Source organism: Mesorhizobium sp. M0060 (assembly GCF_040323155.1).
Lineage (GTDB): Bacteria > Pseudomonadota > Alphaproteobacteria > Rhizobiales > Rhizobiaceae > Mesorhizobium.
In genome coordinates this window covers 55,179-108,954 of record NZ_JAMYUP010000015.1, presented here as the reverse complement: position 1 = coordinate 108,954, position 53,776 = coordinate 55,179, and the positions used below count along the sequence as shown (strand labels likewise).

60 protein-coding genes and 1 tRNA gene (2 of these 61 only partly in view) are annotated in these 53,776 nt (G+C 62.9%); 26 read left to right on the top strand and 35 right to left on the bottom strand.

Going from position 1 to position 53,776, the window contains the following annotated elements:
* Together NKJ94_RS16970 and NKJ94_RS16965 are read left to right on the top strand one after the other, a co-directional pair.
* Positions 1-335, top strand: the 3' end of a protein-coding gene (locus tag NKJ94_RS16970) for an NTP transferase domain-containing protein (protein ID WP_352526605.1). Its footprint begins 1,276 nt before the window's first position; 335 of the gene's 1,611 nt are visible here — the last part of the coding sequence; the start codon falls outside the window, past its left edge; the stop codon is at positions 333-335.
* 33 nt (positions 336-368) lie between these two features.
* Positions 369-1,286, top strand: coding sequence for an alpha/beta hydrolase family protein (locus NKJ94_RS16965; protein ID WP_352526604.1), 918 nt, complete (start codon positions 369-371; stop codon positions 1,284-1,286).
* Here the strand turns inward: NKJ94_RS16965 and NKJ94_RS16960 are convergent.
* The gene (locus NKJ94_RS16960; RefSeq protein WP_352526603.1) at positions 1,283-2,332 is read right to left on the bottom strand and encodes a DUF1176 domain-containing protein; all 1,050 of its coding nucleotides are present in this window, start codon (positions 2,330-2,332) and stop codon (positions 1,283-1,285) included. The two genes, NKJ94_RS16965 and NKJ94_RS16960, sit on opposite strands and share 4 nt — an antisense overlap.
* Before the next feature lie 122 nt (positions 2,333-2,454).
* Here NKJ94_RS16960 and NKJ94_RS16955 point away from each other — a divergent pair, with 122 nt between their 5' ends.
* On the top strand, positions 2,455-2,961 hold the full coding sequence (locus NKJ94_RS16955) for a DUF1993 domain-containing protein (protein WP_352526602.1): 507 nt from the start codon (positions 2,455-2,457) through the stop codon (positions 2,959-2,961).
* Between the two features lie 129 nt (positions 2,962-3,090).
* Here the strand turns inward: NKJ94_RS16955 and NKJ94_RS16950 are convergent, their stop codons facing one another.
* Positions 3,091-3,255, bottom strand: a complete 165-nt coding sequence (locus NKJ94_RS16950) for a hypothetical protein (protein ID WP_352526601.1) — start codon at positions 3,253-3,255, stop codon at positions 3,091-3,093.
* A gap of 383 nt (positions 3,256-3,638) precedes the next feature.
* Between NKJ94_RS16950 and NKJ94_RS16945 the strand changes: the two genes are divergently transcribed.
* Together NKJ94_RS16945 and NKJ94_RS16940 are read left to right on the top strand one after the other, a co-directional pair.
* Complete coding sequence (locus tag NKJ94_RS16945) at positions 3,639-4,706, top strand: aldo/keto reductase (RefSeq protein ID WP_352526600.1); 1,068 nt, start codon at positions 3,639-3,641, stop codon at positions 4,704-4,706.
* Between the two features lie 42 nt (positions 4,707-4,748).
* Positions 4,749-6,014 carry a cysteine desulfurase-like protein gene (locus tag NKJ94_RS16940; protein WP_352526599.1) on the top strand — a complete coding sequence of 422 codons (1,266 nt, stop codon included), beginning with the start codon at positions 4,749-4,751 and terminating at the stop codon, positions 6,012-6,014.
* A 19-nt stretch (positions 6,015-6,033) separates the two neighbouring features.
* Here NKJ94_RS16940 and NKJ94_RS16935 read toward each other — a convergent pair whose 3' ends face one another.
* From NKJ94_RS16935 to NKJ94_RS16915, 5 genes are read right to left on the bottom strand one after another with little or no spacing between them, the layout of a single operon-like run.
* Positions 6,034-7,065, bottom strand: a complete 1,032-nt coding sequence (locus tag NKJ94_RS16935; RefSeq protein WP_352526598.1) for a histone deacetylase family protein — start codon at positions 7,063-7,065, stop codon at positions 6,034-6,036.
* Positions 7,062-7,574 (bottom strand): GNAT family N-acetyltransferase, encoded by a 513-nt coding sequence (locus tag NKJ94_RS16930; RefSeq protein WP_352526596.1) that lies wholly within the window; start codon positions 7,572-7,574, stop codon positions 7,062-7,064. Before NKJ94_RS16930 ends, NKJ94_RS16935 begins: the two co-directional genes overlap by 4 nt.
* A gap of 15 nt (positions 7,575-7,589) precedes the next feature.
* Positions 7,590-8,519, bottom strand: coding sequence for a 3,5-dioxohexanoate:acetyl-CoA acetone transferase (kce, locus tag NKJ94_RS16925; RefSeq protein WP_352526594.1), 930 nt, complete (start codon positions 8,517-8,519; stop codon positions 7,590-7,592).
* Between the two features lie 10 nt (positions 8,520-8,529).
* A complete protein-coding gene (locus NKJ94_RS16920; protein ID WP_352526592.1) occupies positions 8,530-9,897 on the bottom strand; it encodes an aminotransferase family protein in 1,368 nt (455 codons plus the stop codon).
* A gap of 1 nt (position 9,898) precedes the next feature.
* Positions 9,899-11,539 (bottom strand): N,N-dimethylformamidase beta subunit family domain-containing protein, encoded by a 1,641-nt coding sequence (locus tag NKJ94_RS16915; protein ID WP_352526664.1) that lies wholly within the window; start codon positions 11,537-11,539, stop codon positions 9,899-9,901.
* Between the two features lie 155 nt (positions 11,540-11,694).
* Between NKJ94_RS16915 and NKJ94_RS16910 the strand changes: the two genes are divergently transcribed.
* The 5 genes from NKJ94_RS16910 (at position 11,695) to NKJ94_RS16890 (ending at position 14,454) form a co-directional block, all read left to right on the top strand.
* Positions 11,695-11,943: a ParB N-terminal domain-containing protein gene (locus NKJ94_RS16910; RefSeq protein WP_352526591.1), complete on the top strand. Its 249-nt coding sequence runs from the start codon at positions 11,695-11,697 to the stop codon at positions 11,941-11,943.
* A 119-nt stretch (positions 11,944-12,062) separates the two neighbouring features.
* Complete coding sequence (locus tag NKJ94_RS16905; RefSeq protein WP_352526589.1) at positions 12,063-12,548, top strand: SRPBCC family protein; 486 nt, start codon at positions 12,063-12,065, stop codon at positions 12,546-12,548.
* Between the two features lie 24 nt (positions 12,549-12,572).
* The gene (locus NKJ94_RS16900; RefSeq protein WP_352526587.1) at positions 12,573-13,529 is read left to right on the top strand and encodes an alpha/beta fold hydrolase; all 957 of its coding nucleotides are present in this window, start codon (positions 12,573-12,575) and stop codon (positions 13,527-13,529) included.
* Positions 13,530-13,724: 195 nt separating this feature from the next.
* Positions 13,725-14,123 carry a GFA family protein gene (locus NKJ94_RS16895; protein WP_352526586.1) on the top strand — a complete coding sequence of 133 codons (399 nt, stop codon included), beginning with the start codon at positions 13,725-13,727 and terminating at the stop codon, positions 14,121-14,123.
* 118 nt (positions 14,124-14,241) lie between these two features.
* Positions 14,242-14,454: a hypothetical protein gene (locus NKJ94_RS16890; protein WP_352526584.1), complete on the top strand. Its 213-nt coding sequence runs from the start codon at positions 14,242-14,244 to the stop codon at positions 14,452-14,454.
* A 13-nt stretch (positions 14,455-14,467) separates the two neighbouring features.
* On the opposite strand, the gene NKJ94_RS16885 is transcribed toward NKJ94_RS16890, so the two are convergent.
* Complete coding sequence (locus tag NKJ94_RS16885; protein WP_352526582.1) at positions 14,468-15,382, bottom strand: hypothetical protein; 915 nt, start codon at positions 15,380-15,382, stop codon at positions 14,468-14,470.
* A 243-nt stretch (positions 15,383-15,625) separates the two neighbouring features.
* Between NKJ94_RS16885 and NKJ94_RS16880 the strand changes: the two genes are divergently transcribed.
* Positions 15,626-16,645, top strand: a complete 1,020-nt coding sequence (locus NKJ94_RS16880) for a GH25 family lysozyme (protein WP_352526580.1) — start codon at positions 15,626-15,628, stop codon at positions 16,643-16,645.
* Positions 16,646-16,848: 203 nt separating this feature from the next.
* Here NKJ94_RS16880 and NKJ94_RS37580 read toward each other — a convergent pair whose 3' ends face one another.
* From NKJ94_RS37580 to NKJ94_RS16840, 8 genes are all read right to left on the bottom strand, one after another.
* Positions 16,849-17,232 carry a hypothetical protein gene (locus tag NKJ94_RS37580; RefSeq protein WP_502896010.1) on the bottom strand — a complete coding sequence of 128 codons (384 nt, stop codon included), beginning with the start codon at positions 17,230-17,232 and terminating at the stop codon, positions 16,849-16,851.
* A gap of 207 nt (positions 17,233-17,439) precedes the next feature.
* Entirely contained in the window at positions 17,440-17,646 is a 207-nt protein-coding gene (locus NKJ94_RS16870; RefSeq protein WP_352526576.1) for a type II toxin-antitoxin system HicB family antitoxin, read from the bottom strand.
* Positions 17,647-17,650: 4 nt separating this feature from the next.
* Positions 17,651-17,851, bottom strand: a complete 201-nt coding sequence (locus NKJ94_RS16865; RefSeq protein ID WP_352526575.1) for a type II toxin-antitoxin system HicA family toxin — start codon at positions 17,849-17,851, stop codon at positions 17,651-17,653.
* Positions 17,852-17,858: 7 nt separating this feature from the next.
* Positions 17,859-21,617, bottom strand: a complete 3,759-nt coding sequence (locus NKJ94_RS16860; protein WP_352526573.1) for a vitamin B12-dependent ribonucleotide reductase — start codon at positions 21,615-21,617, stop codon at positions 17,859-17,861.
* A gap of 647 nt (positions 21,618-22,264) precedes the next feature.
* Entirely contained in the window at positions 22,265-22,753 is a 489-nt protein-coding gene (locus tag NKJ94_RS16855) for an NUDIX hydrolase (RefSeq protein WP_352526571.1), read from the bottom strand.
* Positions 22,754-22,974: 221 nt separating this feature from the next.
* Positions 22,975-23,475 carry a xanthine phosphoribosyltransferase gene (gene gpt / locus NKJ94_RS16850; RefSeq protein WP_352526569.1) on the bottom strand — a complete coding sequence of 167 codons (501 nt, stop codon included), beginning with the start codon at positions 23,473-23,475 and terminating at the stop codon, positions 22,975-22,977.
* Between the two features lie 229 nt (positions 23,476-23,704).
* Positions 23,705-24,538: a universal stress protein gene (locus NKJ94_RS16845; protein WP_352526568.1), complete on the bottom strand. Its 834-nt coding sequence runs from the start codon at positions 24,536-24,538 to the stop codon at positions 23,705-23,707.
* Between the two features lie 79 nt (positions 24,539-24,617).
* Positions 24,618-25,367 carry a competence/damage-inducible protein A gene (locus tag NKJ94_RS16840; protein ID WP_352526566.1) on the bottom strand — a complete coding sequence of 250 codons (750 nt, stop codon included), beginning with the start codon at positions 25,365-25,367 and terminating at the stop codon, positions 24,618-24,620.
* 141 nt (positions 25,368-25,508) lie between these two features.
* Here NKJ94_RS16840 and NKJ94_RS16835 point away from each other — a divergent pair, with 141 nt between their 5' ends.
* Positions 25,509-26,501, top strand: coding sequence for an alpha/beta fold hydrolase (locus tag NKJ94_RS16835; protein WP_352526564.1), 993 nt, complete (start codon positions 25,509-25,511; stop codon positions 26,499-26,501).
* A gap of 155 nt (positions 26,502-26,656) precedes the next feature.
* The gene (locus NKJ94_RS16830; protein WP_352526562.1) at positions 26,657-26,935 is read left to right on the top strand and encodes a hypothetical protein; all 279 of its coding nucleotides are present in this window, start codon (positions 26,657-26,659) and stop codon (positions 26,933-26,935) included.
* Positions 26,936-27,017: 82 nt separating this feature from the next.
* On the opposite strand, the gene NKJ94_RS16825 is transcribed toward NKJ94_RS16830, so the two are convergent.
* The 8 genes from NKJ94_RS16825 to NKJ94_RS16790 all read right to left on the bottom strand — a co-directional run bounded on the left by NKJ94_RS16825 (position 27,018) and on the right by NKJ94_RS16790 (position 33,733).
* Entirely contained in the window at positions 27,018-27,911 is an 894-nt protein-coding gene (locus NKJ94_RS16825) for a carbohydrate ABC transporter permease (RefSeq protein ID WP_352526560.1), read from the bottom strand.
* A 1-nt stretch (position 27,912) separates the two neighbouring features.
* Positions 27,913-28,764, bottom strand: a complete 852-nt coding sequence (locus tag NKJ94_RS16820) for a carbohydrate ABC transporter permease (protein WP_502896011.1) — start codon at positions 28,762-28,764, stop codon at positions 27,913-27,915.
* Between the two features lie 194 nt (positions 28,765-28,958).
* Positions 28,959-30,284 (bottom strand): ABC transporter substrate-binding protein, encoded by a 1,326-nt coding sequence (locus tag NKJ94_RS16815; RefSeq protein ID WP_352526556.1) that lies wholly within the window; start codon positions 30,282-30,284, stop codon positions 28,959-28,961.
* Positions 30,285-30,322: 38 nt separating this feature from the next.
* Positions 30,323-31,408 (bottom strand): ABC transporter ATP-binding protein, encoded by a 1,086-nt coding sequence (locus tag NKJ94_RS16810; RefSeq protein WP_352526555.1) that lies wholly within the window; start codon positions 31,406-31,408, stop codon positions 30,323-30,325.
* 154 nt (positions 31,409-31,562) lie between these two features.
* Positions 31,563-31,802: a DUF2188 domain-containing protein gene (locus NKJ94_RS16805; protein WP_023674770.1), complete on the bottom strand. Its 240-nt coding sequence runs from the start codon at positions 31,800-31,802 to the stop codon at positions 31,563-31,565.
* A 28-nt stretch (positions 31,803-31,830) separates the two neighbouring features.
* Positions 31,831-32,124 (bottom strand): DUF982 domain-containing protein, encoded by a 294-nt coding sequence (locus NKJ94_RS16800; protein ID WP_352467305.1) that lies wholly within the window; start codon positions 32,122-32,124, stop codon positions 31,831-31,833.
* Between the two features lie 59 nt (positions 32,125-32,183).
* Positions 32,184-32,501, bottom strand: coding sequence for an SH3 domain-containing protein (locus tag NKJ94_RS16795; protein ID WP_352526554.1), 318 nt, complete (start codon positions 32,499-32,501; stop codon positions 32,184-32,186).
* 125 nt (positions 32,502-32,626) lie between these two features.
* On the bottom strand, positions 32,627-33,733 hold the full coding sequence (locus NKJ94_RS16790; RefSeq protein WP_352526553.1) for an NADH:flavin oxidoreductase/NADH oxidase: 1,107 nt from the start codon (positions 33,731-33,733) through the stop codon (positions 32,627-32,629).
* Between the two features lie 153 nt (positions 33,734-33,886).
* On the opposite strand from NKJ94_RS16790, the gene NKJ94_RS16785 reads away from it, so the two are divergent.
* Positions 33,887-34,465, top strand: coding sequence for an NUDIX domain-containing protein (locus tag NKJ94_RS16785; protein WP_352526551.1), 579 nt, complete (start codon positions 33,887-33,889; stop codon positions 34,463-34,465).
* A 65-nt stretch (positions 34,466-34,530) separates the two neighbouring features.
* Here the strand turns inward: NKJ94_RS16785 and NKJ94_RS16780 are convergent.
* A tRNA-Leu gene (locus tag NKJ94_RS16780) sits at positions 34,531-34,616 on the bottom strand.
* Between the two features lie 487 nt (positions 34,617-35,103).
* Here NKJ94_RS16780 and ade point away from each other — a divergent pair.
* Positions 35,104-36,915 carry an adenine deaminase gene (gene ade / locus NKJ94_RS16775; protein WP_352526549.1) on the top strand — a complete coding sequence of 604 codons (1,812 nt, stop codon included), beginning with the start codon at positions 35,104-35,106 and terminating at the stop codon, positions 36,913-36,915.
* 19 nt (positions 36,916-36,934) lie between these two features.
* Here ade and NKJ94_RS16770 read toward each other — a convergent pair whose 3' ends face one another.
* From NKJ94_RS16770 to NKJ94_RS16760, 3 genes are all read right to left on the bottom strand, one after another.
* The gene (locus NKJ94_RS16770; protein ID WP_352526547.1) at positions 36,935-38,098 is read right to left on the bottom strand and encodes an alpha/beta hydrolase; all 1,164 of its coding nucleotides are present in this window, start codon (positions 38,096-38,098) and stop codon (positions 36,935-36,937) included.
* A gap of 154 nt (positions 38,099-38,252) precedes the next feature.
* Positions 38,253-39,326, bottom strand: coding sequence for an alpha/beta hydrolase (locus NKJ94_RS16765; RefSeq protein WP_352526546.1), 1,074 nt, complete (start codon positions 39,324-39,326; stop codon positions 38,253-38,255).
* A 102-nt stretch (positions 39,327-39,428) separates the two neighbouring features.
* On the bottom strand, positions 39,429-40,823 hold the full coding sequence (locus NKJ94_RS16760; protein ID WP_352526544.1) for a hypothetical protein: 1,395 nt from the start codon (positions 40,821-40,823) through the stop codon (positions 39,429-39,431).
* Positions 40,824-40,951: 128 nt separating this feature from the next.
* On the opposite strand from NKJ94_RS16760, the gene ilvA reads away from it, so the two are divergent.
* Together ilvA and NKJ94_RS16750 are read left to right on the top strand one after the other, a co-directional pair.
* Positions 40,952-42,208, top strand: a complete 1,257-nt coding sequence (gene ilvA, locus NKJ94_RS16755; protein WP_352526542.1) for a threonine ammonia-lyase IlvA — start codon at positions 40,952-40,954, stop codon at positions 42,206-42,208.
* Entirely contained in the window at positions 42,205-42,777 is a 573-nt protein-coding gene (locus NKJ94_RS16750) for a DUF1697 domain-containing protein (RefSeq protein WP_352526541.1), read from the top strand. Before ilvA ends, NKJ94_RS16750 begins: the two co-directional genes overlap by 4 nt.
* 8 nt (positions 42,778-42,785) lie before the next feature.
* On the opposite strand, the gene NKJ94_RS16745 is transcribed toward NKJ94_RS16750, so the two are convergent.
* Both NKJ94_RS16745 and gloA read right to left on the bottom strand, forming a co-directional pair.
* Entirely contained in the window at positions 42,786-43,079 is a 294-nt protein-coding gene (locus NKJ94_RS16745; protein ID WP_352526539.1) for a DUF2218 domain-containing protein, read from the bottom strand.
* A gap of 168 nt (positions 43,080-43,247) precedes the next feature.
* Positions 43,248-43,688 carry a lactoylglutathione lyase gene (gene gloA / locus NKJ94_RS16740; protein ID WP_352526537.1) on the bottom strand — a complete coding sequence of 147 codons (441 nt, stop codon included), beginning with the start codon at positions 43,686-43,688 and terminating at the stop codon, positions 43,248-43,250.
* 216 nt (positions 43,689-43,904) lie between these two features.
* Between gloA and NKJ94_RS16735 the strand changes: the two genes are divergently transcribed.
* From NKJ94_RS16735 to NKJ94_RS16720, 4 genes are all read left to right on the top strand, one after another.
* Complete coding sequence (locus NKJ94_RS16735) at positions 43,905-44,501, top strand: cold-shock protein (protein WP_502896009.1); 597 nt, start codon at positions 43,905-43,907, stop codon at positions 44,499-44,501.
* Positions 44,502-44,520: 19 nt separating this feature from the next.
* Positions 44,521-45,084, top strand: a complete 564-nt coding sequence (locus NKJ94_RS16730) for a DUF192 domain-containing protein (RefSeq protein WP_352526535.1) — start codon at positions 44,521-44,523, stop codon at positions 45,082-45,084.
* Positions 45,085-45,104: 20 nt separating this feature from the next.
* The gene (locus NKJ94_RS16725; RefSeq protein ID WP_352526533.1) at positions 45,105-45,872 is read left to right on the top strand and encodes an alpha/beta fold hydrolase; all 768 of its coding nucleotides are present in this window, start codon (positions 45,105-45,107) and stop codon (positions 45,870-45,872) included.
* 134 nt (positions 45,873-46,006) lie between these two features.
* Positions 46,007-46,378 (top strand): hypothetical protein, encoded by a 372-nt coding sequence (locus NKJ94_RS16720; protein ID WP_352526531.1) that lies wholly within the window; start codon positions 46,007-46,009, stop codon positions 46,376-46,378.
* 42 nt (positions 46,379-46,420) lie between these two features.
* Here NKJ94_RS16720 and NKJ94_RS16715 read toward each other — a convergent pair whose 3' ends face one another.
* Positions 46,421-47,044, bottom strand: coding sequence for an HD domain-containing protein (locus tag NKJ94_RS16715; RefSeq protein ID WP_352526529.1), 624 nt, complete (start codon positions 47,042-47,044; stop codon positions 46,421-46,423).
* 145 nt (positions 47,045-47,189) lie between these two features.
* Between NKJ94_RS16715 and cysE the strand changes: the two genes are divergently transcribed.
* Together cysE and NKJ94_RS16705 are read left to right on the top strand one after the other, a co-directional pair.
* The gene (gene cysE, locus NKJ94_RS16710) at positions 47,190-48,038 is read left to right on the top strand and encodes a serine O-acetyltransferase (RefSeq protein WP_352526528.1); all 849 of its coding nucleotides are present in this window, start codon (positions 47,190-47,192) and stop codon (positions 48,036-48,038) included.
* 333 nt (positions 48,039-48,371) lie between these two features.
* On the top strand, positions 48,372-48,575 hold the full coding sequence (locus tag NKJ94_RS16705) for a DUF3126 family protein (protein WP_023674799.1): 204 nt from the start codon (positions 48,372-48,374) through the stop codon (positions 48,573-48,575).
* A gap of 72 nt (positions 48,576-48,647) precedes the next feature.
* Here NKJ94_RS16705 and NKJ94_RS16700 read toward each other — a convergent pair whose 3' ends face one another.
* Positions 48,648-49,379, bottom strand: coding sequence for a hypothetical protein (locus NKJ94_RS16700; protein ID WP_352526526.1), 732 nt, complete (start codon positions 49,377-49,379; stop codon positions 48,648-48,650).
* 126 nt (positions 49,380-49,505) lie between these two features.
* Between NKJ94_RS16700 and NKJ94_RS16695 the strand changes: the two genes are divergently transcribed.
* A complete protein-coding gene (locus NKJ94_RS16695; protein ID WP_352526524.1) occupies positions 49,506-49,850 on the top strand; it encodes a DUF6949 family protein in 345 nt (114 codons plus the stop codon).
* A gap of 19 nt (positions 49,851-49,869) precedes the next feature.
* Positions 49,870-50,397, top strand: coding sequence for a gamma carbonic anhydrase family protein (locus tag NKJ94_RS16690; protein WP_352526522.1), 528 nt, complete (start codon positions 49,870-49,872; stop codon positions 50,395-50,397).
* Between the two features lie 130 nt (positions 50,398-50,527).
* Here NKJ94_RS16690 and NKJ94_RS16685 read toward each other — a convergent pair whose 3' ends face one another.
* The 3 genes from NKJ94_RS16685 to NKJ94_RS16675 form a co-directional block, all read right to left on the bottom strand.
* Positions 50,528-51,133, bottom strand: coding sequence for a transglutaminase-like cysteine peptidase (locus NKJ94_RS16685; RefSeq protein WP_352526520.1), 606 nt, complete (start codon positions 51,131-51,133; stop codon positions 50,528-50,530).
* Positions 51,134-51,534: 401 nt separating this feature from the next.
* Entirely contained in the window at positions 51,535-52,152 is a 618-nt protein-coding gene (locus tag NKJ94_RS16680; RefSeq protein ID WP_352526518.1) for a PilZ domain-containing protein, read from the bottom strand.
* Positions 52,153-52,268: 116 nt separating this feature from the next.
* A complete protein-coding gene (locus NKJ94_RS16675; RefSeq protein WP_352526516.1) occupies positions 52,269-52,907 on the bottom strand; it encodes a PAS domain-containing protein in 639 nt (212 codons plus the stop codon).
* Positions 52,908-53,298: 391 nt separating this feature from the next.
* Here NKJ94_RS16675 and NKJ94_RS16670 point away from each other — a divergent pair, with 391 nt between their 5' ends.
* Positions 53,299-53,776, top strand: the 5' portion of a protein-coding gene (locus NKJ94_RS16670; RefSeq protein ID WP_352526514.1) for a rhomboid family intramembrane serine protease. 293 nt of this gene lie beyond the right edge of the window; 478 of the gene's 771 nt are visible here — the first part of the coding sequence; it begins with the start codon at positions 53,299-53,301; the stop codon falls past the right edge of the window.

Genomic DNA, 53,776 nt, shown 5'->3' with positions numbered 1-53,776 from the left:
CCAAGGTTGCCGGCGACGCCGCTGGCGTCATGATCGTCCTCGGCGACATGCCCGGCGTCGCCTCGGCCGACCTCGACAGGCTGATCGAGGCGTTCCGCAAATCCGAAGGGCGATCGGTGGTGCGCGCCTCCCATGATGGACGGCGCGGCAACCCGGTGCTGCTGCCGCGCTCGCTGTTCGCCGCGATCGCTCACCTCGAAGGCGATACCGGTGCCCGCCATCTGGTCGAGGCCGAAGGGCTCGACGTCATCGATGTCGAGATCGGCGAAGGGGCAGCCGTCGATGTCGACACGCGCGAGGCGCTGGAAAGTGCTGGCGGCGTGCTGCAGGATTGACAAACCGAAGCCGAAAAACGCATGCCTTTGGGCATGGCTTTTCGTTTCCGCTTCGCTGTCCGGTTACCCTCCTCTGGCCTGCCAGCCCTTCTGATCTCGATATTCTTCTCGTTCTCCTTTGCCGCTTACGCCAGCGCTCTCGAACTCAAACCTTTCAAGGACGATCTGTTCGCCTATCCGGCCACACTTTCGTCCGAGAGCAACGGCGCCTATACGGTCATCGATTATCGTGAGCTGCGCGATATCAACGCCCGCGACGAAGTGCCTGAGCGCCGGGTGCATGCGCAATACACCGATACCGGTGTGCGCAAGGTGCAGCAGGATTTGTTGCTGAAGACCGATGCCGGTGACGTCCGCCACATCGCCGTCGGCAAGGCCGAGGGCGCCAGCATCATCGTGCTCTATCTGCACGGGCAGGGCGGTAGCCGTAAGCAGGGTGCTGACGATTTCACTTTCGGCGGCAATTTCAACCGCATCAAGAACCTGATGGCCGGTAATGGCGGCCTCTATCTGTCGCCGGACTTTTCCGATTTCGGCGACACCGGTGCCGCCCAGATCGCCGCATTGATCGGCCACTATGCCGAACAGTCGCCGCGCGCAAAAATCTTCGTCACCTGCGGCTCTATGGGCGGCGCGTTGTGCTGGAAGCTGGCCGCCCGCGAGGACACCGGCGTGCGCATCGACGGTCTGCTGCTGCTCGGCTCATTATGGGACGAGAGTTTCTTCGCAAGCTCCGCATTCAAGCGCCGTGTGCCGGTCTTCTTCGGCCAGGGCAGCAAGGATCCGGTGTTTCCAATCGAGAAACAGGAAGCCTTCTTCCGATCGATTCTGGCCAAATCGAAAACCTACCCGACCCGCTTCGTCCGCTTCGAGACTGGTACGCATGGCACGCCGATCCGAATGACCGACTGGCGCGGCACGCTCAATTGGATGCTGTCGAAGACTCCCTAAGGTGCGGTATTGTAGTCGAGCACGGTCTGCGGGTTGATCTCGCCGTCATAAGACGCGTCGACCTCGTACTGCACCAGCGAGAAATTGCCGTGGCGAAACAGGTAGGTGCCGGCCGACGAGGCGTCGCCAACGCCGCGCCATTTGTTCGAAGATGAAATCGTTTTGGTGGCCTCGTCATATTCGGAGTTGACCAACTGATCGTCGGTCTGGAAGCCGATGATGTTGATGCCCTCGACCTTGCCTTCGCTGTTGTTGTTCTCATAACGAATATCGAGTTCCGGTGACGCGAATTGAAGTTGCCGGACGCCCGATACGTCGTCGTAAATGTAGTAGACGGCGCTCTCATTGTACGCAGCCATCGAACAGAAAAAGCGGAACAGCCGCGTCTCGCGTTCGGGCTCGTCATCGGCGGCACCCGCATCCTTGTAGCGGAGCGAGTAGGCGTCCGGCTCTCCAGGCGGATCGCCGCCGGGCATGTCTTTGTCGCATTGCTCGCCATAGGTCGCTGCGAAGGCCTTCTTGGCCTGCTCAAGGGCTGCGTCCTTCTTCGGCGGCGGCGGTCCGTCGCCACAGCTTGCCGGCACGGCCTCGTCGAAATCGGCCTTTGACGGTTTCAGTGCACCCTTGTCGATGAAGATCGGGCGAAATGGCGGTTCCTGGATCGAGGCGTTGATCTGGCGCAGCGTATAGCAGCCGGCAAAGACATTTTCGCTGCCGTCCTTGGCCGTCGCCCGGATGGCGACGGGAACGCTGTAGTAAATGCTGCCGGCGGCACCGTCTTCAGACACACCACCGGTTTTGACTTCGACCGTGTCGGTGCCGTCATAGCCTTTGACGAAGCTATTGAAATCCTTAGCCGGCTTGGTGTCGCCGAAATAGTCCCAGGCGCGCGCGAATTCGTGCCGGCTGATGGCGCTGTAGAGCGAGCGGATGACTGCTTCGGCATCCGACCTGTCGTCGATATAGGGCGCCTCGGCGGCGAGCACCGATTGGCAGGTAACGGCAATGGAAAGAAAAGCGGTCGCTGCGAAACGGGCGCGTCTCATCGGGAACCTCCACTCGATGAAAAATCCTACCATATCGATTGCGGCGACGTGGTGACGCTTGAACAATCGCCTGCGAAAGCGCTACCTCTCGCCGTCGGCAGTCGGGCCGCGTGGAGGACCCAGTGAGCATATCAATGTATGAGGTTTCTGTGCCGGTGTTTTCGGCCAGGCTGAAGGCGCTGTCCAACGTGCTGGACATTGCCGAGCAGAATGCGGTTGAGCGCAAGATCGACCCGCAGGTGTTTTTGACGTCGAGGCTGGCGCCCGACATGTTCGCGCTGACCAGGCAGGTGCAGATCGCCACCGATCACGCCAAGGGGGCACCGTCGCGGCTTGCCGGGCGCGAGGTGCCCAAATATGAGGACAATGAGGGAAGCTTCGCCGATCTGCAGGCGCGCATCGCCAAGACGATGGCTCATCTCGCGACATTTTCGGCGGCCGAGTTCGACGGCTCGGATGACAGGATGGTCGAACTAAGGCTTGCGGGACGCGAGGTTTCGATGCCGGGGATGCAATATCTGTTGCACGCTGCCATGCCCAATTTCTATTTCCACCTGACCACTGCCTACGACATCCTGCGCCACAACGGCGTGCCGCTGGGCAAGTCGATTTTCCTCGGATTGCGTTGAGATTCGCTCAGGAGATATCCCGGCCGCACCGGGACCATGATCCCGAAAAGTGGAAACCGGTTTTCGGAAAAGATCATGGTCAAACAGGAAGATAGAGCCCATCCCGACTCTAACGGGATGGAACAGCCTCTAGCGCAGGGACATTTCCCGGGCGATGCGCGGGAAATCGGCCGGCTTGACGCCGATATTGGCGCGATCGGCATTGCTCATCGAATGGAGCAGTGCCAGCGCCGCGCGATAGCGCAACTGTTCCCGAGGACGCGGACGGGCGAACATTTCAGTGAAGAACCCCATGATTCAAGCCCTTATTGAACCTCCACGACGTCCAATATAGGCAGATCACGACAATTTGTGCAGTGCAGCATATGCATGGCAGCCATGCTGCCCCAATCTTTTTGACATAAATCGGCTGTTCCGGCGAAACTTCTGCGGCGCTTCGACCGTATGCGTCAGTGCCGGCACTTGGCCGGTTTTTCCTCGCCATTCCTGGCGAAATTCCGGACTGCATGAAAATGCAGTCCGGCTTTTTTGTTAGCCGTAGGGATAAACCCCGTTCGCCGGCGTCCCGGAAACTCGCCTGGCCTGCCGCCGGCGGGCTTGGAAGCGGCCGACGCTTTCCTGTATGCTATTGCTTCCTCCTCGCGCAGCCGCGCAAAAATTCCCGCCGGAGAAACTTCATGCACAAACGCCGTCTCGGCCAGACCGGTCTTTTCGTGTCGCAGATCTGCCTCGGCTCGATGACCTGGGGCCAGCAGAACACCGAGGCGGACGGTCATGCCCAGATGGACCTGGCGTTTGCGCGCGGTGTCAATTTCATCGACACCGCCGAGCTCTATCCGATCCCACCCAAGGCGGAGACCCAAGGCCGCACCGAGACAATCATCGGCAGCTGGATGAAGGCGAATCGCAACCGCGGTCAGGTGATCCTCGCGTCGAAAGTGGTCGGCCGCACCGCCAATACGTGGTTTCGCGGCGACCGCCCCTCGAAGCTGGTGCGCGCCGACATCTTCGACGCAGTCGAAAAGTCGCTGGCCAGGCTCAACACCGATTACATCGATCTCTATCAGATCCATTGGCCGGAACGCGACGTGCCATGGGGTGCCAATCCAAATCGTATCGGCGCCGTGCCGCGACGCGCCGATGCCGCCGGCGCGCCGGCCGGCGAGACGCCAATCGCCGAGACGCTTCGCGTGTTCGACGAGTTGGTGAAGGCCGGCAAGATCCGCCACTTCGGCCTGTCGAATGAGAATTCCTGGGGCGTCATGCGTTTCATCGCCGAAACCGACAAGGGCGTCGGCCCGCGCGTCGCCTCGCTGCAGAACGCCTATAATTTCGTCAACCGCACCTTCGAGGTGAACCTCGCTGAAGTCTGCGAGCGCGAGCAGGTGTCGCTGCTTGCCTATTCGCCGCTGGCGCAAGGCTACCTGACCGGCAAATATGACCATAGCGCGCGGCCGCAGGGCTCGCGCTCGCAGCTCTTCAACCGCGGTCAGCGTTATGAAACGCCCAACGCCGCGGAAGTGCAGCTCGAATACAACCGGCTGGCGCGCGCTTTCGGCATGGAGCCGGCGCTGTTTGCCAACGCCTATGTCTCGAGCCGGCCCTTCGTCACCTCGAACATCATCGGAGCAACTACCATTCCGCAACTCGAAATGGCGCTCTCTTCCGCCGCCGTGGTCTGGACCGAGGACATGCAGAAGGCGGTCGATGCCATCCACCAGCGCGTCGGCAATCCGTGTCCTTGAGGGGCGTGGTTGTCCGATCATTATAAGGGGAGGGGAACGGCCATGGATTTTTGGATCGACGCGGTGCGCGAAAAGTTTCCGGCATTGTCGCTGACCGACAAGGGCCGCCGGCGCATCTATCTCGACAATCCTGCCGGCACGCAGGTGCCGCAGGCGGTGGCGGACGCGGTGTCGGGTTGTTTGCTGGCCACCAATGCCAATCTCGGCGGCTTCTTCGAGACCACCGTTGCGGCACAAGAAATCGTCGACGAGGCTCATCTGGCGATGGCCGATTTCCTGGGTGCTGCAAGTCCGCAGGAAATCGTCATCGGTGCCAACATGACGACGCTGACCTACCACATGTCGCGAACGCTCGGCCGCACGATGAAGCCCGGCGACGAGATCGTCCTCACCCGCATGGATCATGAGGGCAACGTCTCGCCCTGGCTGCAACTGGCAGAAGACCTTGGCCTCGTCGTGCGCTGGCTGCCCTTCGGCCAGCAGAGCTGGCAGGTCGAGGAGGCAGCGCTTGCTGCGCTGCTTTCCGAGAGGACGAGGCTCGTCGCGCTCAACTATGCCAGCAATCTCACCGGCTCGATCAACCGGGTTAAGTCGTTGACCCGCATCGCCAGACAGGCCGGTGCGCTGGTCTATGTCGATGCCGTGCAGTTTGCCCCGCATGGGCTGATCGACGTCCAAAGCCTCGGCTGCGATTTCCTGATCTGCTCGGCGTATAAATTCTTCGGCCCGCACATGGGGATATTATGGGGCAGGCTGGACGTCATCGATGCACTGAAGCCGTACAAATGCCGCTGCTCGTCCAGTGCCCTGCCGGAGCGCTTGGAGCTCGGCACGCCGCAGATCGAACTGATGGCCGGCCTGTCGGCCGCGGTCGATTATTTTGCCGAGCTGGGCGCGGCAGCCGGCGCGCAAGCGTCGCGCCGCCAGAAAATCACCAAGGCATTCGAAGTGTCGATTGCTTACGAAAACCCGCTGGCGCTACAGCTGATCGATGGCTTGTCGGATATTGCGGGCCTGACCATCCACGGCATCATCGATCCGAAGCGGATCAATGAGCGCGTGCCGACGGTGTCGTTCACTGTCGAGGGCATCGTGCCTGAGACGATCGTGCGGCAGATGAATGCCGAAAACATCTTCCTCTGGTCCGGCCACAACTACGCCTGGGAGATCGTGCGCCAGCTCGGCATTCCGGCCGAGCAGGGTGTGGTGCGCATCGGCATCGCTCATTACAACACTTCAGCCGAGATCGACGAGACGCTGGCGAGCGTGCATCGCGTCATCGCCATGCTGAGGCAGGAACGATCCTGACGCAGCCTCGCGGGGCGGATCATCGCTTGTGGGCGCTGCCAAAACCGGTGAGGAAGGCGGTTAGATTGTCGCCGAGCTCGTCGCAGAGATAGCCGCCTTCCTGGACGATGACCGTCGGCAGGCTGAGCCCGGTGATGGCCTCGCCGATGCGCGAGAAACCGGGCGTGGTCACCGACAACCCACCGAACGGATCGCCCTCGAAGGCGTCGAGCCCCAGTGCCACCACAAGCGCATCTGGCGAGAAGGCGTTGATGCGCTGGAACGCCGCCGTCAGTGCTTCGAGGAACGCGGCATCGCCGGATTTGCGCGCCAGCGGCAGGTTGAGATTGTAGCCGAGGCCGGCGCCTTCGCCGCGCTCGTCGGCATGGCCCCAGAAGAACGGATAGAAGCGCACCGGGTCGGCATGCAGCGACACGGTGAGCACGTCCGGGCGGGCATAGAAGATGCCTTGCGTGCCGTTGCCGTGGTGCAGGTCGACATCGAGGATCGCCACCCGCGCCGCCTGCTTGCGCAGAGCCTGTGCGGCGACCGCCGAATTATTGATGAAGCAGAAGCCGCCGGCGACATCGGCAAAGGCATGATGGCCGGGCGGACGGCACAGCGCATAGGCGGCCGGCGCGCCCGACATCACCGCCTCGGCCGCTTCAATCGCGCTCCAGGCGCTCCACAGCGCGCTCTCCCACGTCTCGCCTGAGATCGGGCAGGCGGTGTCGGCCATGTGGTAGCCGGCTTGGCCGACGGCCGAGGCCGGATAGGAGCCGTTCCGCGCGATCGGATGGATGTTGGGGATGACCTCGGCCGAGGCGCCCTCGATGCGCTGCCAGCGGGCGAAGACATGCTGGAGGAAATCGAGATATTCCGGCGTATGCACCGCGGCAATCGGCCCGAGCCCATGATCCCGCGGCCGTTCGATCGTGCAGCCGGCAGCCTTTGCGCCGGCTAACAATCGCTCGACCCGTTCCGGCTTTTCCGGGTTGGGCTGCGGCGCGCCGCTGGAGAGGAACGCCTTCGGGTCGTGGCGCTTCTGTTCTTCGGCATAGAAGGCTTTCATGTTGGCTCCTCCGGTGCATCAGCGAAGGCGAAAAAGGCATCGCCGACGATCTTCTGCACCTGCTCGTAGCTCGACCAGGCAATGCCCAACCGTTCGTAAAAAGCCTTGGCGGTCTCGTTGTCGGTGTCGACGGAGAGCCTGAGATAGACGCCGCCGGCCTTCCGGCATTGGGCCGCGACCCGGCGCAGCAGGCGCTCGCCGATCCTGCGGCCGCGAAACCGGTCCTCGACATAGAGATCCTGCACATAGACGCCGGGCCGTCCCATCCACGTCGAGAAGATCGGAAAATAGAGGCAGAGCCCGGCAAACTCGCCACCGACTTCGGCGATCAGGGTCGAGAAGGCAGGCTTCTCGCCAAAGCCATAGGTGCGGAGGTCTTCTACCGTCGTGGTGATCTCCTGATGCGCGCCGATGTGGGTGCCGAGCCGCAGGAGTGCGGCGTGGATGGTCTCGACGTCCTCGACGGTGCCGGGCCGGATGACAATGTCTTTTGACGGTGGATTGGTCATTGTCACGGCCGCATCTCAGAACGCCACCCGGTCACCACCCTTGAGCGCCAGCATCTGCCGCGCCTCGGCGGGCGTGGCGACCTCCAGCGACAGCCCGTCGAGCACGCTGCGGATACGGCGGACCTGGTCGGCATTGGACTTGGCCAGTTGGCGCCCGTCGTAGAGGCTGTCCTCCAGCCCGACGCGGACATTGCCGCCCATCGCCGCCGCAATCGAGATCATCGGCATCTGGTGGCGTCCGGCGGCCAGCACCGAAAATTGGTAGCTGTCGCCGAACAGTTTGTCGGCGATGCGCTTCATATGGATCAGGTTTTCGGGATCGGCGCCGATGCCACCGAGGATGCCGAACACGAACTGGATGAACAATGGTCCCGATACCAGCCCGCGGTCCCGGAAATGCGCCAGCGAGTAGAGATGGCCGACATCGTAGCATTCGAATTCGAAGCGCGTACCGCAACCCTTGCCCAGTCTGTCGAGCACCGTCTCCATGTCGGCAAAGGTGTTCTTGAAGATCGTGTCGCGGGTGGCCTCGAGCAGTTTCGGCTCCCATTCGTGCTGCCACTCCCGCGGACGGTCGAGCATCGGGAACAGCGCGAAATTCATCGAGCCCATGTTGAGCGAGCACATTTCCGGCTCGGCCCTGAGCGGGGCGGCCAACCGCTGGTCGAGCGTCATCAGCGACGAGCCGCCGGTGGTGATGTTGATCACCGCGTCGGTCGCCTGCTTGATGCGCGGCAGGAACTGCATGAACACATCAGGGTCGGCGGTCGGCCGCCCATCCTTGGGATCGCGAGCGTGAAGATGCAGGATCGAAGCGCCGGCTTCGGCGGCGGCGATCGCCTCTGAGGCGATCTGGTCCGGTGTCACCGGCAGATGCGGCGACATCGATGGCGTGTGCACCGACCCGGTGACGGCGCAGGTGATGATGACTTTTCGCGGCGCCATGGCTCGCCTCTCAGCCTTCGACCGGCAGGTCGAGCTCGCCGGCCAGCACCTCGAGCGAGTCGCCGATGATGGATACGATCTCGCCGATCTGCTCGGCGGTGACGATCATCGGCGGCGCCACCATGAAATTGTCGCCGTCGACGCCGCCCTTGACCTTGCGTCCATAGATGATCAGGCCGCGCTCATAGGCGAGGTCGAGCAGGCGCTGGGTGGCTTTCTTTGCCGGTTCGATCGGCCGCAGTGTGTCGGGATCGGCAACCATCTCGGCACCGGTGAGCAGGCCCTTGCCGCGCACGTCGGCGATGAATGGAAACCGCTTCGCCAATCCCTTCAGCTCGTCCATCAAAAGGTCGCCCATGTCAGCCGCATTGGCGATCAGGCCGAGACGGTCCATCTCGCCGAGCACCGCAAGGCCGGCGGCGCAGGCCAGCGGGTTTCCGGCATAGGTGTGGCCGTGCTGGAAGCCGCCGGATGTGAGCAGCGGCTGCACCAGCCGCATCGGCGCCGCCAGCGCGCCAAGCGGCGCGTAGCCCGAGCCCAGCCCCTTCGACAGCGCGACGATGTCTGGTTTGCAGTTCCAATGGTCGCCGCCGAGGAATTTTCCGGTGCGGCCGACACCGCTCATCACTTCGTCATGGATGAGCAGGATGCCGTAGCGGTCGCAGATTTCGCGGATGCGCGGATAATAGCTGTCCGGCGCCACCAGTGCTGCCGTGGCAGCGCCGCCGACCGGTTCCATGATGAAGGCGAGCACGCTTTGCGGCCCCTCGGCGAGGATCTGTTCCTCCAGCATGTCGGCGTAGCGGATGCCGCGCTGTTCCATCGAAAGATTGTCGCGGTCGCGCCAGGCGGCAGGCGCCGGCACGGTCGGCATGACCTGCATCATCGGCGCAAAGGTTTCAGCCAGGGCATCGTCGCCGGTGACGGCGAGCGCACCAAGCGTGCCGCCATGATAGGAAGGAAAGCGCGTGATCACCTTCCAGCGGCTGGCCTGGCCGGTGGCAACTGCCCATTGCCGCGCCAGTTTGATGCAGGATTCCGTCGCTTCCGAGCCGCCCGAGACGAAGAAGATGCGGTCCATGCCTTCTGGGAGCTTGGCGGCCAATTGCCGCGCGAGCTCCTCGGCCGGTTCGTTTTCGAAATGCAGGCGGTAGGCGAAGGTGGCGCGGTCCATCTGCCGCTTCATGGCATCGAGCACGTTGCGGTTGGAATGGCCGATATTGGCGACCATCGGCCCGCTCGATCCGTCGATGAAACGGCGGCCGTCCTGCGTCCACATGTAGATGCCTTCGGCGCGATCGATCAGCGGCCGGCGCAGGCTGGACAGATAAAACAGATGCGAGGCTTCGCGGGCTTCCGGGACAGGGGACTTCAACATGTCATGGCTTTCCAAGATAGCGGTCGAGGACATTTCTGGTGACGCGCTCGACCATCGCGTCCTGCCTTAGCAGGCCGGCAACCCATTCGCAGCTTCCGGCGTGAAACACCTCGCCTCTGCCGCGCTGGAAATTGACGATCATGCCGTTGCCGCGTTTGATCTTGTCGAGATTGGCGTCGCTCGCCTCGCCGAACAGCGTTTCGGCGGTGAAGCGTCCGTCCTCGTCGCCGAGGAACTGGTCTGCGAATGGAATGTCGGCGCTTTCCTCGACCTGGCTCGCCATGCCGACCGCGAGCACCTGCAGGCCTTCCGGTGCGCCGCTGTCGGGCGTGGGATAGGGCAGGCCGCCGCGGATCTCGAAATCGAGCCCGTCGACCTCATAGCCATAGACGTGGCTGTCGGCGCCAAGCAGGTCGCCATAGTAGATGCCGGTGCCGGCGAAGGCCCAGTGCTCCGGCCGGTAGACCGGAAAGCCGCGCGCGCCGCGCGGCGCGCAGCCGCCCCAGCCGGCATAGACGCCCTTTGTCGCGTTAAGCCCGAAGGTCGCCGCACCCGGCCGGCCGATTTCCGGCGCTTCCCAGGAATTGGTGGCGCGCCTCACATCGCCGCCGCGATAGGCCGGGTCTTCGGCGCGGGCGCGGTATTTGTAGCAGACCTGCCGGCGGCCTTCGTCCTCCAGCCGCGTCTGCCACATGAAATTGCCGGCAAAGCGGGCCGCATGGCCGCCGCGCTCGACATAGGCGTCGACCGCATCGCGCATCTCCCAGGTCCAGTATTCGTCGTGGCCGACGAACACGACGCAGTCGTAGCCGTCGAGAATGTCGGGCGAAAAATGCAGATCGTGCTGGCTGACGAGATCGACGGCGTAGCCGGCGCGCTCGGCGAAGCGGAAGAAATGACTGTCATAGCTTGCCCAGCCGGACGAAGCGTATTTCTTCGAATGGCCGGTGGCGAAGGCCCATTCCATATGCGGATAGCGCGGCACGGTTTTCGGCGGCACGGCGACTTCGAGCGGCACGCGCGGCGCGTCCTTGGGCAGCACGACGAAGCCGCGGCACCACGGCCGCTGCGTCGACACCATCCGGGCATACTGGTCGCGGCCTGGCCCGGTGATGCCTTCGTAATGGTTGGAACCGCCCCATGTGTTGTAGGCGAGCCAGGTGCCGGTGGCCGCAACCTGCAGCACGCGGCCGGGTTTTTTGCCGGGTTGCGGCGCGACAATGAAAAGATGCTGGCAGAGGATCGGCTTGCCGTCCCGGCCATCCGCTTCAAGCGTGACGCGATAGGCCCCGGACGGCCAATCGTCGCCGACGCGGAATTCGAACGACGCTTCCCAGCCGCAGCCTTCGACCGAACATTGATCTGGCGTCTCCTGCCAGCGCGCCGCGATCCCGGTCCTTTCGAACATTGTCGTTTCCGCGCCGCCGTCACGGACGACCACGATGCCGAAGCTGGCGGCCGTCGAACTCACATGCAGCGCCACCGTCTCGCCGGGACGATAGGAAAAACGGTCGCTGTAGCACCAGATCTCGCCGCGCTCGCCATCCATGCCCGGCCATTCCCAGTAATGGCTGCGCACCGCCTGCCGTCGCTGCTCCGGCGTCAGTCCGAAATCGGGAAACTCGGTCGGCAGATGGGTCATGAACGCCTGTAAGGTCGAAGGCCCCATTTCGGCCATCCGCCGGCCAAGCGTCAATTGGAAACGATCGGGCCAGCCATTGCCGGGCTGCTCCCTTGGCCTTGCCGGCCAAACCGACTATCTCACAAAGGGCGGCCTTATCCGCCACGGGAGCCGACATGCTGCGAGTGCAAAAGGTCAAGATCAACGACATTTACGTGCCGACCGCGCGCAAGAAGACGCTGCATCCCGAGACCGTCCGCCATCTGGCCGAGGACATTCTGGAAAACGGCATGAAGACGCCGATCCAGGTGCGCCATGACGGCAAGCGCCATATCCTCGTCGAGGGGCTGCATCGGCTGGAAGCGGCAAAGTGGCTCGGGGAGACCGAGATCGATGCCTATCTGGTGCAAGCCAAGCGTCACTAGGCTCCCAGTTTGGTCGTTCGAATCGCCGGTCCCGCGGATTTTTTCGCGGACCGTGTCGGCTTGCGTCTTGTCGGTTCGTCCTAGACACGAAAGCCAAAACCGACATGTGAGGAAACACCATGACCACCAAGCTCGATATCGCCCCCGACTCCGACCGCGAACTGGTACTCGCCCGCATCATCGATGCGCCGCGCGAGAACGTCTATCGCTGCTGGACCGAGCCCAAGCTCTTGACGCAATGGTTCGCGCCGAAGCCGTGGACGACGCCACGCGCAGAGATGGACGTTCGCGCCGGCGGCACCAGCCTGGTCGTCATGGCCAGTCCCGACGGCAACGAATTTGCGAACCCTGGCGTCTTCCTCGAAGTCGTGCCGGGCAGGAAGCTCGTCTTCACCGATGCCTATACCAAGGCGTGGGAGCCTTCCGCAAAACCGTTCATGACTGGCGTTGTGACACTCGAGGACGTGGGCGAGGGCAAGACCCGCTATATCGCCCGGGTTGCGCATTGGTCGGTCGCCGACCGCGAACAGCACGAGAAAATGGGTTTTCACGAGGGCTGGGGCCAGTGCGCCGAACAGCTTGAGGAGGTCGCCAAGCGACTTTGATGCAAACGGGAGAGGGAGATTGATATGTCCAGATCGATGTTTTTCGCCATTTTCGCCTCGGCCGCCGCGCTGTTTGCCGCGCCGGGCACCATCAACGCAGAGGAGGCCAAGCCCGCCATGACGACCGCAACCGCAACATTGCCGAAGCCGGAAAAATCCGGCCTGCTGCCGATCAACGGTCTGAACTATTATTACGCCGTCTACGGCAAGGGCGAGCCGCTGCTTCTACTGCATGGCGGCCTCGGCACGACCGACATGTTCGCGCCGATCCTGCCAAAACTTGCCGAAAACCGCACCGTTATCGGCATTGACCTGCAGGGCCATGGCCGCACCGCACTCGGCGACCGGCCGCTCAGCCTGGAGGCGATGGGCGACGACGTGGCGGCGATCGTCAAGGCGCTCGGCTACCACAAGGTCGACGTCATGGGCTATTCGCTGGGTGGCGGCGTCGCCTTCCGCATGGCCGTCCAGCATCCCCAAACGGTGCGCTGCCTGGTGCTGGTCTCGACCGGCTACGCCGCGGACGGCTTCTATGCCGAGATGCGTGGCCAGCAGGCACAGGTCGGCGCGGCGATGGCCGACATGATGAAGGACACGCCGATGTACAAATCCTACGTCGCGGTTGCGCCGCATCCGGAGGATTTTCCGAAACTGCTCGACCAGCTCGGCGCCCATATGCGCAAGGACTACGACTATTCCGCCGACGTGCAGAAGCTGAAAATGCCGGTGATGCTGGTTTTCGCTGACGGCGACATGTACCGGCCCGAGCACGAGATCAAGTTCTACCAGCTGCTCGGCGGCGGATTGAAGGACGCCGGCTGGATGCGCGAGAACCTGTCGCAGAACCGCCTGGCGATCCTGTCCAACCGCACCCACTACGATGTGTTCTTCGCGCCGGAACTGACAGCCGCCGCGCTGCCGTTCCTCAATGGCGAGACCAAGGTCAAGACCTGGGACGAGGTTGTCAACGAAACGAACTGACGCCCAGTCAATTGTCTGCCGGCCGTCTCCTGCGAGATGGCCGGTTTTCATCTATGAGGCCTTGGCCGACGCATCGGGCCAATCGCATGTCGGCCGGATCAGAGCTATAGATGGCACCATCAAAGCTTTTCAATTGACGCTGCCACGCCTATCGATAGGTATGCCACCCATTCTCACAGGGAAGGGACTCGGGCGATGGTTGGGTATCAGGGCGGGTGTTTGTGCGGGGCGGTGCGCTACCGCGCCGAGGCGGCACCGATCAATGAGCGCATCTGCCATTGCCGGCTGTGTCAGAAGGCGCTGGGTGCCGCCTTCAACGCGCGCGTGCTGTTCCGCATCGATGATGTGACGGTCGACGGACCGCTGGCGACGGTGAATTCCTCGCCCGATCTCAAGCGCGGCTTTTGCCCGCGCTGCGGCACGACGATGTTTTCCCGGCGCGATTCCGCCGGCATCATCGGCGTCACCACCGGCTCGCTCGACGATCCCTCGGTGTTCAGGCCTGAAATGCATATCTGGACCGCCTCGAAGCAGCCCTGGGTGCAGATCGACGACGGCCTGCCGCAATATGAAGGCGCGCCGCCGCCGGCATGAGGCGAAATCTGTCCAAAATTTAATCCGGAGCGACACGAGATAGCCGGCAAAGCGTCATTGGCGGGCCATCATTGCTGCCTATCTATGGCGGGCGGGCGGGCAGTCGAGGAGGCGACGGATGAACGATAGCATCAACACCCTGGATGAACTCTTGAGCGATCCGATGGTCAAGCTGGTGATGGAGCGCGACCGCGTGCAACCGGCGGAACTTCGCACGCTGCTCGAAGAAAAGGTCCGCCGGGTAGACGATGATGCGCCGGTCAACGATCGCTTTGTACCGCCGGCCCACATGATGGCCACGACCTGCCACAAGCTGTGGCTGTGCAGCTAGGGTCTTCAAGCGGTCAGCCGGAATTTGCCGGCAAATAGCTGTAATGGCTGCGGAAATAGGCAAGCTTGAAGCCGAGGCGTGCATAGTTGCGATAGGCTGGCCCGTCGCGTTCGGCTCGCGGCGCCTCGATATCGGCCACGAACAGTTTTGCACCGGCCGCAAGTCCGTCGCGCACCATCGCTTCGCCGAGCATTGCATCGAGGTCGAAGCTCGGCGCCATGATGCCGGGCACCGGCGCGTCGATGCCGCTCCAGGCCATGCCGTCGGCGCCGATGAACATCGAGCGCACCGCTGCCACCGCGCCTTCCCGCCGCAGCATGTAATGATGCCAGCCGCGTCGACCGGCCAGCGCCAGCAACCACGGTGAGGTCGGCAACCGATATTGGCTGTCGATGAACCCAGCCCATTCCCTTGCCGTTGCCGGCGTCACCCGCTCGACCGAGACATCCTCCGTCGGGAAAAGCGGCTCAGCGGGCAATGGCGTGCCGTCGCGAAAGATGCGCTCCCAGCCGCCCTGACGCTGCAGGCCGCGCGCCTCGAGCCAGCAGCTGAGCGTCGCGGGCTCGGTGTGTGGGTTGGTGTAGAACCAGGGCCGCAGAATGCCGGCGTCGCGATAATGCGCCAGAAGCGCGTCGAGCCGGCTCTCGGTAGCAGCGCTATCGACACCGAAATTCTTGACACAGTTGAAATGGATGAACGGGATCTTCGTGCAGGTGGTCCAGACGAGATCGCCATCTTCGGCGATCGCCAGGCCTTGCCTTTCGGCAAAGTCTGCCGGGGCGGCACGATAAAGATCGAGCCAGGCATCGACCTCGGCGCTTTCGATGGCGCGGCTGAGATCGCGGGATATCTCGTTGATTCCGATGGCGGGCGAGTGTGGCTCCGGCGGGATTAAGGGCGGCAACTCTGACAGGGCGGCGGGCTGCATGTCTTCCTCCCAAGTATGGCCTTACACTGTAAGATTAGCGGAGATTAATCTCATGCCGTGAGTTGTCAAGCGGGATTGCGAGGCAGCGACGTGGCCGAACGTTGGAGGGCCGGCCGACGTCCCGATGCAAGCCCTAACAATTCGATTCAAACTTTGTTGGTAGTTTCTTGTTAGGAATCCAGCTTGGTTTGTCCGGCGGCGTTGTCCTGCCTTCGGTCTGTTGTGTTTTGCGTACAGGTCCAGATGCGGTTATCAGGCGTCGTCATCTTCTCGATCGCAGCGCTGTGCCTTGCCGGCTGCACGTCGACCTCCGGCGTCGATGCGCTGCAAGTGCCGTCCAGCGAGACCACCAGCTCGGTTGTGCGGCCACCCGCGCCGATCGCCTCTGCGGCGAAAGTCGATGCTGCGCCCGCTTTTGCGGAACAGGAGCAGGACGAACAGCCGGTCGCTATCGCGGAGCCCGACCAAAGCGTCGAGCCACCGGCCGAGGTGATCGCGCTGGTATCGCCGCCGAGGCGGCTGACACGCGCAGCGCCAGCAATGCTTGCCGGGCCGGTCACGCGCTATGGTTTTCGCGATGCCAAGCCGATCAATTTTGGCAAGGCATCCTCGCCCAGGCGCCTTGCCATCCACGGCGTCGACGTCTCGCGCTGGCAGGGCAATGTGAACTGGCAAAAGCTGCGCGCCCAGGGCGCCAACTTCGCCTATATCAAGGCGACTGACGGGGGCGACCATCTCGACCCGATGTTCACCAGGAACTGGCGCAATGCCGACGCCGCGGGCCTGAAGCGCGGCGCCTACCATTTCTTCTACTGGTGCCGCACCGCCGGCGAGCAAGCCGACTGGTTCATCCGCAACGTGCCGCGGGTCGAGGGTGCGCTGCCGCCGGTGATCGATGTCGAGTGGAACGGCGAATCCAGCTGCAAGCGGCGCCCGTCGCGCCAAAAAGTGCTGGAGAAGATGCAGGTGTTCATGGACAGGCTGGAACGCCATTACGGCCAGCGGCCGATCATCTACACCGCGCCTGATTTCTACCGCGATAATCTCAGGGGCGCCTTCCCCGATTACCCCTTCTGGCTACGCGCCGTGGCCGCGCACCCGTCAAAGGTCTATCCCGGCCGCAAATGGCTGTTCTGGCAATATTCCGGCTCCGGCCTGTCGCACGGGGTAAGAGGCCGCATCGACCTCAACGTGTTCCATGGCGACGAGAGGGCCTGGCGGGATTGGGTTGGCGGACGGCAGGACGTGGCCGACGCGGAGTGAGGCAGCTCTTCCCTTCTCCCCTTGTGGGAGAAGGTGGATTGGCGCGCAGCGCCAAGACGGTTGAGGGGTGTTGGACGAAGTGCGTCGGTGCCAAGCTGGAGCACCCCTCATCCGACCGAGCTTCGCTCGGCCACCTTCTCCCACAAGGGGAGAAGGGAGGGCGCCGCGCTATCCCCCCTTTGGTTGGTCTCGAACGTCGGCCCTTATCTGAGGATTCCTTGGAGGTCGTCCCCAGGATTGGATAACGTCGTCCCATGCCGCATCAGCCCGTTGCTCCGACCAAACGTCGTTTCGCCCGCTCGATGCGACGCGAGCCGATGGAAGCGGAAGGCCGCCTGTGGCATGAACTGCGCGGACGCAGGCTCGATGGCATCAAATTCCGGCGCCAGGTTCCGGTCGGCAAATTCATCGCCGATTTCATTTGCGCCGAGGCCAGACTGATTGTCGAGATCGATGGCAGCCAGCACGCGGATTCGCACCATGATGGAGAGCGAGACACCGAATTGAAGGCGAGGGGCTTTCGCGTGTTGCGCTTCTGGAACGACGACGTATTGCGGGATTTGAAACGCCGTCTGTGACACCATCATCGCTTATGTACGAGATGAAAGTTTGCAGCCGTGGCGGTAGCGCGGTCTTCCCTTCTCCCCCTGTGGGAGAAGTTGGATTGGCGCGCTGCGCCAAGACGGTTGAGGGGTGTTGGACGGAGTGCGTCGCTGCCAAGCTGGAACACCCCTCATCCGACCGAGCTTCGCTCGGCCACCTTCTCCCACAAGGGGAGAAGGGAGGGCGCCCCGCTATGCCTCGACATATTCCGCCAGGCTGACACCTTTGGGCACATCCAGTCCATCGGCGCGCAAGCCTTCGATGTGAAAGCGTATTGCGGCGCGAATTTCAGTTTCCACTTCGGGCACCGTGGCACCAGTCGCGATGCAGCCAGGCAGGTCCGGCACGTAAGCGGAAAAATTGTTTCCGGCTTTTTCGATCACCACCGCGTAGCGCATGTCATCACTCCTTTAAACCGGACTGCTTGAGGATACTGTTCAGGGTTCCTGGCGCAACCTCTTCAGACGGCTTGCCGGCCACGGTGACGCGGCCGGCTTTGATTTGATGCTTATATTGGCGATGGCTGCCCTTGGTTGCAACCAGGTACCAGCCGTCGGTCTCCAGCAGGCGAATAATCTCGCGGACCGTAAGCCGAGGTGGCATCAGCTCCTCAGCTACACCCGCTCGTCGCCCCACAAGTATCGCACTTCTCACACGTGCCGTTCCGCACCATCGTGAAATTGTGGCATTCCGAGCATTCGTTGCCGGTATAGCCCTGCATTAACGACTGCTGGCGCCGGTTGGCGGCAAGCGCTTTGGCCTCGGCTGCTTCTTTCGCGGCTTCGTCGGTGAACAGCTCCGTCGGGTCGGACGCTTCCGCGTAGACGATGTCCTCGACCAGTTCCCTGGCGCGCTCCTCGTAGTCGCGCTTGTAGGCGATGGCTTCGTCGCTGGCCGGCTTCAACGTCAGCACGTTGGAACCGGAGAAGGCGGTCGGGGCGGTACGGACTGGAGTTCCGGAACCCGAACCCGCAAAGCCTTTCGGCTCGGCACCCGACACCAGCTTGACCGGCGAGGCGCCGCGGGTCAGGCCCTTGGAGAAGGGCGTCGCCTTGCCTTCGTTGATGCCGCGCCCGAGCGCGGTTTTGTCGAAGTCCGACTGGTCGACATGGGCGAGGTCATGGCGGCCGAGATAGGAGACGGCCAGTTCGCGGAACACGTAATCGAGGATCGACGTGGCGTTCTTGATGGCGTCGTTGCCCTGCACCATGCCGGCCGGCTCGAATTTGGTGAAGGTGAAGGCCTCGACATATTCGTCGAGCGGCACGCCATATTGCAGGCCGAGCGAGATGGCGATGGCGAAGTTGTTCATCATCGCACGGAAGGCCGCACCTTCCTTGTGCATGTCGATGAAGATCTCGCCGATACGACCGTCATCGAACTCGCCGGTCCTGAGATAGACCTTGTGGCCGCCGACGACCGCTTTCTGGGTATAGCCCTTGCGGCGGTTCGGCAGTTTTTCGCGGTCGCGGTAGAGACGCTCGACGACGCGCTCGACGATCTTCTCGGTCACCTGCACGGCGCGCTGCGCGGCCGGTGCCGCGATCAGCTGCTCGACGGCTTCGTCCTCGTCCTCCTCGCCGTCGGCGAGTAGCGAGGCGTTGAGCGGCTGCGAGAGCTTCGAGCCGTCGCGATAGAGCGCGTTGGCCTTCAGCGCCAGCTTCCACGACAGCATGTAGGCACCTTTGGCGTCTTCCACCGTCGCGTCGTTCGGCATGTTGATGGTCTTGGAAATGGCGCCGGAGATGAAGGGCTGCGCCGCCGCCATCATCATAATGTGGCTGTTGATCGACAGCGAACGCTTGCCGATCTTGCCGCACGGGCTGGCGCAGTCGAACACCGGCAGGTGTTCGGCCTTCAGGAACGGTGCGCCTTCCAGCGTCATCGCCCCGCAGACATGGATATTGGCGGCCTCGATGTCCTTCTTCGAGAAACCCAGCGCCGGCAGCATCTCGAACGAGAAATCGTTGAGCTGCTCGTCGGTGAAGCCAAACGTCTCCTTCACCCAGTCGGCGCCCAGCGTCCACTGGTTGAAGACGAACTTGATGTCGAAGGCCGACTTCAGCGCGGCGTTGAGCGCCGCGATCTTGTCGTCGGTAAAACCTTTTGCCTTGAGCGAGCCGGGGTTGACGGCAGGCGCCTGGTTGAGATTGCCGTGGCCGACGGCATAGGCCTCGATCTCGGCGATCTGGCTCTCGGAATAGCCGAGCGTGCGCAGCGCTTCCGGAACGGCACGGTTGATGATCTTGAAGTAGCCGCCGCCCGCGAGCTTCTTGAACTTTACCAGCGCGAAGTCGGGCTCGATGCCGGTGGTGTCGCAATCCATCACCAGGCCGATGGTGCCGGTCGGTGCGATCACCGTTGCCTGTGCGTTGCGATAGCCATGCTCCTCGCCAAGCTCAATGGCGCGGTCCCAGGCGGCCTTGGCATGGTCGGCAAGCTCCTGCTGCTTGAGATCCGATGCGACCAGCGGCACCGGGTTGACGGCAAGCTTCTCGTAGCCGTCCCTTTCGCCATAGGCAGCGCGGCGGTGGTTGCGCATGACGCGCAGCATGTTCTGCGCATTGCGGTCATAATCGGGGAAGGCGCCGAGCTCGGCGGCCATTTCGGCCGAAGTGGCATAGGCGGTGCCGGTCATGATCGCGGTGAGCGCGGCGCAGATGGCGCGGCCCTCGTCGGAATCGTAGGGAATGCCCGAGGTCATCAGCAGGCCGCCAATATTGGCGTAGCCGAGGCCGAGCGTGCGGTACTCGTAGGAAAGCCTGGCGATCTCCTTCGACGGGAACTGCGCCATCATGACGGAGATTTCCAGCACCATGGTCCACAGCCGCACCGTGTGCTCGTAGGCTGATATGTCGATGGTGCCGTCGGCGTTGCGGTAGGGCAGAAGGTTGATCGAGGCCAGATTGCAGGCAGTGTCGTCGAGGAACATATATTCGGAGCACGGGTTGGACGCCCGGATCGCACCGGCCGAGGCGCAGGTGTGCCAGTCGTTCATCGTCGTGTTGAAGTGCAGGCCCGGATCGGCCGACGCCCAGGCGGCATAGCCGATCTTTTCCCAGAGATCGCGCGCCTTTAGTGTCTTCAGCACCTTGCCGTCCTTGCGGGCGGTGAGATGCCAGTCGCCGTCCTGCTCGACGGCGCGCAGGAAATCGTCCTTCAGCGACACCGAATTGTTGGAGTTCTGGCCGGAAACGGTGAGATAGGCGTCCGAATCCCAGTCGGTGTCGTAGGTCTTGAACGACATCGAGGTGTAGCCCTGCTTGGCGAACTGGATGACGCGGTAAATGTAGTTCTCCGGCACCGCGTCCTTCTTGGCCGCCTTGATCTCGCGCTTCAGCGCGGTGTTGACCGCCGGGTCGAAGCAATCGTCGCCATTGCCTTCGCAGTTGATGCAGGCCTTCATGATCGCTTCGAGGTGCTTCTTGACGATCTTCGAGCCGGTGACCAGCGAGGCTACCTTCTGCTCCTCATTGACCTTCCAGTCGATGAATTCCTCGATATCGGGATGGTCGGCGTCGACAATGACCATTTTCGCGGCGCGGCGCGTCGTGCCGCCCGATTTGATGGCGCCCGCCGCGCGGTCGCCGATCTTCAGGAAGCTCATCAGGCCGGACGAGCGGCCGCCGCCGGACAGCTTTTCGCCTTCGCCGCGCAGCATCGAGAAGTTGGAGCCGGTGCCGGAGCCGTATTTGAACAGCCGCGCCTCACGCACCCACAAATCCATGATGCCGCCCTCATTGACGAGGTCGTCCTGCACGCCCTGGATAAAGCAGGCATGCGGCTGCGGATGCTCGTAGGAAGACTTCGACTTGGTCAGCTTGCCGGTGAACGGGTCGACATAGAAATGGCCCTGGCTCGGGCCGTCGATGCCATAGGCCCAGTGCAGGCCGGTGTTGAACCATTGCGGCGAGTTCGGCGCGACGCGCTGGGTGGCCAGCATATAGGCGAGCTCGTCGCGGAAGGCGCGCGCGTCATCCTCCGACTTGAAGTAGCCGCCCTTCCAGCCCCAATAGGTCCAGGTGCCGGCAAGCCGGTCGAAGACCTGGCGGGCATCGGTCTCGGAACCGTAGCGCTCGGCTTCCGGCAGCTTGGCCAGTTCCGCCTCGTCGGCGACGGAGCGCCACAGGAACGAGGGGACTTGCGTTTCTTCGACCTTCTTCAACCGTGCGGGCACGCCCGCCTTGCGGAAATATTTCTGCGCCAGGATATCGGCGGCAACCTGGGAGAACTGAGCCGGCACATCGATGTTGTCCAAGCGGAACACCACCGAGCCATCCGGATTCTTGATCTCGGAAAGCGCCTTGCGGAATTCGATCTCCGCGTAGGCAGATTGTCCTGGCTTGGTGAAACGACGCTCGATGCGCATTGGTCCGGTCCCTTTTGTCTACATATAGCGCTTTTCCCAGAGGATTTCTGCCCTCTTGACGAAACGCGCATGTCCGCCGTCTGCCGGCGTTCGAAAACCGCCGGCTCTCATCTTCACAGTCTCCGCCGCCCTGCCGGTCGAACCTCTTGCGAGGTCGCTGTCCAACGCGCTGACGGACCCTGTGGGTCCCTCAAAAACTGAAAACTTTTTGCAACACCCTCAATCGAGGGAAATTCACATTATCTAGCGTCGAACCTACCTGCAAACACTAAATATAGTATTAACAGACAATTTATTCAAGTCCGACAATCCTCCCTTTCGCCCCAAAAAGGCTTCGAAATTCCACGCCTCCGCCGGCCTCGTGAACAGGCAGGAATGCGGGTAAAACGCACATATTCCGGGAAAAAGACCGGGCTCGAAACTTTTCCGGTCGCGCTCTCAACAGGAGCGCATGGCCTATAAAAGGCGACTCGTTTTGCGGCGTCAAGGATTCGTTTGCGTAGCTTTTATGACCCCAACATCTTGTGTGTCACATATGTGGATAACGGGGATAGAAGCGGAGCGCAACGGAGGAGGTTCGGCTCTGCGTGGAGGCGCTTCGGCCGCCGCCTTCGCGGCACCTGACCGCGGCTATGCGCGACTCGGGCTCAGGAGAACCGGTGCGGATCCGTGCAGAAATGGGCGATGACCTGGGAGAGGTCAGGTTCGTTGACCATACGCACTGCCTCGGCGGCCCTGACCCATTTGCGGGTGCGTGCCCGCTTTTCCTTCCACCGATCGGCGACCTTGTCGACCTGCAGCGGGAACACCAGGACCTCGCATGGCACTTCCTCGCCGGTAGCCAGCACCTTGGCATAGAAATAGCGGCCGGCCTCGTGATGCGAGATCGTGCCGCTCAGGCCGGCCTCCTCGCCGGCTTCGCGTGCCGCTGCTTCGCAAAGCGGCTCCTTTGCTTCCGGCCAGCCCTTGGGAAGCACCCAGCGGCCGGTATCGCGGCTGGTGATCAACATGACCTCCACGCCGTCCTCGCTATCGCGCCAAGGCAGCGCTGCAACCTGCAGGCGACTCGGCACCGCGCCGAAGAGTCGCTGGACCCTTTCGGCCAGATGGTTGTGCGTCGTTGGCCTCGTCAACATCGGAGAAGCTTGCCCCAGCTTCCAGAATCATTTGCCGTCTCATGAATCTTACGGCTAATTATAAGCAATAAAAGTAAAAAATGTTTCATGGACCAGCGAGATTCTGCCGATTTGCGCCGGTCTCGCCCAAATGGGGCGGCCGCGCGAGCATCAAGCCGGCATTTCTCGGCTGCGGATGGTGCCTTGGGCGGGCTGGTTGCAATGAGCGGCGGTGCCGCGAATCAGCCGGCGTGGTCGTCGGCGATCGGCTTCTGGTAGGTGAAGCCCATGTCCCAGGGAAAATAGATCCAGGTGTCCTGGCTGACCTCGGTGATGAAGGTGTCGACCATCGGCCTGCCTTTCGGCTTGGCGTAGACGGTGGCGAAGTGCGCCTTGGGCATCATCGCGCGCACGATGCCTGCCGTCTTGCCGGTGTCGGTAAGGTCGTCGATGATCAGCACGCCGGCCCCGTCATCCACGAGCAGCGCCGGCGTGACCTCCTTCAGCACCTGCAACTGCCCCTGGCTGGTGTAGTCGTGGTAGGAGGCGACGCAGACCGTCTCGATGATGCGGATGCCGAGCTCGCGCGAAATGATGGCGGCCGGAACCAGGCCGCCGCGCGTGATGCAGACGATCGCCTTCCATTGCCCCTTGTTGGCGCCGGCAAGCCGCCAGGCGAGCGCGCGCGCGTCGCGGTGGAACTGGTCCCAGGAGACCGGGAAGGCTTTTTCGGGCAGGGACATCTCTCGCGCACTCCGCAAGCGCGCATTGCGCGCTAGAACATGGTGGAATGCGCGCGGAATTAACTGGAAAGGCTTGGCCTTGGCAAGGGCGCGGCAAAGCGATTGTCCTGCCAGCGATCCCTGTGGACCTAGAGCCTGTTCCATCCCGACATAATCGGGATGGGGCTCTATTCTTTTTTCTTGAGCATGATCTTTCCGAAAACCGGATTCCACTTTTCGGGATCATGCTCTAACGCGACAGGAAGGCCGCCACCGGCGCGGTGCGCAGCACCGTTCGCGTCACCCCGCCGAACAGCAGCTGGCGCAGCCAGGAATGGCTGTAGGCGCCGAGCACAAGCAAGTCCGCACCCGATTCGGCGACCCTGGTCTGGATGATGTCGTCGACTGAGGCGCCTCCGGACCTCAGCACCGAGACGCTGACGGTCGCGCCGTGCCTGGACAACGAGGCGGCGATCTCGGCGCCGGCCGTTTCCGGCGCCTCTTCGAGCGTGTCCGGCGGGTCGATGACGACAATGTCCGTCTTCTCGGCCTCGATGATGAAGGGCAGGGCATCGAAGGCCGCGCGCGCGGCTTCCTTGCTGCCGTTCCAGGCGAGCAGCACGTGCTTGAAGCTGGTGACCAGCGGACCCGAATGCGGCACCACCAGCACCGGCCGGCCGGCATCGTAGACCAGCGTGTCGACGTCGGCGCTCGGATCGCCGCTCGATTCGCGCTGCGCGGCGATGATCAGGTCCGCGGTGCGAACGGTCGAGATGCCGGTCAGCGCGCTGTCGCCGGAAAAACTCTCGAGGCTGCGCCATTCGAAGGAGAGGCCGGAATTCTCGACGCGCCTGAGAAAGGCCGCCTGCAATTTCTCGGCGCGCTCCCGGTTCATGTCGGCGGAAACCTGCAGGAACTCGGTGTCCGGAAAGCCGGTGGCCGAGGTGTAGGGCACGGGCAGCGCCTCGGCATGAATGCCGATCAGATGACTCTGGAACCGGCTGGCCAGTGGAATCGCGCAGTCGAGGACGCGCTCGGCGTCCGGTTCATTCTGCAATATGGCGACGATGGTCTTGAATCGCATGGCAGTCCCTCATTTCTTACGGCGATCCTACCCGTGACAAACGTCACTGCGCGATGCTTGGTTCCGACACACCGGCCGATCAGCCCACCCTGCTTGCCTTGGTCAAACCCGCCACCATAGCCTGGACGTCGATCCGTGCGGCATCCAGCGCCTGCTGGCTGCGGGCGCGTACCACGAGTTCGGTCCAGAATTTGCCGTCGCCATATTTAGGATAGGAGCCGATGATCGTGTCCGGATGCGCCTTCTGGATGTCACCCAGCGGTCCGCCGATCAGGCCTTCGCCGAACGGACATTCCACGGTGGCCGACAGCATTTTGGTGCCGGCCCGCAACGTCGGCACGACATTGTCGAGCATCGCCTGGAAAATCGCCGGCACGCCGGCCATGACATGGACGTTGCCGATGCGAAAGCCCGGCGCAACCGACACCGGATTGTCGATGTGATCGGCCCCACGCGGCATCCGCGCCATGCGCTTGCGCGCTTCGGTGTATTCGATGCCGCGGGCGGCGTAGCTTGCTTCTAGCAGGGCGTAGGCTTTGGCGTCGTATTCGCACGGCACACCAAAGGCCTTGGCGATGGAATCGGCAGTGATGTCGTCATGCGTCGGGCCGATGCCGCCGGTGGTGAAAACATAGGTGTAGCGGGCGCGCAGCGCATTCACCGCAGCGACGATTTCGTCTTCCTCGTCCGGAACGATGCGCACTTCCTTCAGGTCGATGCCGATCGCCGTCATGATGTCGGCGAGGTGGCCGATGTTCTTGTCCTTGGTGCGGCCGGACAGAATCTCGTCGCCGATGACGAGCATGGCGGCGGTGACGATTTCGGTCATGGCGGGCTCCGGCAAACGGGTCGCCTGAGATAGCGCGGCGGACCGCCGGCGGCAATGCCGCCAAACGACGGATCCACCTGTGCCACCTCTCTTGCGGTGGAACCTGCGGCGGGTGATGCTGCGCGCTGGTTCGGGCGCTGAGTGAAAAATGCCGGTATTAATTCTGCTATTGCTGCTCGGCGCGCTATTTCTGCTGGTGCTGGTCGTGGCAGCCTATCCGCTGCTGGCGACGCGGCGGATTGCGGCGAAAGCCGAAAGGCTGGTGCCGGCCAGCGGCAAATTCTTGAGATCGACGGCAACCGCATCCATTATGTCGAGACGGGCGAGGGGCGGCCGATCGTCTTCCTGCACGGCCTCGGCGCGCAGCTTCATCATTTCCGCCACACGCTGTTCGGACGTTTCGGCCTGAACTATCGGCTGATCGCGCTCGACCGCCCGGGCTCCGGCTATTCGGTGCGGGCCAGGGGCGCCAGCGGGCGGCTGCCCGAGCAGGCCGAAATCGTGCGGCGCCTCATCGAAATGCTGGGACTGGAAAAGCCGCTGATCGTCGGCCATTCACTGGGTGGCGCCATCGCGCTGACGCTGGCTGTCGAGCATCCCGAGGCGATTTCCGGCATCGCCTTGCTGGCGCCGCTGACCCATATGGAGCCGGACGCGCGCGAGAAGTTCGGCCCGCTATACATTAAGTCGCCGTTGCGGCGCCGAATCATGGCTCATACGGTGGCGATCCCGGCGGCTCTCAAATATGCAGAACGCACGCTGGCCTTCATCTTCGCGCCGGAGACGGCGCCGGCCGACTATATGGTCGAGGGCGGCGGCTGGTGCGGGCTGAGGCCCAGCCATTTCTACGCGACATCGACCGATGTCGTGGCCATCGAGCACGACCTTGGCCGCATCGAGCAACGCTATGGTGAGATCACCATGCCGGCCGGCATTCTGTTTGGTGCTTCCGATCTCGTGCTGGGCATCGATATCCATGGCTGGCCGGTGGTGGAAAAGATCAGGGGGCTCGATTTCGAGGCTGTCGAGGGGCTTGGCCACATGCCGCAATTCGTCGAGCCGGAACGGGTCGTCGCTTTCATCGAACGCATTGCCGACCGCGCATTTGCGCCGAAGTCCGACACCAGCAGCTGACACGCTCCCGGAACCTCACGCATTCCTCACGCAAAGGTGTCCAAGCCTGCCCACCTTAACAATTTTTAATGCAACCTCGGGCCGAGCCACAGGTTGTAGACCCGTCGCAGAAAGGCGACGACATCTGAAACCTCCCCCGAAACGGAGAAGACTTTATGATTACGAAAATTCTTGCTGCCTCGGTGTTCGCACTCGGCATCGCCAGTTCGGCGATGGCCCAATCGTCGGACACATACTCCTCCCAGACCCGTCATCGCCCGATCTACGAAAACGAGCAGCCGGTCGATCGGAACACCACCGGCAGCATCTATGGCGGGAACTCGGGTCCGGGCACTCAGGTCATTCCAAGCCCGCTCGGTCCTTGCGCATCGCACACGCCTGGCCCCGACGCCAACGCCAACACCAATGTCAACGATCAATACTGCGGCAAGTAATCGGCCGCGGTCTCGGCCGGCAGGGTGCCCGCCCCCGGGCATCCCGGCCGCCTGGAATACCTCAACCTAATCACGATGTCGGCTATTCCTTCACGGCTCCGGTCATCGAGGAAACATAGTGTTCGACAAAGAACGAATAGAGCACCACCACCGGCAGTGAACCGATTAGCGCTCCCGCCATCAGCGCCCCCCATTCATAGACATCCGAGCGCACCAGCTCGGTGAGCACGCCGACCGGCACAGTCTTGTTTTCGGACGACTGGATGAAGGTCAAGGCGTAGATGAACTCGTTCCATGACAGGGTGAATGCAAAAATGCCGGCGGAAATCAGGCCCGGCACCGACAGCGGCAGCACGATCTTGGTGAGGATCTGCCAGCGGCTTGCCCCGTCGATCAGCGCGCATTCTTCCAGCTCGAACGGGATCGAGCGGAAGTACCCCATCAACAGCCATGTGCAGAACGGGATCAGGAAGGTCGGATAGGTGAGGATGAGCGCGAAGGGCGTGTCGTAAAGCCCAAGGTTGAACACCATCACCGACAGCGGAATGAACAGGATCGAGGGCGGCACGAGATAGGCAAGGAAGACCGCGAGGCCGACCTGCCGCGCCCCGGAAAACCTCAAGCGCTCGATCGCATAGGCAGCGAACACCGCAGCCAGCAGCGACAGGAAAGTGGCGGCGGTCGAGATGATGATCGTGTTGAGCAGCCAGCCCGGATAGGACGTCTCGAAGAGAAGATAACGGATATGCTCGAGCGTCGGATGCACCACCCAGAACGGATTGAAATTGGCGTAGTCGGTCATCTCGAGATTGGGCTTAACCGCCGTGATCGTCATCCAGTAAAATGGAAACAACAGCACGATGACGAATACCAGCAGCGGCAGATAGACCGTCACCACGCGGCGCGGCACGCTCTGCAGGTAGTCCATGCCGCCTTCGTCGAGTTCCGGGCGTTTGCTCGTTTCGATCGCGGTCATATCAATCTCCGCCGCCCTGCTGCCATTTGCGGCGTTGCAGGCCGAAATAGCTGAACAGGATTGCTGCCAACAGGAACGGGATCATGGCCACTGCGATCGCGGCGCCTTCGCCAAGCTGGCCTCCGGAAATGCCGCGCTGGAACGACAGCGTCGCCATCAGATGGGTGGCATTCACCGGCCCGCCGCGTGTCAGCACATAGATCAGCTGGAAATCGGTGAAGGTGAACAGCACCGAAAACGTCATGGTTATGGCGATGATCGGCGTCAGCAGCGGCAGCGTCACATAGCGGAACAATTGCCAGCGGCTGGCGCCGTCGAGCGTGGCGGCCTCGTAGAGCGACTGCGGAATCGTCTGCAGGCCGGCAAGCAGCGTGATGGCGACGAAAGGAATGCCGCGCCAGACATTGGCGGCGATGACCGAAGCCCGCGCATTCTCCGGATCGCCGAGGAAATTGATGCGATGGTCGATCAGGCCCATTTCCATAAGCGCCCAGGACAGGATGGAGAACTGCGAATCGTAGATCCACCAGAAGGCGATGGCCGACAGCACCGTCGGCACCACCCATGGCAGCAGGACGATCGCGCGGAAGAACGACTTGAAGGGCAGGTTCTGGTTGAGGATAAGCGCCAGCCAGAGGCCGAGCGCGAATTTCAGGATCGAGGCGCTGATCGTGTAGAGCAAGGTGTTGAAGACGGAGAGCCAGAAGACGGCGTCATCCCATAGATATTCATAGTTCTCGAAGCCGATGAAGATGCCGGGGCGGCCGATGCGGGCATCGGTGAAGCCGAGCCAGACGCCGAGCCCGAGCGGATAAGTCAGGAAAACCAGCAGCAACGCCGCCGCCGGCAGCATGAAGCCGAAGCCAAGCGCGTTATGACTTTCAGACACAAACGTCAGAATGCGCGACAGCGTCGACCGACGTGGCTGAGCGGCAGCGGAGGTCACGGCCATGGGTCGGCTCCTCTAAGGTCTCATTGATCGGCCGGGCGGCCGTGCACGATTGCCGAACCGGGCAGCGCGGTCGCGGCTGCCCGGTTGAGCTCGGCTCAAACGCGATAGTAGCGGTTTGCGCGCTTTTCGGCCTCATCCATCGCCTCTTGCGGCGTTGCCTGGCCGGTCACCGCCTTGGCGAACATGTCGACCAGCACATAATCGGCCATGGTCGCCGCCGAGGCGTAGCCGAGCGGCCCGGCATAGCCGTTGGGCCGCAGCGTCGCCGAGGCCTTGGCGTAGGCGGCATTGTTCGGATCGGCCGTCCACACCGGGTTGTTGTCGAAGGCCTTGAGCGTCTGGCAGCAATAGCCCGCCGAGGACGTGATCCACTGCGACATTTGCGGATCCTCGAACATGAACTGCAGGTAGGCCTTGGCCGCGTTGGGGTAGGGCGTGTAGTCGAAGATGACGGCCGTGGTCACCTGGAACAGCTCGACGGATTTTCCGACCGGACCGATAGGCAGGTTGGTGGTGCGGATGTCCTTGGCTATCTCAGTGAGCTTCGGATCCTTGTCCTTGTTGATCTTGGCGGTGTTGTAGGCGGAAATGCCGTTGGCGATGACGCTCAATTGCCCGGCCAGGAAGGCGCGGTTGTTGTTGACGTCGAGCCAGCTTTCGGTGCCCGGAATGAAAGTCTTGTAGAGTTGCTGCGCGTATTCGATCGCCTTGAGCGTCTCGGGGCTGTTGATCGTCACCTTGCCGCTCTCGTCGACCATCTGGCCGCCATGGCTCCACAGCAGCCAGTGGGCGTAGTTGTTGCCGTCGCCGACGCCGTGGCCATGCGTGAAGCCCGCCGGGTGCCCCTTCGCCTGCAACGCCTTGCAAAGCTCGAGCAAGCCTGCCGTGTCCTTCGGAAATTCGGAGAAGCCGGCCTCTTTCACCCAGCTTTCACGATAGACTATGGCATTGCCGATGGTGGCCAGCGGCAGGCCGATGAATTTGCCCTCGCGTGTCGCATATTGGTGCGGTCCGTCGTGCCAGCCGCCGTATTTCGAGCCGAGATATTCGCCCAGCTCCGTCACGTCGTGCAGCTTGTCGGGATATTGATGCGGGTCGTCGAACCAGACCAACATCAGGTCCGGGCCGGAGCCGACATTGGCGGCGACCGCCGCCTTGGGGCGAATGTCCTCCCAGCTTTCCTTGTCGACGCGAACCTCGACGCCGGTCGCTTCGGTGAAGCGCTTGGTGTTGGCCAGCCATTGATCCTCGTCGCCCTGCACGAAAGGTGACCAGCGCAGCAGCCTGAGTTTGGCGCCGTCCTCGGGCTTGTATTTCAATCCATCCTGGGCAAAGGCCGGAGAGCCGATGAGCCGGCTTCCCAAGGCTCCCGCCGCAGCGCCGGCGGTGGTGCGGATCACGTCGCGTCTGGTGAATTTCATGCTCGCTTCCTCCTGCTTATTGTCCCTGCCGTGCAGTCCTACTGCTCGATGAGTGTTTCGAATCGCTGTCCGGTTTCGCCGTGAAAGAGATGGATGAGGCCAGGCTCGGCCGTAAGCCGGATGGTTTCGCCCGGCGTGAAGGAATGGCGTTCCCGGAAATTTGCGACGATCTCTTCGCCGCCGGCGGTGCGGCCGATGAGCTGCACTTCGGACCCTGTCGGCTCGACCACCGCGACGGTGACCGGAATGCCCTGATGGTCGGACAGCCGTAAATGCTCGGGCCGTATTCCCAGCACTACCGGCTCACCATTGCCGATGGAAAGTGCTGAGGCCAACGGGACTGAAATCCCTCCGGCGCCGCGAAAAAACGGCGAACCGTCGGTTGCGATCTCGCCCCTGAGCATATTCATGGCCGGCGAGCCGATGAAACTGGCGACAAAGAGGTTGTTCGGCCGGTCGTAGAGTTCGAGCGGCGGCCCGATCTGCTCGACGATGCCGTCATGCATGACGACGATCTTGTCGGCCATGGTCATCGCCTCGATCTGGTCGTGGGTGACGTACACCGTCGTCGTCTTCAGGCGCTGGTGCAGCTCCTTGATCTCGGCGCGCATCTGCACCCTGAGCTTGGCGTCGAGGTTGGACAACGGCTCGTCGAACAGGAAGACCTGCGGGTCGCGCACGATCGCCCGGCCCATGGCGACGCGCTGGCGCTGGCCGCCGGAAAGCTGGCGCGGATAGCGCGACAGCAGCGGCACCAGCCCGAGAATTTCGGCTGCGCGCTGCACGCCGGCATCGCTCTCTGTCTTGGAAACACCCTTGAGCATCAGCGAGAACGCCATGGTCTCGGCGACCGTCATATGCGGGTAGAGTGCATAGTTCTGGAAGACCATGGCGACGTCGCGTTCTTTTGGCGCAACGTTGTTGACGACACGTTTCCCAATCGCGATCTGGCCACGCGAGATCTTTTCCAGGCCGGCGATCATCCTGAGCAGGGTCGACTTTCCGCAACCCGAAGGCCCGACCAGCGTGACGAACTCGCCGTCGTCTATATCGACGCTGACCCCGTGCAGGACCTCGACGGTCCCAAATGATTTGTAGACATCGCCGATCGCGACAGACGCCATCGATTTCCTCCCGACTGATTCCTGCGACGACTTCGAAGGAAACCGCTTCCTGTCTGGACCGCGACCAAGCTCCTCCCTGGTCACGCGCGACGTAAAACGGTAGCGCTACCAAACCGGCCTGTAAAGCGACCCAAGTCTAATTGAAGACCTCGTCCTAATCCGAAACCTCGGTTTGCGGCCTGTCACGGCCATCGGCGAGCTCGTCGTGCCATTTGCCGTCGGCGTCCTCGTACTGGATGCCGTCGGTATTGCCGGCGACCTGCTGTTCGGCCGAAGCGATCTCGGCGGCGCGCAACGCGTCCTGATGGGTGGGGAACGTTTCGGAGAATGTCGAGCCGACCTTGTAGGCCCAGCCTCCGTCATGCTCGACGATCTTGTAGGTCAGTTTCGCCATGAAACCCTCCGGTTGAAAGCCCGTTGCCTCAATGCAGCCTATCGTCGGCCAGTCTGTCGTCTGGCAGCCTGTCGTCTGCGACCAGCACGTCCGATTCCCTGGCGGCTTCGATCAATGCCCGGCGCGCATCCGCCGTCGAACGATAACCTTCCAGCACTTTTAGGCAAGTGTCGAGGGCATCACGATGACGCGGCCCGCGATTGAGTGGCCAGACCGTCATCAGGCACTCCGCCGCCTCCTGGGCGCTGCGGATATGGCGATATTTGCCGACATGGCCGAGCTCGACCACGACAGGCTTTTCAAATGGCTTGCTGTCCATCATCGCCGCCAACGCGGAACGGCCGATTTGGTTGCAGCTATTTTAGCTCAGGCGAAAATAGCTCAATAGTCGCAATCGTTGCGCAGCCAGCGTGCGTTCGCCCAGCCGGTGCGGCCGCCGAAATCGACCTGGTACCAGTTTCCGCGGCGGTCGAAGATCTCGGTTTGGTCGCCGTTGAACAATTGCCCGATCATGCGCGACGACGAGTTCGGTCGCGCCCGAACGGCGAGAAAGCCGCTTCCCGTTGCCAGACTGTAGTGCCTGGAAAGACCGTGCACCGTACCTTCGCAATATTGCGCCCCGGCCGGCGTCGATGCGGCGAACGACAGCCCGGCCAAAACCGCGGCTACGACCGCAATGGAAGTCCCCCTGAACGACATGTCTCTGCTCCCCCGACCCGCCGCGCTCAGCCGCAGCCCTGGCCACTCTACACCGGCAGAGGATTAAAGCGAAGCTATGGTGCCCTATCCAGTGAGACGAACCCGCCGCCGTCGGTTCGCCGCCTTCATCCAGTGCTGCCCCGCATCCAATGCTGCATCGTCGTCACCGAGCGGGCAAGCTGCGGCGCCGGATGGATCTTCTCGCCGAAGGCGGCCGCGGCGCGCCAGCCCCAGCGCGGATCGGCAAGGAAGGCGCGCGCCAGCGCCACCATGTCGGCGCGCCCATCGGCGACGATCGCCTCGGCCTGTTTCGGATCGTCGATCAGGCCGACCGCCCGCGTCGCGATGCCGGTGGCCTTGCGCATCGCTTCGGCCAGATGCACCTGGTAGCCTGGGCCGGTCGGCAGCTTCTGCAACGGCGAGTTGCCGCCGCTCGAGCAGCAGAGATAGGCGACGCCGACCTCCTTCAGCGCTTTTGCCACTTCGATCGCATCCTCGACCTCGAAGCCGCCATCGACCCATTCCTTGATCGACAGACGCGCCCCCAGCATCAGCCTGGGCACCGCCTGCTTCACCGCCTTGGCGATCTCGACGGCGAAACGCATGCGGTTTTCCAGCGAGCCGCCCCACCGGTCGGTGCGCCGGTTGGAAAGCGGCGACAGGAACTGGAAGATCAGATAGCCATGCGCGGCATGCAGCTCGATGAAGTCGAAGCCGGCACGCTCGGCCCGCCGCGCCGCTTCGGCGAAGCGTTCGATGATTTGCAGGATCTCGTCATCCTCCAGCGCCCGCGGCACTTGCCAGCCGGTGTCGTAGGCGATCGCCGAGGCCGACACGATCGGCCACGGATCCTGATCGGCGTGCAGCGGGCCGCCGCCCTCCCAAGGTTTGCGGTTGGAGGCCTTGCGGCCGGCATGGGCAAGCTGCGTACCGAATTTCGTGCCCGGCGCGGCGACGCGCTTGGCTGCATCCAGCGTGCGTCGCGCCGCCGCCTCGTTGTCCTCGGAATAGAGGCCGAGACAGCCATGCGAAATGCGGCCGCGCCGTTCGACGTCGGTCATCTCGACAGTGACCATGCCGGCGCCGGACATCGCCAGGTTCATCCAGTGATAGAGGTGCCAGTCGCTGGCCGAGCCGTCCTCGGCCGAATACTGGCACATCGGCGCGACGGCGATGCGGTTGGGGAAGGTGAGGCCGTCGAGGGTGATCGGCTGGAAAAGAGATGAGGTCATAAAAAACTCCGGAAAGGGTTGCCGCTATTTAGGCAGCCACTTGCAGATGCGCCAGACACGAGAGGGTGAACCGGCGCACTAGACCAATGGCTGGCCGGATTGCGTGAACCACCGTTCGCGGCTACGCCTTGCCGCGGCATCAGGGAGTCCACCATGGAAGATCGCATTCGCATCCGTTCGGAGGAAGTGCTTTCCGACGAATGGGCGGTTTTGAAAAAGACCGTCTTCGACTATCGCCGGCGCGACGGAAAATGGGAAACGCATACCCGTCAGACCTACGATCGCGGCGACGGCGCGGTGATCCTGCCTTTCGATCCCCAGCGCTCGACGGTGCTTCTGGTGCGGCAGTTCCGCTATCCGGCCTATGTCACCGGCCACGGCGAGCCACTGATCGAGGCCTGCGCCGGCCTGCTCGACGAAGACGATCCCGAAACCTGCATCCGCAAGGAGGCCGAGGAAGAACTCGGCTACCGGTTGAAGGACGTGCAGCGGCTGTTTTCGCCCTATATGAGCCCCGGCAGCGTGACCGAGCGGCTCTGGTTCTTCGTCGCCCGCTATTCGCCCGCCGACCGCGTTTCCGACGGCGGCGGCGCGCATGACGAAGGCGAGGACATCGAGGTTCTCGAAATGCCGCTCGACGAGGCGCTGGCCGGCATCCACAACGGCAGCATCATCGACGCCAAGACCATCATCCTGATCCAGCACCTGAAGCTGAACCCGATCGGGGGGTGAGGGTGGTGGAGTTGGGTTGAGCGTCCTGGGCTCCGAGAGGCGAAGGATATCAAACGAGACCAATCTGGTGCGGACGACGGGAATCGAACCCGTACGATCAGAGATCGAGGGATTTTAAGTCCCTTGCGTCTACCAATTCCGCCACGTCCGCAGGCCAGTCCTTTTCAGATGCCGGGCAGGGGCCGTCAAGCCGTCTTCTGCCGCCGCCGGTTCGCGGTCGAGAAAATCGGCCGGCGGATTGTTGTGCTCTGAACCGTCGCAGCGGCACTGGGCGCCGATGACGAAAATCGGCCGAAACAAAAAACCCGCCTCGGCGGCGGGTCGTCGGCGCGAATCAGCACCATACTGAAATTAGTAGCATAGCTGCCGGCACAAAGCAAGAACAAAATACCGAACGCAATCGTGTCAGGTTGGCGCTGCCCCTCCCTACCCTCTCCCCGTGAAGGACGGGGAGAGGGGGACGCCGACGTTTGCGGCCGTTCTTTCTCCCCGTCACTATACGGGGAGAAGGTCCCGGCAGGAGGTTGAGGGGCAGCGCCAACGTCGATGATTGATCGCCTCCACCGCGCCGGTCTTGCGCTTCCTCACTGGTCAAAATCCTCGCGGCTTGGCACAGTCGGGCAAATTGGAGCCTGTTCATGCCGAAGACCGCCAATGCGACGAAACCAAAACCCTGGGCCGAGATGGCGACGCATCTGGTCGACGTCGCCATGGGCCGCAAACCCGCCGATCTCGTCATCCGCAACGGGCGTTGGGTCAACGTTCATTCGGGCGAGATCATCGCCGGCACCGACATCGCCATTGCCGGCGGCCGCTTCGCCTATTGCGGGCCGAATGCCGGCCATGCCATCGGCCAGGGCACCAAGGTGGTTGATGCCGGCGGCCGTTACCTGGTGCCGGGCCTTTGCGACGCGCATATGCATGTCGAGAGCGGCATGGTGACGGTGACGGAATTCTGCCGCGCGGTGATCCCGCATGGCACCACCTCGATGTTCATCGATCCGCATGAGATCGCCAATGTGCTCGGCCTGCCGGGTGTCCGGCTGATGCATGACGAGGCCGTCGCCATGCCGGTCAACGTGCATGTGCAGATGCCGTCCTGCGTGCCGTCAGCACCGGGGCTGGAGCATGCCGGCGCCGAACTGACGGTCGCCGACGTCGCCGAGGCAATGACCTGGGAAAACATCATCGGGCTCGGCGAGGTGATGAATTTTCCGGGCGTCGCCGCCAATGATCCGGTGATGTCGGGCGAGATCGCCGCGACGGTGAGGGCCGGCAAGACCGTCGGCGGGCATTATGCCTCGCGCGATCTCGGCCTGCCGTTCCACGGCTATGTCGCAGGCGGCCCCGAGGACGATCACGAAGGCACGCGCGCCGAGGATGCCATCGCCCGCGTCCGCCAGGGCATGAAGGCAATGCTGCGGCTGGGCTCGGCCTGGTATGACGTCGCCTCGCAGATCAAGGCGGTGACGGAGAGCGGGCTCGACCCGCGCAACTTCATCCTGTGCACCGACGATAGCCATTCCGGCACGCTGGTGCACGAAGGCCATATGGACCGGGTCGTCCGCCATGCCATCAGCCAGGGCTTGAAGCCGGTGACGGCGATCCAGATGGCGACGCTCAACACCGCCCAGCATTTCCGGCTGGAGCGCGAGATCGGCTCGATCGCGCCGGGACGGCTCGCCGATCTGCTGATCGTCTCCGACCTGGCCGAAATGACCATCGACGAAGTCTATGCCCGCGGCGTCAGGCTGGCCAAGGGCGGCAAGCTCGAAATCGACATTCCGGCCTATGACTATCCGCGGACGGCGAAGAACACCGTCAAGCTCGGCAAGAAGCTCAAACCTGCGGATTTCGATATCGCGGCACCCAAGGGCGCCAACGAGGTGCGGGTACGCGTCATCGGCGTCATCGAGAACCAGGCCCCGACGCGGGCGCTGGAGGCCGATCTTGCGGTCGAGGACGGGCTGGTCGCCATGGACCGCCGCAACGATGTCTGCCAGATCGCGCTGGTCGAGCGCCACAAGGGCACGGGCGGCGTCACCAACGCCTTCGTCTCCGGCTTCGGCTATATCGGCGACTGCGCCATGGCGTCGAGCGTGGCCCACGATGCCCACCACATCATCGTCGTCGGCACCAACAAGCAGGACATGGCTCTGGCTGTGAACCGGCTGGGCGAGGTCGGCGGCGGCGTCGTCCTGTTCTCCAAGGGCAAGGAACTGGCGCTGGTCGAAATGCCGATCGCCGGGCTGATGTCAAACGAGCGGGCGGAAATCGTCGCCGCCAAGGCGGACCAACTCAGCGACGCCATGCGCCAGATGGGCTGCTCGCTGAACAACGCCTATATGCAGCACTCGCTGCTGGCGCTGGTCGTCATCCCCGAGCTCAGGATTTCCGACGTCGGCCTGATCGACGTGACGACGTTCCGGAAGGTTGATTTGTTCGTCTGAACGCGGCCGGGGCGCTCGCTCACCCACCGGTGGCGATGGTCAGCACCTTGAACGGCGTGGTGATGACGATCTCGGCAACCGAGCCGACGGCCTTCCCGAGGCCCTGGCCGAGATTGTCGAGCTGGGCCGGCGCGGTCTCTTCGGAGGCCAGGCCGGCCGGAGCACGCAGGCGGTCGCCGAGCAGCCGCACCAGGAACGGGTTGTCGGCGAATTTGGCGTGGTTCAGCCGGTCGCCGCCCTTGGTCTTGGTCAGGTCGACCACCGAGACGCCATAGCTGGCGAGGTCGGCCGCGTCGCCATAGTCGCCGACGCGTGGCTTGTCGCCGGAGATCAGGGTCGAGAGCCTGAGCGCCCGGTCGTCGCCCGAAAGCAGCACGGCGAACGGCTTGTCGGGCTTGCCGTAGCGGATCATCTGCTTCTTGAAGACATCGACGTCGATGTCGGGCGAGGCCAGGATGACATAGCCGAGCTTGCCGCCGAGGTCGCGGTCGCCGGTAATGGCAAGCTGGCGCAACGCTTCCATCGTCACCCAGGTCCCCATCGAATGGGCAATGATGTCGATGCTCTTGGCGCGGGTCTTGGCGAGCATGCGCAGCGTCGCTTCGAGATCGTCGCGCGCCGCATTGGCGCTTTCCTTGTCGTAGATGTAGCCGGTTGTCTTGCCGCTCGACGCCCACGAAAACAGCACCGGCGTGCCGGGGTATTTCGTGTCGTGCGCGATCTGCGTCAGCCGGTAGATGCCGTCGTCAAAGCCGTTGTTGAAGCCGTGCACGAAAACCAGCGCCCGGTCGCCGCGCATGGCGATGTCGGCGCCGACCGCCTTGGCGAATTGCGGCGCCCCTTCGTAGAAGGTGACGCCGGTCGCCGTGAAATCCTTCGCCGGATTGCTGTTGGCGGAGCCCTTGACCCGCTCGATGGCGCCGACCTGATGGATCTTCGGCACCGTCACCTCGACGCTGGCAAAGCTGGTCGTGGGCGAACGGTCACCGTCGAACACCTGCCGGGGCTCTTTCGTTGCCTTCTGCCGGGTGGTGGCGACGAAGATCTTATGCGTGGCCGCGATGTCGGAAGCAGGCACCGTGATCGTCGTCTTGTTGAGCAAATCATGCGTGTTCTGGCCGGCGCAGCCTGCCACCGCGAGCGCGAACGCAACGACGAGAAAGATCTTCGAACGCACGATCACGCGGGCTCCCGCAAGGGCGACGTCGAGCCGAAGACGTCTTGGACTATTCCGATAGAGGCAGAGGCCGGCACGGTCCAGTTCAAACTATTCCGATGGTGCGGCAATCGTGAACAGAATCGCGAGCTGGCGGAAGGTAGCTGTCGGCGGACGATAGCTATTGTCCGACCGAGGCGATGCGGTCGGTCACTTCGCGGTCGCTGGCAAACCCGTCATCCTCGCGCAGCTTCTGGCCGATCAACTGCACCAATTCCGGATTGTCGGCGAATTTGGTGTGGTTGAAGCGGTCGGCTCCCTTGACGCTGGAGAGGTCGACGACCGACACGCCATAGCTGGCCAGGTCGGCGGCGTCCTTGTAGTCGCCGACCCGCGGCCGCGCGCCGGCGATCAGGCCAGAGAGCCGCAGCGCCCGGTCGTCGTCGGACAGAAGCAGGATGAACGGCTTGTCCGGCTTGCCGTAGCGGCGCATCTGGCTCTTGAACACGTCGACGTCGATATCGGGCGAGGCCAGCACCACGTCGCCGAGCTTGCCGCCGAGATCGCGGTCGCCGGTGATGGCAAGCTGGCGCAGCGCCTCCATGGTCACCCAAGTCCCCAGCGAATGGGCGACGATGTCGATGCGCCGCGCGCCGGTCTGCGCCAGCATTCTCAGCGTCACTTCCAGCTGGTCGCGGGCAACGCTGGCGCTTTCCTTGTCGTAGACATAGTCGGTGGTCTTGGCGCCCGAGGCCCAGGAAAACAGCACCGGAGTGCCCGGATAGCCGGAATCATGGGTGATCTGGGTGACGCGGTAGACAGCGTCGTCGAAGCCGGTGTTGTAGCCGTGGACGAAGACCATGACGCGGCCGCCGCGCGCCGCGATGTCGGCACTGAGCGCGCTGGAGAATTTCGGCTGGGTGTCGTAGCCGACGACCTCGGAAGCCATGAAGTATTTGGCCGGATCGTCCGACTTGCCGCGCGAGCGCCGCTCGATCTGGCCTGTCTTGTGGATGCCGGGGACGGTGACGTTGACGCGGGCATAGTTCAGCGTCGCCGAGCGCTCGCCGTCGAAGACCTTGTTGGGATCGTCGGAGCGCTTGCGCGTGGTGGCGATGAATATCGAGTGGTTGCCGGCGATTTCCGTCACCGGCGCAGCCATCATGGCGCTGCCGAGCAGTTCCTCGGTTTGACGGCCGCCGCAGCCGGCGAGCAGCCCGGCAATGAGAATGATGCAAATCGTCTTCAAAAACACTTAAGAAATTCCACTCCGGCCTAACCAAAGGCCCATCACCTCCGCCGCACCTCCCGGACAGGCGAAGTGCGGCGGAAGTAAGTCGCGGACGCCGAAATGCGCTCAGCGCCTCTCGACTGCCATCGCACTGTTGCGCGAAAGCCAGAACGGCGGCAGGAAGGCCGGGATGTTGGAAAACGGCAGCACTTCCGGCTTCAGCCTTATGCCGAGCACGTCGGTCATGAAGGCGCGGCGCGCCTCGATGCGGCGCCAGGCTTCGGGATAGCGTGCGGCGATCTCTTCGCGCAGTTCCTCGTCGGCCAGCGCGATGCCGTCCTCGATGTTGGTGGTGAAATAATCGGTGCCGGTCGCCGGGATGATGTCGACCTGCAAGGCCATGCCCGACTTCAATCTGATGTCGGAGCCGGAAAATACCGGCGAATGCATCCATTCGTCGATATGGACGAGATGGCCGGGATTGAGCGAGACGCCGAAGAAGGGATCGCCTATGCGGTTGTGCACCGCCTTCCACATCGCGCCGCCGGGAACGCCGATGCCGACCGTTTCGTACCAGTCGACGACGGCGCAGAAATACGGCGCGACCAGTTTTTCGACATAGTCCTGGATGCCCTTCGGAAGCTCGGCCGCATCCTCGACCAGAAAGCCGGCGCGGGCGTTGAGCGAACCTTGGATGCCGTATGCCATGGTGATCGGGTCGCCGCGCTTGATGATGTCGAGGCGCGGGCTCGGCAGGCCATAGGCTGCGCGCCTGCCGGCCGACAGCATCGGGTGACAGCATTGCGGCAGGCCGTTGATGCCCATCAGCCGCGCCGCCTGCAATTCGGTCATGCCGGGTTCGATGCCTTGCAGGACGTTGCGCAGGCCTTGCGAGGAATAGGTCGCGGCGAATTCGAACGCCGCCAGTTGGTCGGTCTCATTGATGGCGCGCAGGCCGTCGGCGGGGTTCATCAAAAGGTTCGCCGCGTTGACGACCGTGCCCCTATCGCCGGCAAGGGTACGCAGCGTGTCGGCGATGAAGGACGGCAGGTCGAGCGTCGTTTCCCCAAAGCCGGCATCGCCGGGGCCGAACGGTTTCCAGCCGATGGCGCCGATACGCTGGCCGGCTTTCAGGCCGCAATCGGCAAGGATGTCGGCCAGCGCTCGCGAGCGGTCGCGCGGCTGCGCCGGCAGCGAGAACGTCTGGTAGAGCACGCGCTCGTAAGGCCCGTCGCAGATCTCGGCATAGCCCCAGCCCTCATTGCCGACCAGCAGTTTCGGCGGCTTGCCGGGAACGATGATGAGCAGCGTCTCCTCGAAGCGCGGGTCGTAGCCGCAGAGGTAGGCGACATTGGCGGCATGTTCGCGGTCGCCATAGACGACGAAGGCATCGAACCCGCCACGTGCGACCAGCGCCGCGATACGGGCCTCATAGGCGGCGCGGGGCACCAGCGGCATCACCGTCGGCTCGCCGAACTCCGGCAGCGACACGGTTTTCCGGGCAACCGATGCGACAGGCATGAGCAAACGCCCCCAAATGCTTACGTTGATTCCGGAAATGCCCCTTCGGGGCGGCCGGACAATGGCTTCGCGAGGCCGGATATGCAATAGCGGGACCGAACTCGCATAGCTTTTGGGGTGCTCTTGCCATGACCAGTTTCTCCTCTCGCGTCGCTGCTGCCGCCGCGGCGATCCGCGAGATCTTTCCGGAAACGCCACTGCAGGAAAACGACTATCTGTCGAAGAAGACCGGCGCGCGGGTGCTGCTGAAGCGCGAGGACCTGACGCCGGTGCGCTCCTACAAGATCCGCGGGGCCTTCAACTTCTTCCGCAAGACGCTCGCCGCCGGCAACAATGCCGAGCTGTTCGTCTGCGCCTCGGCCGGCAACCATGCGCAGGGCTTTGCCTTCGTCTGCCGCCATTTCGGCAAAAAGGGCGTCGTCTTCATGCCGGTGACGACGCCGCAGCAGAAGATCGACAAAACGCGGCTGTTCGGCGGCGCCTTCGTCGAGATCAGGCTGGTCGGCGATTTTTTCGACGACTGCTACCGCGCCGCACTCGAATTCACCGAAACTGCCGGCGCCCACATGGTCCCGCCGTTCGACCATAAGGACATCATCGAAGGGCAAGCGACCGTCGCCTACGAGATATCAGGCCAGATGCCCGGCGCGCGCATGCCCGACATCGTCATGCTGCCGGTCGGCGGCGGTGGCCTGGCCGCCGGCGTCACCCATTATTTCGCCCACCAGCACCGCGAAACACGCTTCGTCTTTTGCGAGCCGGCCGGCGCCCCGAGCCTGAGCGAGAGTCTCGCCGCCGGAAAACGGATCAAGCTCGCCAAGGTCGACAATTTCGTCGACGGCGCGGCGGTGGCCGAGATCGGCCGCGAGCCGCTGCGCCACCTCAGGGAGTTTGCCGTCGACGCGGTGCGGCTGATCCCGGAAAACCGGCTCTGCGCGACCATGATCGAAATGCTCAATGTCGAGGGCGTCGTGCTCGAGCCGGCCGGCGCGCTGGCGATCGATGCGCTGAAGGATTTTTCCAAAAAGGAAATCAGGGGCAAGACCATCGTCGCCGTGGTGTCCGGCGGCAATTTCGATTTCGAGCGGCTGCCGGATGTGAAGGAACGGGCGCTGCGTTTCGAGGGCTTGAAGAAATACTTCATCATCCGCTTTCCGCAGCGGCCCGGCGCGTTACGCGATTTCCTCGAATTGCTTGGCCCCGACGACGACATCGCCCGCTTCGAATATCTGAAGAAATCGGCGCGCAATTTTGGATCGGTGCTGATCGGCATCGAAACCAAGGACCGCCGCAATTTCGACCTGCTCAAGGCGAATTTCGACGCCGAGAGCGTCCACTATCAGGACATCACCGATAACGAGACGCTCGCTGGGTTCATCATATGAGCAGCAACGATCTTCTGACCACCGAGGGAAAGATCTTTGTCGCGCTGTTTTCCGGCATCAATGTCGGCGGCAACCGCATCGTCAAGATGGCGGAGTTGCGGACGTTCTTCGAGCAACTCGGCTTCTCCGATATCGCCACCTATGTGCAGAGCGGCAATGCCGTGTTCCGGTCGCCGAACGGCGATGCAGCGGCGCTGACCAGCCAGCTGGAAGCGGAATTCGAGAAGAAATGGGGGTTCCATTCGCGCATCATGGTGCGCGATCTCGGCTGGCTCGAGCGGCTGGCGGCGGAGAACCCCTATCCGGAAATGGCCGGCGAGCCGACCAAGCTGCACGCCTATGCGCTGGAGCGCGAGCCGACCGCCGAAGAGGTCGCCCGGCTGGCGGAAAAATGCACCGGGCCCGAACGCTTCGAGATCAAGGGTGACGTGTTTTATCTGCATGCGCCCGACGGGCTCGGCAAATCGGTCTTTGCCAATCTCATCCCGCGCGTTTTGAAGGTGCCCGGCACCGCGCGCAATTGGCGCACCGTGCTGATGCTGCTGGAGATGGCCAAGGCAGGCGGTTGACAGGTCGTCTACGCAGCCGGAGCGCGTTTCCAGTCGAATGTCAGCTCCTCGCGGAAGGCGAAGCGCTTGATGTGGTCGGCGACGACCGTCTCCAGGCGCTCAAGCGAACCGGCCTCGTCGGTCGTCACCGCGATGTGCAGCGCTGCCGGGTCGGCATCGAGAACCGTGCGGCCGAGCGTGAGATCGATGGTGCCGTGGTTCGGGTCGAACTCGACGGGAAACTTGTGCGCCCAATGCTTGCACAGCTGCTGCAAATAGCGGCTGGCATGTTCGGTGGCGACGTCGACATGGCTGGTCGGCATGAATGAATTCTCCTGGAGCCCATTGTGGACCTGGCGAGCGCCTATTGCGTGATGTTGCGCCAGCCTTCGCGGGCAGGCGCCACGCCGGTTAGATAGGCGCCTGCCGCGAAAACCAAAAGCTGTGGGACATATCCGCCTGACGACGTCGGCTCAAGATGGCGTGATCGGCTACCAGCTTCCGGTGTTCTGCATCGACGCCCACGGTTCGGCCTTGGGCTTGGCCGGGCCTTTCTGCAAAAGCTCGATCGAGATGCCGTCCGGCGATTTGACGAACGCCATGTTGCCGTCGCGCGGCGGCCGGTTGATGGTGACGCCATTGTCCATCAGCCGCTGGCAGGTGGCGTAGATGTCGTCGACCTCATAGGCGAGATGGCCGAAATTGCGGCCGCCCTTGTAGTCTTCCGGGTCCCAATTGAAGGTGAGCTCGACCAGCGGCGCCTTTTCGGAGATGCCGCTCTGCTCGTCTTCGGGCGCGGCAAGGAAGATCAGCGTGTAGCGGCCTTGCTCGTTTTCGTGGCGGCGCACTTCCTTCAGGCCAAGCTTGTTGCAGTAGAAATCGAGCGAGGCATCGATGTCGGCGACGCGGACCATGGTGTGCAGATAGCGCATGGGATTTCCTCCGATGTTGCGTTGCGGCGCAACATAGGGGCGGCCCGGACAAAGGGCAATTGGTCCCGCTTGCTGGCGCCAGCAAACGACAAATCCGCTATTCCTGTATGCAACCGTGAAAAAAGGCACGTCAGGTCTTGCACACACCGGAAGCCGCGGTGTTAATCTGACACCAAGAATCAGTTGCAGTGTTTCTTGAAAAAAGGGGGCGTTCTTATGGGGGAAAAGGCCTCTTTCATGGGGCGGGACGGGGCCGGTAACGATGCGTTGAAGCGGGATGAGAGCGCCGATACGGCCGATCTCGTCGAAATTGCCGGCGCCATCAAATGGTTCGACGTGGCCAAGGGCTACGGTTTCATTCTTCCCGATGATGGTTCTTCGGGCGATATCCTCCTCCATGTGACGTGCCTTCGAAAGGACGGTTTTCAGACCGCGCTGGAAGGCGCCCGCGTCGTCTGCCTGGTCAAGCAGGGCGAGCGCGGATTGCAGGCTTTCCGCGTGCTCTCGATGGATGTCACCACTGCGATCCATCCGGCAGAGCTGCAGGAGCAGCGCACCCACGTCGCGGTGACGCCGGAAAGCGGCCTCGAACGGGCGCTGGTGAAATGGTTCAACCGCACCAAGGGGTTCGGCTTTCTGACCCGGGGCGAGGGCACCGAGGACATTTTCGTCCACATGGAGACGCTGCGCCGCTACGGCATCACCGAGCTCCGGCCGGGCCAGGTGGTGCTGGTCCGCTTCGGACGCGGCGACAAAGGCCTTATGGCTGCCGAAATTCACCCCGATATGGGTACCTTGCCGGTCTCGCATTAGTTCCGGCCGAGGATTTCATATGGCTCACAGGAACCGGCTGACGGCGGGCGCGCTCTGCGCCGGGATTTTCCTTATCGTCGCCGCAAGCGCCTTCTTCTATTTTCAGCAACCGAGTTCGGCCGACGGCAAGGCGATGATCCTTCCCGTCGACCCGGCGCCACTGGTCGCGGTGACGAAGGCCGGCGAGCGCTCTTTTTCGGTCGAAATCGCCGATACGCCCGCCGAGCGCGAAGCCGGCCTGATGTTCCGGCGGCACATGGCCGACAATCACGGCATGTTGTTCGTGTTCGGCGCGCCGCAAGATGTGAGTTTCTGGATGAGGAACACGCCGATGCCGCTCGACCTGATCTTCGTCGGCCAGGACGGCCGGATCCGGGCGATCAAGCAAGGCGAGCCGCAGTCGGAGGCGATCATCTCGCCGGACGAACCGGTGCGCTTCGTGCTCGAGCTCAGGGCAGGCACCGCCGCCAAAAAGGGCATTAAGGACGGCGATCTGCTGCGCCATCCCGCCATCGGCACGGCGCCGGGTCCTGCCATGCCGCCGCCCGACAAGGGCGATGCGCCGAGTGTCGATTCCGACTGAACGGGCAGGATCTTCGGCCGATGCAGTTCTTCTCCCATGACGGTTTCGACCTTGCTTTCCTCGATCGCCAGCCGGCATCGGGGCAGGGCGATCCGGTGCTGATGATCCACGGCTTTGCCTCGAGCCATTACGTCAACTGGGTGTCGCCCGGCTGGTTCAAGACGCTGAACGACGCCGGCTACCGCGCCATCGCCTTCGACAATCGCGGCCATGGCTCTTCCTCGAAAAGTTATGACGAAGCAGACTACACGCCGGCCAGGATGGCATCCGACGGGGCAGCGCTTTTGAACCATCTCGGCATCGAACGCGCCCATGTCATGGGCTATTCGATGGGTGCGCGGATATCGGCGTTCCTGGCGCTCTCCGATCCGGACAAGGTGGCGACGCTGGTCTTCGGCGGTCTCGGCATCGGCATGGTCGACGGCGTCGGCGACTGGGATCCGATAGCCGACGCACTTCTGGCCGAAGATCCGGCAGGCGCCACCGATCCGCGCGGCCGCTCGTTCCGTGCCTTCGCCGATCAGACCCGCAGCGATCGCCGGGCGCTCGCTGCCTGCATCGCCACCTCCCGCGAATTGCTGAGCGAGGCCGACCTTGCCCGCATTGCCCAGCCGACGCTGATCGCCGTCGGCACCAAGGACGACATCGGCGGCTCGCCGGATGAGCTCGCCGCCTTGATGCCGAACGCCAGGGCGTTTCACATCGAAGGTCGCGACCACATGCTGGCGGTCGGCGACAAGACCTTCAAGCAGCGTGTGCTGGAGTTTTATGCCGAGCATCCGCTCTGATGGATGGCTCCCCAACAAGCGGCCATCGGGCCTGAAGCTGGGGTCCTTAGCGGTTTTGCAACGATACAGGGGTAAATAAGCGCGCGTGTGGATCGGTTCAAACCCGCCACGCTGAACGAAGGGCAGGGGGTACGATGGCACAATGGGGAAGAAGCGACGCCGCTTTGCCGGGCGTTGTTGCGGAAAGCACGTTCGGCAAACGATCCGTTATTCTAGCGCTGGCCGCATTGGCGGCAGGGGCGATTGCGATCACCGCATTGATAGCAATCCCGAGCGACGCGTCCCCACTGCTCCAGAACAGTGCGACAGGCTTCTTCGCCGCCGTATTTTTTGTGGCCGGGCCATTGGCACATCTTTCCGGTGTGGTTTTCGGGTTGATGGCGCTCGGTCGTTCGAACGACAGTCGTGTGCTCGGTCTGGCTGGCATCGTGGTCAACGGCGCGTCGCTTGCGGCCGGGGTGTTCATGCTGTGGGGAATGGCATCGACCATCGGCGCGTTTACCTGATTTCGGGCAACTCTCCGGCAGGCAAGCGAGCGACGCGTCGGGCTACGATCTGCCCGGGCTGTGCCCAAGCGCCTTGAGCGAGCGCGCCATGTTTTGCCGGGCCTGGGTTTCGAATCGCCGGCGGAATTCCTCGCTGTGGAAGATATGCGGGCGGGCGAGGAAGCCCTTTAGGACAGCAGCACGGCCGGCGCGCCACATCGGCGCCTCGACCCAGCCATATTCCCGGCGGACCGCCTGTTCATAGGCGTCGAACACGTCAGGCACAGCACCCAGGATCGCCAGGTCCATGTCGAGGAACAGCGCGGCGTCACGGACAAAATGTTCGTCGCCGGGGCTTTGCAGGCTGGGCAATTCGTGGCCGGCGGTGGCAGCGATCATCGCCGCGATGCGGCCGAGGCGCTGTGCGTCGGCGCGGCCGGCGAGCTTTTTCTCGGCAAGTGCGGCACTCCTCGCCTCGTTGTCCCTGGCGCGGCTGTCATAGATCGCGTCGTGGAACCAGATCGCCGCTTCGACCGCTTCAGGATCGTGCAGCAACGCCTTGTAATCGTTGGCCAGCGCCAGCATCGCCTCGATGTGGCCAAGGCTGTGATAGTGGCGATCCTCGGCCTTGTAGAGCGCCGAAAGCTCGCGCTTCAGCTTCTCGTCCATCAAGGCTGCGTTTTCCATGGCTGCTTGAAATTCCGCGAACCAAATCCATTTGACGAAGCACTAAGGAAAATTGAGTTCACCCGTGCTATGATCTGGCTTATAGGAGCGGCCGGAGAATAGGCAAGCCGCCAAGCCGGAGACATTAGATGGCCGGAGACATCAGATGAATAGCGTTACGATTTCCCGTCCCACCATGGTGCAGCCGGTAGATCCGATCTGGCGTTCGATCCGCGACGAAGCGATGGAAGCGGTCAACCGCGATCCGCTGCTGGCAGCGTTCCTCTATTCGACCATCCTCAATCAGGAAAACCTGGAAGAAGCGGTCATTCACCGGCTGGCCGAGCGCCTCGCCCACCAGGACATAGGCTCCGACCTCATCCGCCAGACCTTCAAGGCGATGGCGGCCGACGACGAGGACTGGTCGACGACGGTGCGCGTCGATATCCAGGCCTATTACGACCGCGATCCGGCCTGCGACCGCTTCATCATGCCGGTGCTCTATTTCAAGGGTTTTCATGCCATCCAGACGCACCGGCTGGCGCATTGGCTGTGGAACCAGGGCCGCCAGGATTTCGCGCTCTATTTGCAGAGCCGGTCGTCCTCGGTGTTCCAGACCGACATCAATCCGGCCGCCCGCATCGGCAAGGGCATCTTCCTCGACCACGCCACCGGCCTCGTCGTCGGCCAGACGGCGGTGATCGAGGACGACGTGTCGATCCTGCACGGCGTGACGCTGGGCGGCACCGGCAAGGCCGGCGGCGACCGTCATCCCAAGATCCGCTACGGGGTGCTGATCGGCGCCGGCGCCAAGATCCTCGGCAACATCGAGATCGGTCATTGCTCGAAGATCGCGGCCGGCTCGGTGGTGCTATCGCCGGTGCCGCACAACAAGACGGTTGCCGGCGTGCCGGCCCGCGTCGTCGGCGAGACCGGCTGCGACCAGCCCTCGCGGCAGATGGATCAGCTGTTGCCGTCGCAGACGATGGACCACGTCGTCAGCTTCGACATCTGAGTGCTCGAGCAGGGGCTTGTCGCGTCGGACCAACTATCGATGTCGGCGCCGCTCCTCATCTGCCTGCCGGCATCTTCTCCCCGTATAGTGACGGGGAGAAGGGGCTGACTGCAGCCTCGGCACTGTTTCTATAACGCTGGAGATTGGCGAAATTCTTTGCGAAGGCGTCCTTCTCCCCGTCACTATACGGGGAGAAGTGCCCGGCAGGGCGATGAGGGGCAGCGCAAACGTGAGGCGATTGCCCGTGTTCTCTCGCCGGCTTGCCTTTACATGGCCATTGTCGACGTGCCAGAAGCGCGCTCAAACGAAGAAGCCGACGATCGGAGAAGACTGTTGAAGCCGGACGAAATCAGAAAGTTGGACGCCTATTTCAAGCGCACCTTCCAGAACCCCAAACTCGAAGTGAAGGCGCGGCCGCGCAAGGAAGATTCGGCCGAGGTCTATGTCGGCGACGAGTTCCTCGGCATCGTCTTCAAGGACGAGGACGACGGCGATTATAATTTCTCGATGGCGATCCTCGACATCGATCTGGCCTGAGCCGGAATTGCGGCTGGCGCCGGCGGGACAGTGGGGCGCGAAGGATCACAACGTAACGGCCCGTTTCGTTGCCTACCGCCCCGTCTTCAGGACACGCGCTGCCTCGCCCAAAATCGCTGCGTCGAGCGCCTGCCACTCGCCCAGGAATTCCCGGGGAAAGCGGTAAGTGAGGCTGAGATTATCGCCGACCAGGATGTCGCGTTCGCAGGGCGCCAGCGATTCGTCCGCGCTCGGGCCGCTCAGGCAGCGGGCAACGAACGGATCCTTGCCGGGGCGGTTGGCGACCGCCAGCACTTCGTTGAGATAGCCTGATTTGTCGCTGAACGTATAGAGCAGCGTCCCGCCAGGGCCGGGCGTGCCGGGCTGGGCGATCAGCGCGCTGTAGATCGGCGCGAAGCGGCCGCTCATGTCGCGCGACATCATTTGCGGCTCGAACGACAGGAACACGATGTCCTTGCTGGCTCCGGTGTGGTTGAAGTCGTCACGGGCGGCCTCGCTGTAGCCGTCCATCTCGGGATAGCGCACATAGAGATCGAGCCGCGAGGCGATGCCGTCGCGCCGCGCCTGGGCAAAGCGGATGACATTGGCCGGCACGGCGACGACGTTGTTGCCGATGATGACCTCGTGGACCGTGGTGTCGTCGGTGTACCCGGCCATGGCGATCGAGCGGCCGAACCATTTGCCGCCGAGGCTGATTGCCACCGACAGCAGCGCCAGCGTCGCGAATGCATAAAACACCCGCTTCATCAGCGTCGAATCGACGACGCTGGGTTGCGGGCCCTCTGTGGCGACTGCCTGCTTCATCGCGATCCTCGTTTGCCGTCGCCGTTCCATCGGGTGTGCCTGAGCGGCACATCTCGGCGCGGCACGGCTCTTGCTACGCAGCTTTTGCAGGCGACTGTGCGATTTCATGGTAAACGGAGGGTAAAGATGGGCCTGGTCGAACAAATCATATTCAGTTTTATGGCTGGGCTGACGGCTTGCGGCCTGGCCGGATCGGCGATGGAGCTGATCGCCGGCCGCAGACTTGCCTTCGTCCAACCCTATGTGTCGTCGAAGCACATGCTGCGCTCGCTCGCCGCGACTGCTTGCGCCGGGCCGCTGATGTTTGCCAACGAGGCGCTGGACGCCTGGCGCGAGCGTCGCATTTCGGTGCTGGGTCTGGTCTCCTGCGGCTGCACCGCCACCATCTGGGCGCTGGCGCTGGGGATGGTGGTGATCCCCATTGCCTCATGGGCGGCTTCGCTTCTAGGGTCTGGCGGCTTGTCGGTGTGAGAACGATCTGGAGACAGCGATGCCGATCTACGCGATTGACGGGAAAGCGCCGGCTTTCGAGGACGCCGACAGCAACTGGATCGCGCCCGACGCCACGCTGATCGGCGATGTGCGGGTCGGCCGCAATGCCGGCTTCTGGTTCGGCGTCGTCGTCCGCGGCGACAACGAGCCGATCGTCATCGGCGCCGACAGCAATGTGCAGGAACACACAATCATGCACACCGATCCCGGCTTTGCCCTGACCATCGGCCAAGGCTGCACGATCGGCCACCGCGCCTTGCTGCATGGCTGCACGATCGGCGACAACAGCCTGATCGGCATGGGCGCCATCGTGCTGAACGGCGCCAGGATCGGCAACAATTCGCTGGTCGGCGCCGGCGCGCTGGTCACCGAAGGCAAGGAATTCCCCGACAATTCGCTGATCGTCGGCTCACCCGCGCGCGTGGTCAGGACGCTGGACGACGCCGCTATCGCCAGGCTGCGCGCCTCGGCCGCGCACTACGTCGCCAACGGCAAGCGGTTCAAGGCGGGGCTGAAAAAGGTCTAGTTTCAACGCGGGATTGCCTGGTGGCGCTTGCCTAGAAATGGTGGAGCCGGCCCGGGGACGGGGCCGGCTCCTAAACCCGGTCGTTGGGGACGGGGAGGGTGGGGACTCGACCGGGTTTTGCGTCGCGTCCTCAGCGGACGCTGGCGACCGCGTCGGAGCGGCCGTCGTTGATCGTTACCCAAGCGCCGGAATTCCGCTCGGACTGGCGTTTCAGGTAGGTGTAGTCGGTATTGGTCCAGGACAGCACCTTAGGCTGGAGATTGTCGAGGATGAACTCGCCAAGGCTGGTGCGCACGGTCAGCACCGCATGGCCGTCGCCGTTGCGCTGGCGGACAACCGTCATCAGCAGATCGCCGGCCGGAATGCCGATGCTCATCAACTCGCGGCGCTTTTCCAGCGCATAATCCTCGCAGTCGCCGACGCCGTTGGGAAACGACCAGACTTCTTCCTTGCCCCACATTTCCATGTCGGTGCGCGGCGCGACCTTGCTGTTGACCGAATTGTTGATCTTGACGATCGTCGCCCACAGCTTGCGGGTGAGTTCGACCGGTGCCCGGTTCGGCGTCCTCTGATTGCATTCCTGCGGAAGCTGCTGGCACAATTCGTAGTGACCGACCGGCTGTGTGGTGCGCCCGCCGGTGTGCATGAAGGCCGGCTCCACCGCATTTGCAGTCCCCCAGCCGAAAAGCTGCATCGCTATTGCCACCAGCAACAGCTTGCCCCTCGTCTTTTTCATTATTCAGTCTCCCCGTTTGAGGAGACAATGACACGGCTGGATTTATTTGACGCAAAAGCGCGAAGTAGACATTAAGTAAAACGCCAATAGAACACGCATAAAATTTGAATCAATCAAGTATAAGATTGTTCATGTTTTTAGGCGACCCCTTCAAGCGCTTCGCCGGCCCTGTTCGAGCATACGTTGGCGGGACAGCGCCCCCCTTGTGTCCTGCCGGACATCTCCCCCACAAGGGGGGAGATTGGCCTTCATCTCGGCTTTCGCCAATCTTCAGCGTCGCAGGAGAGAGCGGGGCGCCGAAGCTGCCGATCTCCCCCCTCGTGGGGGAGATGTCCGGCAGGACACAAGGGGGCGCGAAGGATCGCCAGCCTCTCTTCTCGGATGGCGCTGGCGCTTCTACGTCAGCCGCGCGGTGAGCTGAATTCGGTGTCGAGCGTTTCCGGCCGCTGGATGACGGCGAACTCGATGGCGACGCCATCTTCGAAATGGCGCACCACCTGGCCGCGCATGGTGCCCAGCGTGACCTGGACGCCGATCGCCGGCTTGACGTCGATCTCGATCGCGGCGCCCGACAGCGACAGGTCGATGATGCGGCACTGGTACTGCCGTCCGTCGGCAAGCTGCAGCACGCTGGTCGGGTTGCGCGGCGCCACGCGTTCATGGCGGCGGTCTTCCGGCAGGTCGAGCTCGTGCTTGTTGGCAAGCCAGGTCAGTTGCGCGGCGAGCTTGTCCCTCTTGCGGTCCGACGCGATGATGGTCATTGCAAAGCCATCCTGCGAGGTGCGGGTGATGACGCCTTCGATGCGGCCGATGTGATCGATATACGCAATGACCTTTTCGCCCGGCAGGCCGACGCGCTCGGTGCGAAGCGCGACGTTGCCGGGCGACATGTCGACGACCTGGCACGGATGTTCGGTGCGGTCCTCCAGCATGAAACGTCCGTAAATTTTCACACGGACGCGCTGAAAGTTACGCCTTTCAGCTTGGGACGGTGCATGGTCGACCGCCGCTGACCTCATCACTGCCATACCCCGTTCGGCATTCCGCGCTTGGATGCGGGGAATTTCAGCGGAAAACTACAACAAAGCAGGTTAACAAAGGGGAAAGCCCGGCACTGTTGCTTTAAGCTTTGGGATCATTCCTCGCGTCCGCCGTCGAAGACGACCAAGTGACGGATGCGGCGGGCCTGGCCGAGCGCCGAAATCGTCTCGGGCGGGTCGAATTCCGACGGGGCGAGCGAGGGAACCTCTATCGCCGGCCGGTTCTTCACGAACATCGGTTCCTTGTCGGGATCGACGACACGGATCGAATCGATCAACGCGTCGAGAACCGGGTCGGCACCCAGCCAGAAGGGCTTTTCGACGGCACTTATAACGCCGAGGCAACGCGGGCTCTCGATACCGCCGTCGAGCGGCAGCGCGAGCAGCTCGAACCTGTTGGAACGGCCGTTGCGGCTGAAACCCTCATAGGTGATGAGCACCACCGATTTCAGGTCGAAGACGCCATCGGTCAGCCGTGAGATTAGCCGCTGGTCCTTCTCGCGCCACAGTGACGGGAACGAAAACCCCTTGAGTTCGCGGCCATAGACCGCGCAGAGCCTGGTGCCCGCGAGCCGGAACACCGCTTCGCCGCGCGTGTCCTTTTCCAGGATGAACGTGTCGGCCAGCAGCGACTTGATATCGGCCGGTTCGACTTCCGAGCGCTTCGGGGCAGGGCGTCCGTCACGCAACCGGTTCCAATAATGGAACAGCGTGATCGATCCGTTCTGGTTCATGCTATGCTGCTCCGCGCATTCTGTCTTCTGATGTCCCATCGGTGAACAGAAGGGCGCCCTCCGATGACCTACATGCGTTGCGGAGCAGGATGCGTGCCAGCATCGTTAATACTTGTTCACGGGTCGGGGCGGTTAAGGTTAACAAGTGGTTTACGTTGCGCGCCGGCCAGGCCTGTGGCACACCAAAACCACTCCAGAAGCGGTCGTTTTGCGACGATCGGCAGCACTTCAGTCAAGAGTTCAGGGGGAGCAAGGGGGCTCGACCAGCCGTTCAAGGGAAACCTTGGACGGCTTCTTTTTTGATTCGGGCTGCCTGATTCGCCGTTTGTGATTCGGTTGGCCGTGATCTACATGCTCGCGAAGTCCAATCCAGCGACTGAGTGCAAGCCATATGAGCGACCCAGAAAGCCCACCGGAGATCGAGCAGGGCGAGAGCGGGCCTGCCGCCCGCGAACCGGAGCAGCGCCGCGAACCGGTGTTCAACCTGCCTCCCGTTGTGCTGGCGGTGATCGGCATCTGCGTCGCCGTCCATCTGATCCGGGTCTATTGGCTGACCGAAGACCAGGACTTTGAACTGCTGATACGGGCAGCCTTTGTGCCGATCCGCTATTCAGGCCGCTTCGACCTGGATTTCTTCGCGTTTTCAAGCCCCTTTACCTATGCCTTCCTGCATGGCGGCTTTGCCCATCTTGCCGTCAACATGGTGTGGCTCGCGGCCTTCGGCTCACCGCTGGCCAACCGCTTCGGCGCGTTGCGCTTCAGCCTGTTCTTCGCCGCTACCGGATTGGCGGCGGTGGCACTGTTCTGGGCCATGCATCCGCTTGGCGAGGCGCCGCTGGTCGGCGCTTCCGGCGCGATTTCCGGCATGA

What these genes read in the sequence shown, in the direction of transcription:
- NKJ94_RS16965 (WP_352526604.1), top strand. Translation starts at nt 369, where the DNA reads ATGGCTTTTCGTTTCCGCTTCGCTGTCCGGTTACCCTCCTCTGGCCTG.
- NKJ94_RS16960 (WP_352526603.1), bottom strand. Translation starts at nt 2,332, where the DNA reads ATGAGACGCGCCCGTTTCGCAGCGACCGCTTTTCTTTCCATTGCCGTT.
- NKJ94_RS16950 (WP_352526601.1), bottom strand. Translation starts at nt 3,255, where the DNA reads ATGGGGTTCTTCACTGAAATGTTCGCCCGTCCGCGTCCTCGGGAACAG.
- NKJ94_RS16945 (WP_352526600.1), top strand. Translation starts at nt 3,639, where the DNA reads ATGCACAAACGCCGTCTCGGCCAGACCGGTCTTTTCGTGTCGCAGATC.
- NKJ94_RS16940 (WP_352526599.1), top strand. Translation starts at nt 4,749, where the DNA reads ATGGATTTTTGGATCGACGCGGTGCGCGAAAAGTTTCCGGCATTGTCG.
- NKJ94_RS16935 (WP_352526598.1), bottom strand. Translation starts at nt 7,065, where the DNA reads ATGAAAGCCTTCTATGCCGAAGAACAGAAGCGCCACGACCCGAAGGCG.
- NKJ94_RS16930 (WP_352526596.1), bottom strand. Translation starts at nt 7,574, where the DNA reads ATGACCAATCCACCGTCAAAAGACATTGTCATCCGGCCCGGCACCGTC.
- kce (WP_352526594.1), bottom strand. Translation starts at nt 8,519, where the DNA reads ATGGCGCCGCGAAAAGTCATCATCACCTGCGCCGTCACCGGGTCGGTG.
- NKJ94_RS16920 (WP_352526592.1), bottom strand. Translation starts at nt 9,897, where the DNA reads ATGTTGAAGTCCCCTGTCCCGGAAGCCCGCGAAGCCTCGCATCTGTTT.
- NKJ94_RS16915 (WP_352526664.1), bottom strand. Translation starts at nt 11,539, where the DNA reads ATGACCCATCTGCCGACCGAGTTTCCCGATTTCGGACTGACGCCGGAG.
- NKJ94_RS16910 (WP_352526591.1), top strand. Translation starts at nt 11,695, where the DNA reads ATGCTGCGAGTGCAAAAGGTCAAGATCAACGACATTTACGTGCCGACC.
- NKJ94_RS16905 (WP_352526589.1), top strand. Translation starts at nt 12,063, where the DNA reads ATGACCACCAAGCTCGATATCGCCCCCGACTCCGACCGCGAACTGGTA.
- NKJ94_RS16900 (WP_352526587.1), top strand. Translation starts at nt 12,573, where the DNA reads ATGTCCAGATCGATGTTTTTCGCCATTTTCGCCTCGGCCGCCGCGCTG.
- NKJ94_RS16895 (WP_352526586.1), top strand. Translation starts at nt 13,725, where the DNA reads ATGGTTGGGTATCAGGGCGGGTGTTTGTGCGGGGCGGTGCGCTACCGC.
- NKJ94_RS16890 (WP_352526584.1), top strand. Translation starts at nt 14,242, where the DNA reads ATGAACGATAGCATCAACACCCTGGATGAACTCTTGAGCGATCCGATG.
- NKJ94_RS16885 (WP_352526582.1), bottom strand. Translation starts at nt 15,382, where the DNA reads ATGCAGCCCGCCGCCCTGTCAGAGTTGCCGCCCTTAATCCCGCCGGAG.
- NKJ94_RS16880 (WP_352526580.1), top strand. Translation starts at nt 15,626, where the DNA reads ATGCGGTTATCAGGCGTCGTCATCTTCTCGATCGCAGCGCTGTGCCTT.
- NKJ94_RS37580 (WP_502896010.1), bottom strand. Translation starts at nt 17,232, where the DNA reads ATGATGGTGTCACAGACGGCGTTTCAAATCCCGCAATACGTCGTCGTT.
- NKJ94_RS16870 (WP_352526576.1), bottom strand. Translation starts at nt 17,646, where the DNA reads ATGCGCTACGCGGTGGTGATCGAAAAAGCCGGAAACAATTTTTCCGCT.
- NKJ94_RS16865 (WP_352526575.1), bottom strand. Translation starts at nt 17,851, where the DNA reads ATGCCACCTCGGCTTACGGTCCGCGAGATTATTCGCCTGCTGGAGACC.
- NKJ94_RS16860 (WP_352526573.1), bottom strand. Translation starts at nt 21,617, where the DNA reads ATGCGCATCGAGCGTCGTTTCACCAAGCCAGGACAATCTGCCTACGCG.
- NKJ94_RS16855 (WP_352526571.1), bottom strand. Translation starts at nt 22,753, where the DNA reads ATGTTGACGAGGCCAACGACGCACAACCATCTGGCCGAAAGGGTCCAG.
- gpt (WP_352526569.1), bottom strand. Translation starts at nt 23,475, where the DNA reads ATGTCCCTGCCCGAAAAAGCCTTCCCGGTCTCCTGGGACCAGTTCCAC.
- NKJ94_RS16845 (WP_352526568.1), bottom strand. Translation starts at nt 24,538, where the DNA reads ATGCGATTCAAGACCATCGTCGCCATATTGCAGAATGAACCGGACGCC.
- NKJ94_RS16840 (WP_352526566.1), bottom strand. Translation starts at nt 25,367, where the DNA reads ATGACCGAAATCGTCACCGCCGCCATGCTCGTCATCGGCGACGAGATT.
- NKJ94_RS16830 (WP_352526562.1), top strand. Translation starts at nt 26,657, where the DNA reads ATGATTACGAAAATTCTTGCTGCCTCGGTGTTCGCACTCGGCATCGCC.
- NKJ94_RS16825 (WP_352526560.1), bottom strand. Translation starts at nt 27,911, where the DNA reads ATGACCGCGATCGAAACGAGCAAACGCCCGGAACTCGACGAAGGCGGC.
- NKJ94_RS16820 (WP_502896011.1), bottom strand. Translation starts at nt 28,764, where the DNA reads ATGCTGCCGGCGGCGGCGTTGCTGCTGGTTTTCCTGACTTATCCGCTC.
- NKJ94_RS16815 (WP_352526556.1), bottom strand. Translation starts at nt 30,284, where the DNA reads ATGAAATTCACCAGACGCGACGTGATCCGCACCACCGCCGGCGCTGCG.
- NKJ94_RS16810 (WP_352526555.1), bottom strand. Translation starts at nt 31,408, where the DNA reads ATGGCGTCTGTCGCGATCGGCGATGTCTACAAATCATTTGGGACCGTC.
- NKJ94_RS16805 (WP_023674770.1), bottom strand. Translation starts at nt 31,802, where the DNA reads ATGGCGAAACTGACCTACAAGATCGTCGAGCATGACGGAGGCTGGGCC.
- NKJ94_RS16800 (WP_352467305.1), bottom strand. Translation starts at nt 32,124, where the DNA reads ATGATGGACAGCAAGCCATTTGAAAAGCCTGTCGTGGTCGAGCTCGGC.
- NKJ94_RS16795 (WP_352526554.1), bottom strand. Translation starts at nt 32,501, where the DNA reads ATGTCGTTCAGGGGGACTTCCATTGCGGTCGTAGCCGCGGTTTTGGCC.
- NKJ94_RS16790 (WP_352526553.1), bottom strand. Translation starts at nt 33,733, where the DNA reads ATGACCTCATCTCTTTTCCAGCCGATCACCCTCGACGGCCTCACCTTC.
- NKJ94_RS16785 (WP_352526551.1), top strand. Translation starts at nt 33,887, where the DNA reads ATGGAAGATCGCATTCGCATCCGTTCGGAGGAAGTGCTTTCCGACGAA.
- ade (WP_352526549.1), top strand. Translation starts at nt 35,104, where the DNA reads ATGCCGAAGACCGCCAATGCGACGAAACCAAAACCCTGGGCCGAGATG.
- NKJ94_RS16760 (WP_352526544.1), bottom strand. Translation starts at nt 40,823, where the DNA reads ATGCCTGTCGCATCGGTTGCCCGGAAAACCGTGTCGCTGCCGGAGTTC.
- ilvA (WP_352526542.1), top strand. Translation starts at nt 40,952, where the DNA reads ATGACCAGTTTCTCCTCTCGCGTCGCTGCTGCCGCCGCGGCGATCCGC.
- NKJ94_RS16750 (WP_352526541.1), top strand. Translation starts at nt 42,205, where the DNA reads ATGAGCAGCAACGATCTTCTGACCACCGAGGGAAAGATCTTTGTCGCG.
- NKJ94_RS16745 (WP_352526539.1), bottom strand. Translation starts at nt 43,079, where the DNA reads ATGCCGACCAGCCATGTCGACGTCGCCACCGAACATGCCAGCCGCTAT.
- gloA (WP_352526537.1), bottom strand. Translation starts at nt 43,688, where the DNA reads ATGCGCTATCTGCACACCATGGTCCGCGTCGCCGACATCGATGCCTCG.
- NKJ94_RS16735 (WP_502896009.1), top strand. Translation starts at nt 43,905, where the DNA reads ATGGGGGAAAAGGCCTCTTTCATGGGGCGGGACGGGGCCGGTAACGAT.
- NKJ94_RS16730 (WP_352526535.1), top strand. Translation starts at nt 44,521, where the DNA reads ATGGCTCACAGGAACCGGCTGACGGCGGGCGCGCTCTGCGCCGGGATT.
- NKJ94_RS16725 (WP_352526533.1), top strand. Translation starts at nt 45,105, where the DNA reads ATGCAGTTCTTCTCCCATGACGGTTTCGACCTTGCTTTCCTCGATCGC.
- NKJ94_RS16720 (WP_352526531.1), top strand. Translation starts at nt 46,007, where the DNA reads ATGGCACAATGGGGAAGAAGCGACGCCGCTTTGCCGGGCGTTGTTGCG.
- NKJ94_RS16715 (WP_352526529.1), bottom strand. Translation starts at nt 47,044, where the DNA reads ATGGAAAACGCAGCCTTGATGGACGAGAAGCTGAAGCGCGAGCTTTCG.
- cysE (WP_352526528.1), top strand. Translation starts at nt 47,190, where the DNA reads ATGAATAGCGTTACGATTTCCCGTCCCACCATGGTGCAGCCGGTAGAT.
- NKJ94_RS16700 (WP_352526526.1), bottom strand. Translation starts at nt 49,379, where the DNA reads ATGAAGCAGGCAGTCGCCACAGAGGGCCCGCAACCCAGCGTCGTCGAT.
- NKJ94_RS16695 (WP_352526524.1), top strand. Translation starts at nt 49,506, where the DNA reads ATGGGCCTGGTCGAACAAATCATATTCAGTTTTATGGCTGGGCTGACG.
- NKJ94_RS16690 (WP_352526522.1), top strand. Translation starts at nt 49,870, where the DNA reads ATGCCGATCTACGCGATTGACGGGAAAGCGCCGGCTTTCGAGGACGCC.
- NKJ94_RS16685 (WP_352526520.1), bottom strand. Translation starts at nt 51,133, where the DNA reads ATGAAAAAGACGAGGGGCAAGCTGTTGCTGGTGGCAATAGCGATGCAG.
- NKJ94_RS16680 (WP_352526518.1), bottom strand. Translation starts at nt 52,152, where the DNA reads ATGAGGTCAGCGGCGGTCGACCATGCACCGTCCCAAGCTGAAAGGCGT.
- NKJ94_RS16675 (WP_352526516.1), bottom strand. Translation starts at nt 52,907, where the DNA reads ATGAACCAGAACGGATCGATCACGCTGTTCCATTATTGGAACCGGTTG.